General features: G+C 61.2%; 57 protein-coding genes and 1 tRNA gene (2 of these 58 running past the window's edge). 37 read left to right on the top strand and 21 right to left on the bottom strand.

The window, feature by feature from the left end; genetic code table 11:
- Nucleotides 1–959 carry the 3' portion of an LPS export ABC transporter permease LptF gene (lptF, locus tag ACB033_RS11905; protein WP_162519844.1) on the top strand. Its footprint begins 154 nt before the window's first position, so the window shows 959 of its 1113 coding nt (coding positions 155–1113); its start codon lies beyond the left edge, outside the window; it ends in the stop codon at nt 957–959.
- A 141-nt stretch (nt 960–1100) separates the two neighbouring features.
- Nucleotides 1101–2171: an LPS export ABC transporter permease LptG gene (gene lptG / locus ACB033_RS11910; RefSeq protein WP_139724925.1), complete on the top strand. Its 1071-nt coding sequence runs from the start codon at nt 1101–1103 to the stop codon at nt 2169–2171.
- A gap of 263 nt (nt 2172–2434) precedes the next feature.
- On the opposite strand, the gene ACB033_RS11915 is transcribed toward lptG, so the two are convergent.
- The gene (locus ACB033_RS11915; protein ID WP_005305129.1) at nt 2435–2956 is read right to left on the bottom strand and encodes an RDD family protein; all 522 of its coding nucleotides are present in this window, start codon (nt 2954–2956) and stop codon (nt 2435–2437) included.
- Nucleotides 2957–3099: 143 nt separating this feature from the next.
- Between ACB033_RS11915 and ACB033_RS11920 the strand changes: the two genes are divergently transcribed.
- The 5 genes from ACB033_RS11920 (at nt 3100) to ACB033_RS11940 (ending at nt 7675) form a co-directional block, all read left to right on the top strand.
- Nucleotides 3100–3185: transfer RNA gene (locus ACB033_RS11920), tRNA-Leu, on the top strand.
- A 454-nt stretch (nt 3186–3639) separates the two neighbouring features.
- The gene (gene amt / locus ACB033_RS11925; protein ID WP_010636134.1) at nt 3640–5049 is read left to right on the top strand and encodes an ammonium transporter; all 1410 of its coding nucleotides are present in this window, start codon (nt 3640–3642) and stop codon (nt 5047–5049) included.
- Nucleotides 5050–5375: 326 nt separating this feature from the next.
- Entirely contained in the window at nt 5376–6728 is a 1353-nt protein-coding gene (gene rlmD, locus ACB033_RS11930; protein ID WP_099359988.1) for a 23S rRNA (uracil(1939)-C(5))-methyltransferase RlmD, read from the top strand.
- A gap of 172 nt (nt 6729–6900) precedes the next feature.
- Entirely contained in the window at nt 6901–7410 is a 510-nt protein-coding gene (locus ACB033_RS11935; RefSeq protein WP_193557962.1) for a GNAT family N-acetyltransferase, read from the top strand.
- Between the two features lie 82 nt (nt 7411–7492).
- Nucleotides 7493–7675, top strand: a complete 183-nt coding sequence (locus ACB033_RS11940; RefSeq protein ID WP_139724921.1) for a DUF5363 family protein — start codon at nt 7493–7495, stop codon at nt 7673–7675.
- On the opposite strand, the gene tppF is transcribed toward ACB033_RS11940, so the two are convergent.
- The gene (tppF, locus tag ACB033_RS11945; protein ID WP_139724919.1) at nt 7644–8261 is read right to left on the bottom strand and encodes a type IVa pilus pseudopilin TppF; all 618 of its coding nucleotides are present in this window, start codon (nt 8259–8261) and stop codon (nt 7644–7646) included. The genes ACB033_RS11940 and tppF overlap by 32 nt on opposite strands.
- Before the next feature lie 38 nt (nt 8262–8299).
- Here tppF and ACB033_RS11950 point away from each other — a divergent pair, with 38 nt between their 5' ends.
- From ACB033_RS11950 to deoD, 7 genes are all read left to right on the top strand, one after another.
- Entirely contained in the window at nt 8300–9088 is a 789-nt protein-coding gene (locus ACB033_RS11950; protein WP_139724917.1) for a TatD family hydrolase, read from the top strand.
- A gap of 213 nt (nt 9089–9301) precedes the next feature.
- Nucleotides 9302–10576 (top strand): NupC/NupG family nucleoside CNT transporter, encoded by a 1275-nt coding sequence (locus ACB033_RS11955; protein WP_010636138.1) that lies wholly within the window; start codon nt 9302–9304, stop codon nt 10574–10576.
- 124 nt (nt 10577–10700) lie between these two features.
- The gene (locus tag ACB033_RS11960; protein WP_005305103.1) at nt 10701–10871 is read left to right on the top strand and encodes a XapX domain-containing protein; all 171 of its coding nucleotides are present in this window, start codon (nt 10701–10703) and stop codon (nt 10869–10871) included.
- A gap of 390 nt (nt 10872–11261) precedes the next feature.
- Complete coding sequence (gene deoC, locus ACB033_RS11965) at nt 11262–12035, top strand: deoxyribose-phosphate aldolase (RefSeq protein ID WP_019838916.1); 774 nt, start codon at nt 11262–11264, stop codon at nt 12033–12035.
- A gap of 109 nt (nt 12036–12144) precedes the next feature.
- Nucleotides 12145–13476, top strand: a complete 1332-nt coding sequence (gene deoA, locus ACB033_RS11970) for a thymidine phosphorylase (RefSeq protein ID WP_017787565.1) — start codon at nt 12145–12147, stop codon at nt 13474–13476.
- Nucleotides 13477–13490: 14 nt separating this feature from the next.
- The gene (locus ACB033_RS11975; protein ID WP_010636141.1) at nt 13491–14699 is read left to right on the top strand and encodes a phosphopentomutase; all 1209 of its coding nucleotides are present in this window, start codon (nt 13491–13493) and stop codon (nt 14697–14699) included.
- A gap of 77 nt (nt 14700–14776) precedes the next feature.
- Entirely contained in the window at nt 14777–15493 is a 717-nt protein-coding gene (gene deoD, locus ACB033_RS11980) for a purine-nucleoside phosphorylase (protein WP_005305092.1), read from the top strand.
- Between the two features lie 69 nt (nt 15494–15562).
- Here deoD and ACB033_RS11985 read toward each other — a convergent pair whose 3' ends face one another.
- A complete protein-coding gene (locus tag ACB033_RS11985; RefSeq protein WP_139724913.1) occupies nt 15563–17809 on the bottom strand; it encodes a PAS domain S-box protein in 2247 nt (748 codons plus the stop codon).
- Between the two features lie 60 nt (nt 17810–17869).
- Nucleotides 17870–18478 (bottom strand): AhpA/YtjB family protein, encoded by a 609-nt coding sequence (locus ACB033_RS11990; protein WP_005305087.1) that lies wholly within the window; start codon nt 18476–18478, stop codon nt 17870–17872.
- A gap of 120 nt (nt 18479–18598) precedes the next feature.
- Between ACB033_RS11990 and serB the strand changes: the two genes are divergently transcribed.
- Nucleotides 18599–19609 carry a phosphoserine phosphatase SerB gene (gene serB / locus ACB033_RS11995; RefSeq protein WP_139724911.1) on the top strand — a complete coding sequence of 337 codons (1011 nt, stop codon included), beginning with the start codon at nt 18599–18601 and terminating at the stop codon, nt 19607–19609.
- Nucleotides 19610–19658: 49 nt separating this feature from the next.
- On the top strand, nt 19659–20564 hold the full coding sequence (locus ACB033_RS12000) for an alpha/beta fold hydrolase (protein WP_124249316.1): 906 nt from the start codon (nt 19659–19661) through the stop codon (nt 20562–20564).
- Nucleotides 20565–20679: 115 nt separating this feature from the next.
- Here the strand turns inward: ACB033_RS12000 and ACB033_RS12005 are convergent, their stop codons facing one another.
- A complete protein-coding gene (locus ACB033_RS12005; protein WP_017787569.1) occupies nt 20680–23058 on the bottom strand; it encodes a PilZ domain-containing protein in 2379 nt (792 codons plus the stop codon).
- Between the two features lie 100 nt (nt 23059–23158).
- On the opposite strand from ACB033_RS12005, the gene radA reads away from it, so the two are divergent.
- Entirely contained in the window at nt 23159–24523 is a 1365-nt protein-coding gene (gene radA / locus ACB033_RS12010) for a DNA repair protein RadA (RefSeq protein WP_005305075.1), read from the top strand.
- Between the two features lie 78 nt (nt 24524–24601).
- Here the strand turns inward: radA and ACB033_RS12015 are convergent, their stop codons facing one another.
- Complete coding sequence (locus tag ACB033_RS12015) at nt 24602–24982, bottom strand: PilZ domain-containing protein (RefSeq protein ID WP_005305070.1); 381 nt, start codon at nt 24980–24982, stop codon at nt 24602–24604.
- Nucleotides 24983–25083: 101 nt separating this feature from the next.
- Complete coding sequence (locus tag ACB033_RS12020) at nt 25084–25569, bottom strand: Rsd/AlgQ family anti-sigma factor (RefSeq protein WP_025201162.1); 486 nt, start codon at nt 25567–25569, stop codon at nt 25084–25086.
- A 97-nt stretch (nt 25570–25666) separates the two neighbouring features.
- On the opposite strand from ACB033_RS12020, the gene ACB033_RS12025 reads away from it, so the two are divergent.
- The 3 genes from ACB033_RS12025 to ACB033_RS12035 all read left to right on the top strand — a co-directional run bounded on the left by ACB033_RS12025 (nt 25667) and on the right by ACB033_RS12035 (nt 26710).
- Nucleotides 25667–25852, top strand: a complete 186-nt coding sequence (locus ACB033_RS12025) for a hypothetical protein (RefSeq protein WP_128830359.1) — start codon at nt 25667–25669, stop codon at nt 25850–25852.
- Nucleotides 25853–25910: 58 nt separating this feature from the next.
- The gene (hupA, locus tag ACB033_RS12030) at nt 25911–26183 is read left to right on the top strand and encodes a nucleoid-associated protein HU-alpha (RefSeq protein ID WP_005305063.1); all 273 of its coding nucleotides are present in this window, start codon (nt 25911–25913) and stop codon (nt 26181–26183) included.
- 101 nt (nt 26184–26284) lie between these two features.
- On the top strand, nt 26285–26710 hold the full coding sequence (locus ACB033_RS12035) for a hypothetical protein (protein WP_010636148.1): 426 nt from the start codon (nt 26285–26287) through the stop codon (nt 26708–26710).
- Nucleotides 26711–26785: 75 nt separating this feature from the next.
- Here ACB033_RS12035 and ACB033_RS12040 read toward each other — a convergent pair whose 3' ends face one another.
- Nucleotides 26786–26935, bottom strand: coding sequence for a hypothetical protein (locus ACB033_RS12040; protein WP_010636149.1), 150 nt, complete (start codon nt 26933–26935; stop codon nt 26786–26788).
- Nucleotides 26936–26937: 2 nt separating this feature from the next.
- A complete protein-coding gene (gene dusA, locus ACB033_RS12045) occupies nt 26938–27924 on the bottom strand; it encodes a tRNA dihydrouridine(20/20a) synthase DusA (RefSeq protein ID WP_371140533.1) in 987 nt (328 codons plus the stop codon).
- 138 nt (nt 27925–28062) lie between these two features.
- Between dusA and zur the strand changes: the two genes are divergently transcribed.
- The 3 genes from zur to ACB033_RS12060 are packed head-to-tail and all read left to right on the top strand — an operon-like array spanning nt 28063 to nt 29204.
- Nucleotides 28063–28521, top strand: coding sequence for a zinc uptake transcriptional repressor Zur (gene zur / locus ACB033_RS12050; protein ID WP_005305041.1), 459 nt, complete (start codon nt 28063–28065; stop codon nt 28519–28521).
- On the top strand, nt 28511–28972 hold the full coding sequence (locus ACB033_RS12055) for a chemotaxis protein CheX (RefSeq protein WP_019838909.1): 462 nt from the start codon (nt 28511–28513) through the stop codon (nt 28970–28972). Before zur ends, ACB033_RS12055 begins: the two co-directional genes overlap by 11 nt.
- Before the next feature lie 4 nt (nt 28973–28976).
- Nucleotides 28977–29204, top strand: a complete 228-nt coding sequence (locus ACB033_RS12060) for a hypothetical protein (protein WP_005305036.1) — start codon at nt 28977–28979, stop codon at nt 29202–29204.
- Nucleotides 29205–29268: 64 nt separating this feature from the next.
- Here the strand turns inward: ACB033_RS12060 and brnQ (ACB033_RS12065) are convergent, their stop codons facing one another.
- The 3 genes from brnQ (ACB033_RS12065) to ACB033_RS12075 form a co-directional block, all read right to left on the bottom strand.
- Nucleotides 29269–30546 carry a branched-chain amino acid transport system II carrier protein gene (gene brnQ, locus ACB033_RS12065; RefSeq protein WP_267999975.1) on the bottom strand — a complete coding sequence of 426 codons (1278 nt, stop codon included), beginning with the start codon at nt 30544–30546 and terminating at the stop codon, nt 29269–29271.
- 393 nt (nt 30547–30939) lie between these two features.
- The gene (gene brnQ / locus ACB033_RS12070; protein ID WP_005305030.1) at nt 30940–32247 is read right to left on the bottom strand and encodes a branched-chain amino acid transport system II carrier protein; all 1308 of its coding nucleotides are present in this window, start codon (nt 32245–32247) and stop codon (nt 30940–30942) included.
- 191 nt (nt 32248–32438) lie between these two features.
- On the bottom strand, nt 32439–33149 hold the full coding sequence (locus ACB033_RS12075) for a tRNA1(Val) (adenine(37)-N6)-methyltransferase (protein WP_371140534.1): 711 nt from the start codon (nt 33147–33149) through the stop codon (nt 32439–32441).
- 128 nt (nt 33150–33277) lie between these two features.
- Here ACB033_RS12075 and srmB point away from each other — a divergent pair, with 128 nt between their 5' ends.
- Nucleotides 33278–34501, top strand: coding sequence for an ATP-dependent RNA helicase SrmB (gene srmB / locus ACB033_RS12080; RefSeq protein ID WP_010636177.1), 1224 nt, complete (start codon nt 33278–33280; stop codon nt 34499–34501).
- Between the two features lie 176 nt (nt 34502–34677).
- Here srmB and yaaA read toward each other — a convergent pair whose 3' ends face one another.
- From yaaA to tapT, 3 genes are read right to left on the bottom strand one after another with little or no spacing between them, the layout of a single operon-like run.
- Complete coding sequence (gene yaaA / locus ACB033_RS12085) at nt 34678–35451, bottom strand: peroxide stress protein YaaA (RefSeq protein ID WP_117405568.1); 774 nt, start codon at nt 35449–35451, stop codon at nt 34678–34680.
- Nucleotides 35452–35482: 31 nt separating this feature from the next.
- Nucleotides 35483–36592 (bottom strand): type IVa pilus ATPase TapU, encoded by a 1110-nt coding sequence (tapU, locus tag ACB033_RS12090; protein WP_017787575.1) that lies wholly within the window; start codon nt 36590–36592, stop codon nt 35483–35485.
- Between the two features lie 28 nt (nt 36593–36620).
- Entirely contained in the window at nt 36621–37655 is a 1035-nt protein-coding gene (gene tapT / locus ACB033_RS12095; RefSeq protein WP_005305010.1) for a type IVa pilus ATPase TapT, read from the bottom strand.
- Nucleotides 37656–37694: 39 nt separating this feature from the next.
- On the opposite strand from tapT, the gene ACB033_RS12100 reads away from it, so the two are divergent.
- From ACB033_RS12100 to ACB033_RS12120, 5 genes are read left to right on the top strand one after another with little or no spacing between them, the layout of a single operon-like run.
- Complete coding sequence (locus tag ACB033_RS12100; protein ID WP_368159577.1) at nt 37695–38396, top strand: YggS family pyridoxal phosphate-dependent enzyme; 702 nt, start codon at nt 37695–37697, stop codon at nt 38394–38396.
- A 60-nt stretch (nt 38397–38456) separates the two neighbouring features.
- On the top strand, nt 38457–39281 hold the full coding sequence (proC, locus tag ACB033_RS12105) for a pyrroline-5-carboxylate reductase (RefSeq protein WP_017780457.1): 825 nt from the start codon (nt 38457–38459) through the stop codon (nt 39279–39281).
- 40 nt (nt 39282–39321) lie between these two features.
- Nucleotides 39322–39873: a YggT family protein gene (locus ACB033_RS12110; RefSeq protein ID WP_005305000.1), complete on the top strand. Its 552-nt coding sequence runs from the start codon at nt 39322–39324 to the stop codon at nt 39871–39873.
- Nucleotides 39873–40172 carry a DUF167 family protein YggU gene (yggU, locus tag ACB033_RS12115; protein ID WP_005304998.1) on the top strand — a complete coding sequence of 100 codons (300 nt, stop codon included), beginning with the start codon at nt 39873–39875 and terminating at the stop codon, nt 40170–40172. Before ACB033_RS12110 ends, yggU begins: the two co-directional genes overlap by 1 nt.
- Nucleotides 40173–40190: 18 nt before the next feature.
- The gene (locus ACB033_RS12120) at nt 40191–40610 is read left to right on the top strand and encodes a DUF4426 domain-containing protein (RefSeq protein ID WP_005304995.1); all 420 of its coding nucleotides are present in this window, start codon (nt 40191–40193) and stop codon (nt 40608–40610) included.
- Nucleotides 40611–40673: 63 nt separating this feature from the next.
- Here the strand turns inward: ACB033_RS12120 and ACB033_RS12125 are convergent, their stop codons facing one another.
- A complete protein-coding gene (locus ACB033_RS12125; RefSeq protein WP_005304992.1) occupies nt 40674–40985 on the bottom strand; it encodes a hypothetical protein in 312 nt (103 codons plus the stop codon).
- A gap of 120 nt (nt 40986–41105) precedes the next feature.
- A complete protein-coding gene (locus ACB033_RS12130) occupies nt 41106–42710 on the bottom strand; it encodes an ABC transporter substrate-binding protein (protein ID WP_371140535.1) in 1605 nt (534 codons plus the stop codon).
- Between the two features lie 172 nt (nt 42711–42882).
- On the opposite strand from ACB033_RS12130, the gene ACB033_RS12135 reads away from it, so the two are divergent.
- Nucleotides 42883–43590 (top strand): ParB-like protein, encoded by a 708-nt coding sequence (locus tag ACB033_RS12135; protein ID WP_139724893.1) that lies wholly within the window; start codon nt 42883–42885, stop codon nt 43588–43590.
- Between the two features lie 40 nt (nt 43591–43630).
- Here ACB033_RS12135 and ACB033_RS12140 read toward each other — a convergent pair whose 3' ends face one another.
- Nucleotides 43631–44290, bottom strand: coding sequence for a CatB-related O-acetyltransferase (locus tag ACB033_RS12140; protein WP_139724891.1), 660 nt, complete (start codon nt 44288–44290; stop codon nt 43631–43633).
- Between the two features lie 291 nt (nt 44291–44581).
- Between ACB033_RS12140 and ACB033_RS12145 the strand changes: the two genes are divergently transcribed.
- Nucleotides 44582–45010, top strand: coding sequence for a DUF2753 family protein (locus tag ACB033_RS12145; protein ID WP_005304979.1), 429 nt, complete (start codon nt 44582–44584; stop codon nt 45008–45010).
- Nucleotides 45011–45013: 3 nt separating this feature from the next.
- Here the strand turns inward: ACB033_RS12145 and ACB033_RS12150 are convergent, their stop codons facing one another.
- Nucleotides 45014–45763 (bottom strand): enoyl-CoA hydratase-related protein, encoded by a 750-nt coding sequence (locus tag ACB033_RS12150; protein WP_162519843.1) that lies wholly within the window; start codon nt 45761–45763, stop codon nt 45014–45016.
- Between the two features lie 89 nt (nt 45764–45852).
- Here ACB033_RS12150 and ACB033_RS12155 point away from each other — a divergent pair, with 89 nt between their 5' ends.
- The 3 genes from ACB033_RS12155 to ACB033_RS12165 all read left to right on the top strand — a co-directional run bounded on the left by ACB033_RS12155 (nt 45853) and on the right by ACB033_RS12165 (nt 47762).
- Complete coding sequence (locus tag ACB033_RS12155) at nt 45853–46293, top strand: copper chaperone PCu(A)C (RefSeq protein WP_010636187.1); 441 nt, start codon at nt 45853–45855, stop codon at nt 46291–46293.
- Between the two features lie 93 nt (nt 46294–46386).
- A complete protein-coding gene (locus ACB033_RS12160; RefSeq protein WP_010636188.1) occupies nt 46387–47016 on the top strand; it encodes a TIGR04219 family outer membrane beta-barrel protein in 630 nt (209 codons plus the stop codon).
- 65 nt (nt 47017–47081) lie between these two features.
- Entirely contained in the window at nt 47082–47762 is a 681-nt protein-coding gene (locus ACB033_RS12165) for an SDR family oxidoreductase (RefSeq protein ID WP_139724887.1), read from the top strand.
- Between the two features lie 92 nt (nt 47763–47854).
- Here ACB033_RS12165 and ACB033_RS12170 read toward each other — a convergent pair whose 3' ends face one another.
- Nucleotides 47855–49579, bottom strand: coding sequence for a proline--tRNA ligase (locus ACB033_RS12170; RefSeq protein WP_017787582.1), 1725 nt, complete (start codon nt 49577–49579; stop codon nt 47855–47857).
- Nucleotides 49580–49714: 135 nt separating this feature from the next.
- Nucleotides 49715–51724 (bottom strand): methyl-accepting chemotaxis protein, encoded by a 2010-nt coding sequence (locus tag ACB033_RS12175; RefSeq protein WP_139724885.1) that lies wholly within the window; start codon nt 51722–51724, stop codon nt 49715–49717.
- A 237-nt stretch (nt 51725–51961) separates the two neighbouring features.
- Here ACB033_RS12175 and ruvA point away from each other — a divergent pair, with 237 nt between their 5' ends.
- From ruvA to cydA, 3 genes are all read left to right on the top strand, one after another.
- Complete coding sequence (gene ruvA, locus ACB033_RS12180; RefSeq protein ID WP_005304953.1) at nt 51962–52576, top strand: Holliday junction branch migration protein RuvA; 615 nt, start codon at nt 51962–51964, stop codon at nt 52574–52576.
- 8 nt (nt 52577–52584) lie between these two features.
- Nucleotides 52585–53595, top strand: a complete 1011-nt coding sequence (ruvB, locus tag ACB033_RS12185; RefSeq protein WP_005304949.1) for a Holliday junction branch migration DNA helicase RuvB — start codon at nt 52585–52587, stop codon at nt 53593–53595.
- A gap of 934 nt (nt 53596–54529) precedes the next feature.
- A protein-coding gene (gene cydA / locus ACB033_RS12190; RefSeq protein ID WP_005304948.1) for a cytochrome ubiquinol oxidase subunit I crosses the window boundary here: on the top strand, nt 54530–55199 show its 5' end (the start). The gene runs 887 nt beyond the window's last position; the window shows 670 of its 1557 coding nt (coding positions 1–670); it begins with the start codon at nt 54530–54532; the stop codon falls past the right edge of the window.

A 55199-nucleotide genomic window follows, 5' to 3' on the forward strand; every position in this document is an offset into this window, starting at 1 on the left:
CCCTGCTGCTGCTCAACCTGCCCAACATGGCCCTGCTGATGCTGCCCATCAGCCTGTTTTTGGCTATCTTGTTCGCTCACGGGCGCCTCTACGCCGAAAGCGAGATGACGGTGATGCATGCGGTAGGCTTCAGCCACCGTTTCGTGATGCGCAGCGCCATGGTACTGGCCCTGCTGACGGCGGCCGTTGCCGCCTTCAATACCGGCTGGATTGCCCCGCAGGCCAAGGAGCGCGAGTACCAAGTGATCGACGAGTTCAAGGCCGATCCGGGTATCTCCTTCCTGCAGGCCGGCCGCTTCATGGAGCTCGACAAGGGGCGCCTGGTGGCTTACATCCAGGATCTCAACGACAAGGGCTCCAAATTGCAGAAGATCTTCGTGTTGCAGCGCTCCCAGGATGGCAAGCCGCCGTCGGTGGTGGTGGCGACGGAAGGGGTGGTCACGGTGGACGACAACGGACTGCAGTGGCTGACCCTGAAGGATGGCTCCCGCTACGAGGGGCACTTCAATACCCGCCAGTTCCAGATCTCCGAATTCGACGAGTACAGCCTGGTGATCCGCCAGCAGGAGATGGAGCGCTCCAACCGCAAGGCGGCGGCCAAGCCGACCATGGAGCTGCTGGGCACCCAGGACAACCAGCTGATGGCCGAACTGCAGTGGCGCCTGTCGCTGCCGCTCTCTATTCTGGTGCTGACCTTCCTGGTGGTGCCGCTGGCGCGGGTCAACCCCCGTCAGGGCCGCTATGCCAAGCTGTTGCCGGCCATCCTGCTCTACCTCTCCTACTTCCTGCTGCTCAGCGCCGCCCGTTCTGCCATCGACAGCGGCCGGCTGCCGCACTGGCCCGGCATGTTCCTGGTGCCTCTGGTCTATCTGCTGTTGATCGGGTTGCCGCTCAATCTGCAGGGCACCAGCTGGTGGAACGGGGTCAAGACCCTCTATTTCAAGAGAAAATCGGCATGATGTTGCCATCTGGGAGTCTCTACTGATGTTTGGCATTCTCGATAGACATGGCGACCGGGTCATTTTGCTGTCGCCCCCGCTCCATGTGTCTGTATTTGAGGAAAAAATCAGCATGATGCTGCAACCGGGGAGTTTCTGCTGATGTTTGGCATTCTCGATAGATATATCGGCCGGGTTATTTTCATGTCGGTCCTGCTGTGCGAACTGACTCTGGTCGGGCTGGCTGCGCTCATCAAGTACGTGGAGCAGCTGAAGTCGGTGGGGGAAGGCAACTACGACATGCTCAGCGCCCTCTACTATGTGCTGCTCTCCATGCCGAAAGAGGCGGTGCTCTTCTTCCCGCTGGCGGCCCTGCTGGGCGGCCTCATCGGTCTGGGCCAGCTGGCGACCAGCTCGGAGCTGGTGGTGATGCAGGCTGCGGGCCGCTCCAAGATCAGTATCGTGATGGCAGCGCTCAAGACCGCCATCCCGCTGATGATCCTGGTGGGGCTGATGGGGGAGTACGTGGCGCCCATCGCCAAGCGGATGGCGGATGACATCAAGGCGGGGGCCCTGTCGGAAGGGCGGCTGACCGTGTCGGCTTACGGGGTGTGGGCGCGCGATGGCAACAACTTCGTCAACATCAACGGGGTGCGCAACGATGGCGCGCTGACCGGCATCACCCTTTACCGTTTCACCCCGGAGCGCAAGCTGATCGATATCCTGCAGGCGCAGGAAGGGGTGTTCGAGCAGCATCACTGGCTGCTCAAGCAGGTGCAGGTGACCCGTTTTGACGATCCCAAACAGATCCTGAGCGAGGCCCAGCCCCAGATGGAGTGGAGCTCCGAGCTCACCCCCAAACAGCTCGGGGTGGTGAGCGTCGATCCCGAAAACCTGCCGGTGGCGGGACTGCTGGATTACATCGGCTATCTGGATGCCAACAAACAGGATGCCGGGCGCTACAAGCTGGAGATGTGGCGCAAGCTGCTGTCACCGCTCTCGGTGGTGGCGATGATCCTGCTGGCCTCCTCCTTCATCTTCGGCCCGCTGCGCTCGGTCAGCATGGGGGCTCGGATGTTGATGGGGATCATGACGGGCTTCGCCGTCTACGTCAGCGATCGGGTGTTCGGCCCCATCAGCCTGGTGTACGCGGTGCCACCGATCCTGGCGGCCATCGCGCCCAGCCTGCTGTTTGGCGGCATCTCCTTCTATATCCTGAGCCGCAAGCAGTAGCGGCCTGAAGGGCGGTGGCGCTGTAGACAAAAGGCGGCCATCGCTCCTGCTGCACTGCTGTTCGGCGGCATCTCTTTCTATATCCTGAGCCGCAAGCAGTAGCGATCTGAAGGGCGGTGGCACTGCTGACAAAGGCGGCCATCGCGCCTGCTGCACTGCTATTCTGCGGTATCTCCTTCTATATTTTGAGCCGCAAGCAGCAAGCGCGTCGGCCAGCAAAAAGGGCACCCTGGGGTGCCCTTTTTCGTTACCGCCTTTTGGGATCAGCGATTGAGCTGTTCCAGGTTTTCCTGTTTGCCCAGCACGATCACTTCGCACTCGGACCAGATGTCCTGAAATGCGCGAGGTGACTTGCGGTTGAACAGGCAGAGCAGGTTGCCGAGACCAAAGGCCGCCGTTGCCAGCCGGATCAGCGCCTGGGTGATGCGGATGTTGCTGCCGTCGGCATTCTGGATGCGCAGACGCCAGGCCCGCATGCCGATGGTCTGGCCGGCGCGGGTCCAGAACCAGGTGTAGAAACCGCAGATGACGAGAGCGAGCCAGGCACTGTAGACGGGGCTGGTCAGCAGCCATGAGGCGTCCTTGCCCTCGGGGACGCTTGCCATGCCGGTGGCCAGCAGCAGATGGGCTACCCCCATCCCGATAAAGCCGGCGATGATCAGCAATGAGATGACCACCAGATAGTCATAGATCAGGGCACCGAGCCGGCGCAGCAGACCGGCGGACGGGTGACGCTGGGTGGGAGGAGGGGGAGTGGTCGGTTGGACGGGTTTACGCTTGGCCATCGTTCTTATTCCATTAATATGATGCGGGCATTCTATGTAACTGACCTTGCCTCGGCAAGGCGTTGAATAAATGAGCAAACGACTGTGAGCACAAGAAAAACACCTTGCATGCCCAAGCGCCATTCGTATAATCCCTCGCAGTTGCCCGGGTGGCGAAATCGGTAGACGCAGCGGATTCAAAATCCGCCGGTGAATAACCGTGTCGGTTCGAGTCCGACCCCGGGCACCATCAAATTCATGACAAAAGGCCATCAGCAATGATGGCCTTTTGTTTTTCCGCCTTTCCCCTTCCTTGTCACGCTTCTGTTCTCCGGCTGATATCGGCAAGCCGGGTATACTTCTGTGGTCATGCCATGTCCCGCCTTGCTCCATTTCGGTGCGGCTTGCTCTGCCTGCACAGCAGAAGTGCGCATTCGCTCATGTTAGCGCGTCCCATGCGCCAATCTGGTGCGCCTCCTCTCTGTCATAAGAATAACATTATGATTTTAAATAACTTATTAAGTTGGCCCGCTTTGTGCTTTTAAGCAGTTATGTCGCCATGATGCCGCTCCGTAGAGGGAATCTGACCGGGAGCGGTAACCAGTGTGTACCGAATGGAAATGTACGTGAATCATCGGTGTCGATGTTCATATCAGGAAATGGACCCGGCCTGGAGCCGGGACGACAGGGAAGGAGATGGCTGTATGCTCAAGAGACTCGTGATGACTGGCCTGTTGGCGCTGATTGCCCTGCTGGCCGCCCCCAGCTGGGCCGAAGAGGTGGTGACCGCATCTGCGGTGGTGACCATCAACAAGGGGGACAATACCTGGATGCTGCTGTCGGCAGCCCTGGTGATCCTGATGTCCATTCCGGGCCTGGCCCTGTTTTATGGCGGTCTGGTGCGCACCAAGAACATGCTGAGCGTGCTGATGCAGGTATTCACCCTGTTCTCGCTCATCTGCGTGCTGTGGGTGATCTACGGTTATTCGCTGGCCTTTACCGAAGGCAACAGCGTCTATGGCTCCTTCAGCAAGGCGCTGCTCAAGGGGGTGACCCCCGACTCCATCGCCGCCACCTTCAGCAAGGGAGTCGGGATCAGCGAGTTCATCTATGTGGTGTTCCAGGGGGCCTTTGCCGCCATCACCTGTGGCCTGATCGTGGGGGCCTTTGCCGAGCGCATCAAGTTTGCTGCCGTGCTGCTGTTCTCGGTGATCTGGTTCACCTTCGCCTATATTCCGCTGGCTCACATGGTGTGGTACTGGGCGGGTCCGGATGCCTATACCACGGCCGATGCCGCGGCAGCGGCCACGGCGACGGCAGGTTATCTGTTCCAGCACGGCGCGCTGGATTTTGCCGGCGGCACAGTGGTGCACATCAATGCGGCGGTGGCCGGTCTGGTCGGCGCCTATCTGGTGGGCAAGCGCCTGGGCTATGGTCGTGACCCCATGACCCCGCACAGCCTCACCATGACCATGATCGGGGCCTCTCTGCTCTGGTTCGGCTGGTTCGGTTTCAACGCCGGCTCCGCGCTGGAAGCCAACGGCACGGCGGCACTGGCCTTCATCAATACCTGGGTGGCACCGGCGGCGGCGGCCCTCTCCTGGACCTTGGCCGAGTGGGTGATGAAAGGCCGTCCTTCGCTGCTGGGCGCGGCTTCCGGCGCCGTCTCCGGGCTGGTGGTGATCACCCCGGCGGCCGGTTTCGTCGGTGTCGGTGGTGGTCTGGTGATGGGCCTCATCAGCGGTGTCGCGGGGTTGTGGGGGGTTCACGGTCTCAAGCGGCTGCTGGGTGCCGATGACAGTCTGGACGTGTTCGGTGTGCACGGGGTGTGCGGCATCCTCGGCGCCCTGCTGACCGGGGTGTTCGCCAGCCCGGATCTGGGCGGCACCGGGGTGTGGGACTATGTCACCAACCAAGTGGCGGAGGGCTACTCCATCCTGGATCAGGTCAAGATCCAGGCCATCGGGGTAGGGGTGACCATCCTCTGGTCCGGCATCATCTCGGTGGTGGCCTACAAGCTGGTGGATATGCTGATCGGCCTGCGGGTGAAAGAGGATGCTGAGCGGGAGGGGCTGGACGTCACCACCCACGGCGAGAAGGCCTACAGCCTGTAATCCGCCATCTGTTGTTCAGCAAGATTGCCGCCGGCCATGCCGGCGGTTTTTTTATGTCCGTTTGCCGGGGACCAACTCTGATGTCCGAGCCTGTGGTGGGGCGGTTCGCCTCTGACGCCATCACCCCAGATAGAGCGCATCCCCGAGATCGCCGCCGGCGATAGCATTTTTCGGCAGACAAGGTGGGTAGCGGCAATGTCCTCTGTCTTGTTGCTGTTTTATGCCTGCAATTTGGACGGATCTCCGCTAAACTCTGCCACCTTTTCTTGATGGGTCGGCCGGGCCGGTTCATCACCCTCTTATTATATGTACTTTTGGAGCCGCTCATGCCGCTAGTGGGACATCAACACCAGATCGAGATCCTGGAACTGACCGACAAAGGAGATGGCAAAGGACGCCTGTTCGACCGCCCCCTGTTTGTCGAAGGTCTGCTGCCGGGTGAGCAGGCGTTGGTCGAACTGACCGAGGTCAAGCCCAACTACCTGCACGGCAAGGTGGCCGAGCTGCTCCAGCCCTCCGCCGACCGGGTTGCCGACTTCTGCCCCAACACAGAATGCGGCGGTTGCCAGGTGCGCCCGCTGGCCTATCCGGCCCAGCTCAAGCTCAAACAGAGCTTGGTGCAGAGCGCTCTGGAGCAGGTCGGGCTGGGTGAGGCCGTGGTCAATCCCATCCTCGGCATGGAGACGCCGTTCGCCTATCGCAACAAGGCGCAGTACGCAGTGCGTGGCTGCGAGGCTGGCGCCGAGATCGGTTTTTATCGCAAGCACTCCCACGACCTCATCACCGCCGATGATTGCGCGGTGCAAGATTCTCTGCACGTGGAGCTGAACGCCCGGGTGCGCAACTGGATGCGCGAGCACGACATCAAAGCCTATGACGAAGTGGCCCACACCGGCTGCGTACGCAACCTGATGACCCGCAAGGGCTTCAAGAGCGGCGAGCTGATGGTGGTGCTGGTGACCCTGGGTGAGGAGCTGCCGTTCGAAGCCGAGCTGCTGGCCGCCCTGCAGGATCTGCCGGTCACTACCCTGGTGCAGAACATCAACGAGGCGCGCACCAACCGCATCCTGGGTGACCACAACCGGGTGCTGCTGGGCAGCGGGGTGATCCGCGACAAGATCCACGAGCTCGAATTCGAGATCTCGCCGCTCTCCTTCTTCCAGAACAACCCGAGCCAGACCGACGTGCTCTACTCCAAGGCGCTGGAGTATTGCGAGCTGACCGGCAACGAGACGGTGTTCGACATCTATTGCGGTATCGGCACCATCTCCCTGTTCCTGGCCGGCAAGGCCGCCAAGGTGGTGGGGATCGAATCGGTGGAGAGCGCCATCAGCGACGCCCGCCGCAATGCGGCCCTCAACGGCATCGAGCAGACCGAGTTCCACGTCGGCAAGGCGGAGCAGCTGATGCCTGCCCTGCACGCCGAAGGGGTGAGTGCCGATGTGGTGGTGATGGATCCGCCGCGCAAGGGCTGCGACAAGGCGGTATTGCAGACCCTGGTGGCCATGGCGCCGCGCCGGCTGGTCTATGTCTCCTGCAACCCGCAGACCCTGGCCCGGGATCTCGCCTGGCTGGTCAAGCAGGGCTTCGTGCTGGACGAGGTGCAGCCGGTGGACATGTTCCCGCACTCGATGCACGTCGAGGCTGTCGCCCGCCTGAGCTTGCCTGCCAAGGCCTGATCGTCGCTGGTCCCCACTCGCGCCATGGACGTCGAAGCGGTTGCTCGTCTAAGCCTGCCCACCCAGGCGTGAATTGAATTAGCCAGATGGCTCTGATAAAAACGACTCCAAATGGAGTCGTTTTTTTATGGCCGTGGATCGGCGCAACCACCAGGCAGGGAGAGCGAGGGTGATGATTCGTTTGGCGAGTGTGGAGGATGCGGTGGCGCTGGATCACTTCTTTGGGGAACTGGACAGGGAGACCCGCTTCATGCTGTATGAGGCGGGGGAGCGCCCCTCGGACATCGAGGGGCAGCGCCAGCGGCTCGAGGCCATGGCGGCGGCTCCCAATCAGGCCATGTGGCTGCTGGTGCTGGCCGGGGAGGTGCAGGGCTTTGCCGTGCTCATCGGCGGTGGCCTGGCGCGCAACCGCCACTGCGCCCTGGTGGTGATGGGGCTGCGGTCGAGTGCACGCGGGTTGGGATGGGGTGAGCGGTTACTGCGCACCCTGATCGCGGCCGCCGGCGAGCTAGGGATCCAGCGGCTGGAGCTGGGGGTGATGGTCCACAACGAGGTGGCGCGCGCCCTCTATCGCAAGTGCGGCTTCCGGGACGAGGGGTTGCGGCGACAGGCCTATCGGCTGGACGATGGCTACGTGGACGAGATCAGCATGGGGTTGCTGCTGTCGCCCGGGGCGCCATGATGCAGCGGGCCCGGTTTGCTCCTGGCGGCGAGCGGGTATATGACGGAGCAACCGTCGACTTGATGAAGAGGGGAACGCGCGGATGAAAGGTATCTTGTTACGCTGGCTGGCTCGCTACGATGGCTGGTGCGAGGAGTGGGGGCTCACGCCGGAGAACCGGCGCTGCTGCGTGCCGGTGCGCCGGGAACAGGATGAGGCGCCGCAGGCAGAGCAGCAAGCCGAGTCGGATCCGCTCACTGGAAATTGCGGGTCACGGCACCAGTGACGCTGTTGTAGTCGAAGGAGAGACCGTCGGGATAGGCGGGGAAGCGGCTGATGGAGTCGCGCAGGGTGTAGCGGCAGTTGCTGTGCGGCTCTCCCTCTTCATCTATCTGGTTGGCGGTCAGCTCGCTGGACAGGTAGTCGGCGTTGAGTTGCTGATCGGGATCCTGATCGACCGAGGCGACGGTGTAGCTGCTGTCCTGCAGTCCCTGAAACAGCAGACGGCAGTCTGACTGGTTGCTTACCGAGATGTAGTCGCCCTGACCTGCGACATAGGGTTCGTCGATCCCCTTGCGCCCCTGATCTTCGTCCGTGCCGGCGGGCCAGCCATAGCGGTTGATGTCGAGATTGCGTTGCCCCATGCTGCCAAGATTGTAGAGCGCCTGATCCTGCGCCTTGACCGCCCAGCCGGCATGAGCCAGCTGGACCGCGCTGGCAAAGCTGGCCGCCGTTGCCGCGACCGTGCTCTTTAATGCGTCATCCTTGAGATTGATGAAGCGGGGCAGAGCGGTCACGGCCAGGATCCCCAGCACTATGATGACCAGCACCAGTTCTATCAGGGTAAAGCCGTGGCTTGTGCGTTTCATCATGATATGGACCCATTAATTACGACAAACAGGTGAGTGACATGCAATTGATCGACACCCATTGCCATCTCGATTTTCCGGTCTTTGACTCCGAGCGGGCGGCGCTGCTGGCCGAGTGCCGTCAGCTGGGGGTGGGCGAGTATATCATTCCCGCGGTGGGAGAGGAAAACTGGGGCCGGGTGATGACGCTGGCGGCAGAACATGACGGCATCTCCTATGCCCTTGGCGTGCACCCCTGGTATGTGGGCGGTCAGACGCCGGCGGTGCTGACCCGGTTGCAGCAACGGTTGGCGGAGCGCCCCCGCGGGTTGGTGGCGGTGGGCGAATGCGGGCTGGATCTGCGCTCCCACGTGCCGCAGGAGGGACAGCTCGAGATGTTCGAGGCCCAGGTCGAACTGGCCAAGGAGCATGAGTTGCCCCTTATTGTCCATTCGGTGCGTGCCAACGACACGGTGGCCAAGATCCTCAGACGTCTGCGCCCTGCCTGCGGGGGCGTCATCCACGCCTTCAGCGGCTCCCTGCAGCAGGCAGAAGCGTTCTGGCAATTGGGATTTCGGCTCGGCATCGGCGGGGTCATCAGCTTTGAGCGGGCCAACAAGACCCGGGAGGCGGTGCGCGACATGCCGCTGGAGGCCCTGCTGCTGGAAACGGACGCCCCCGACATGCCGCTGCAGGGTCAGCAAGGGGCGCCCAACACCCCCGCCAATCTGCCAATCATTGCGCAACTGCTGGCCGATTTGCGGCAGCAACCGCTGGCACATGTTGCCTCGGTGTTACATGAATCCACTCTGCATACCTTCCAGTTGGGCAAGTCGAAAATTAACACCTGATTAACTGTTGCTAGCGACATGATAAAAAATGGGGGGAGTAAAAATCGTTTGCGGTCTAATTTGACGACCTCTAGCGCATTTCATGCTTATAAAATGTGACCAGCGTTCTACTTTGTCGCACCGTAATTAGTATAATGCGCACCCTTGATTGATGGCTTTGAGATACAAGTTGTTAACAAGCTGGAAGGTGCTACTAAAGAGGAAGTGTAAATAATGAATCTAATAATGGGTCTGGTAGGGATGGCAACGCTCGTCCTTATCGCGGTGCTGTTCTCCAGCAATCGCAAAGCAATAAGAGTGCGCACCGTTGCCGGTGCCTTTGCAATCCAAGCTGGCCTGGGTGCCTTCGTGCTGTACGTCCCGGTTGGTCGTGACATCCTGGTAGGTGTATCCGATGCTGTTTCCAGCGTCATCGGTTATGGCCAGAACGGCATCGAATTCCTGTTCGGTGGTCTGGTCAGCAACAAGATGTTCGAAGTGTTCGGTGGTGGCGGCTTCATCTTCGCCTTCCGCGTACTGCCGGTCATCATCTTCTTCTCCTCCCTGATCGCCGTTCTCTATTACCTGGGCATCATGCAGTGGGTCATCAAACTGCTGGGTGGTGGCCTGCAGAAAGTACTGGGCACTTCCCGTACCGAATCCCTCTCCGCCACTGCCAACATCTTCGTGGGTCAGACTGAAGCGCCGCTGGTTGTGCGTCCCTTCATCTCCAAGATGACCGACTCCGAGCTGTTCGCCGTCATGTGTGGTGGCTTGGCATCTGTTGCCGGCTCCGTACTGGCCGGTTACGCCTCCATGGGCGTCAAGATGGAATACCTGATTGCCGCCTCCTTCATGGCTGCCCCGGGTGGTCTGCTGTTCGCCAAGCTGCTGGTGCCGGAAACCGAGACCCCGAGCTACGACGAGAGCAATGCCGATGGCGATCTGGAAGACAAGCCTGCCAACGTGATCGATGCCGCCGCCGCCGGTGCCTCTGCCGGTCTGCAACTGGCCCTGAACGTCGGCGCCATGCTGCTGGCCTTCATCGGTCTGATCGCCATGATCAACGGCATCTTCTCCGGTGTGGGTGGCTGGTTCGGTTATCCGCAGCTCTCCCTGGAACTGCTGCTGGGCTGGATCTTCTCCCCGCTGGCCTTCCTGATCGGTGTGCCCTGGAGTGAAGCCGTCGTAGCCGGTTCCTTCATCGGCCAGAAGCTGGTGGTCAACGAGTTCGTGGCCTACCTGAACTTCGCCCCGTACCTGAAGGATGAAGTGCTGATCAATGGCGTGGCCATGTCTGACCACACCAAGGCCATCATCTCCTTCGCCCTGTGCGGTTTCGCCAACCTGTCCTCCGTTGCCATCCTGCTGGGTGGTCTGGGCTCCATGGCACCGAACCGTCGCGGCACCATTGCGAAATTTGGTCTGAAAGCCGTACTGGCCGGCTCTCTGTCCAACCTGATGTCTGCGACCATCGCAGGCTTCTTCCTGGCGCTGTCCAGCATGTAATGTCAGTCTGACTGACAGCTATAACCACGAACGCCACGGCATCTGCCGTGGCGTTCGTGTATGGAGCGGTGACAACCGTTTTCCTTTCTAAACTAATAATAAAATGAGTCAAATCGGAGGTTATATGAATGAAGTGCTACTGGCGATGGCAGCCGGCTTTATCGTTGGCTTGTTGTTTTCTTTCCTCAAATTGCCGATCCCGGCCCCGCCCGTACTGTCCGGGGTAATGGGGATCGTTGGAGTCTATCTGGGGGGCCTGGCATACTCCTGGATACTCACCCGTTTCTTCTCTTAACGCACTTTCCAGTACCGGATTTGCCAGATGTGAGGTACCTCTGAAAATGGCAAATCCGGCTTGCAAACAAGGGGTATCTCGGCTGAAATAGGCATTGCCAGCAGGGTGCTGGCATTGACTAATGCCCGATGAAATCGGGTGTTGGCGGTCAAATGGAATTGATTGGGAAGTCGGGTCAGACCTTGTCTGCCTTTCTCAAGTCTTCATGGAACCAAGTCCGCACTTTTGTAAGAAAGTGACAGGGCTCTTGCCTTATTTGCAGCCTATTGCCCGTGCAGTTGCGCTGCAATTCCATTCCCGTTTTTCCGGGAGTCGCGTCTTGCCGGTTGCGTTGCGACAGGCAGCACCATGCCCTGGAATTCGGACTACATCGAGACTTTGGAGAACAGAATGACTGATCTGAAACTGGCCGCCCAGCGCGCCCTGAATCTGATGGACCTGACCACCCTGAACGACGACGACACCGATCAGAAGGTGATCGACCTGTGCCGCAAGGCCAAGTCACCGGCCGGCCTGACCGCCGCCGTCTGCATCTACCCCCGTTTCATCCCCATCGCTCGCAAGACTCTGCGTGAGATCGGCGCTGCCGACGTGCGCATTGCGACCGTGACCAACTTCCCGCACGGCAACGACGACATCGAGATCGCCGTGGCCGAAACCCGCGCCGCCGTGGCCTACGGTGCCGACGAAGTGGACGTGGTGTTCCCGTACCGCGCCTTCATGGCCGGCAATGAACAGGTCGGCTTCGATCTGGTCAAAGCTTGTAAGGAAGCCTGTGGCGCCAACGTTCTGCTGAAAGTGATCATCGAGACCGGCGAGCTGAAAGAGGAAGCGCTGATCCGTCGCGCCTCCGAAATCTCCATCGACGCCGGTGCCGACTTCATCAAGACCTCCACCGGCAAGGTGCCGGTCAATGCGACCCCGGAAGCGGCCCGCATCATGATGGAAGTGATCAAGGCCAAGAACCCGAAAGTCGGCTTCAAGCCGGCCGGTGGCGTGAAAGACGCCGCCGTGGCGGGTCAGTACCTGGCCATGGCCGAAGAGATCCTGGGCAAGGACTGGGTATCCGCCCGCACCTTCCGCTTTGGTGCATCCAGCCTGCTGGCCAGCCTGCTGGCCACACTGGGGCATGGCGACAAGCCGGCCAACACCAGCGGTTACTAATAGGTTGATGAGAGGGCGGACCAGGTCCGCCCTGTTTCGCCCCCACCATGCGGTGTGCGGGCAAGGATTCAGGCTTGTGTAACGCCAGCAATGGCGGAGGGAATGAAAGATGTTTTTGCCTCAAGAAATCATTCGCAAGAAGCGCAACGGTGAAGCGCTCAGTACCCAAGAGATTCAATTCTTCGTTCAGGGCATTACCAACAACACCATCGGCGAGGGCCAGATTGCGGCGCTGGCGATGGCGGTCTACTTCAAAGACATGACCATGGATGAGCGGGTTGCCCTGACCTGCGCCATGCGCGACTCCGGCATGGTACTGACCTGGGATCACCTCAATCTGGGTGGCCCGATCGTCGACAAGCACTCCACCGGTGGTGTGGGTGACGTCGTCTCCCTGATGCTTGGCCCCATGGTCGCCGCCTGCGGTGGTTTCGTGCCGATGATCTCCGGCCGTGGCCTGGGCCACACCGGCGGTACCCTCGACAAGCTGGATGCCATTCCTGGCTACCAGACCTCGGTCGACAACGATCGTTTCCTGAAAGTGGTGAAAGAGGCGGGTGTCGCCATCATCGGCCAGACCGGCGATCTCGCCCCGGCCGACAAGCGTATCTATGCGGTACGGGACATCACTGCCACCGTCGAATCCATCGCCATGATCACCGGCTCCATCCTCTCCAAGAAGCTCGCCTCCGGGCTGGAAGCGCTGGTGATGGACGTGAAAGTGGGCTCCGGTGCCTTCATGCCGACCTTTGAAGCATCCGAGGAGCTGGCCAAGAGCATAGTTGCGGTGGCCAACGGTGCCGGCTGCCGCACTTCAGCGCTCTTGACCGACATGAACCAGGTGCTGGCCTCCAGCGCCGGCAACGCGGTGGAAGTGCGCGAAGCGGTGCGCTACCTGACCGGTGAATACCGCAACCCGCGCATCCATGCCGTCACCATGGCGCTGTGCGCCGAGATGCTGATCTCCGCCGGCCTGGCCAGCGACGACAGCGAGGCCCGCCGCAAACTGCAGGCGGTGCTGGACAACGGCAAGGCGGCCGAGATCTTCGGTCGCATGGTGACCGGCCTCGGTGGCCCGAGCGACTTCATGGAGCGCTACGATCATCACCTGCCCAAAGCCGCCATCGTGCGCCCCGTCTATGCCGCCAACAGCGGTTTCGTGACCGCCATGGATACCCGCGAACTGGGTCTGGCCGTGGTCGCCATGGGCGGTGGCCGTCGCGCTGCCGGTGACAAGCTTGATTATGCGGTCGGTCTGACCGACTTTATCCGCCTGGGTCAAAGCGTTGAGGCAGACAAGCCGCTCGCCCTGATCCACGCTCAAACTGAAGAGCAATTTGCTCAGGCCGCCAGCATGGTGCAGGCTGCCGTCAAGATCGGTGATACCCAACCGGAGGCGCTGCCCGAGGTTTACCGTCGCATCGGTCTGGCTGATTTGTAACAAGGGGAAGTCCCATGAAACGTACCTTTATTCTGATGATGGACTCTTTCGGCATTGGCGCAGCCGCCGACGCCGACAAGTTCGGCGATGTGGGCGCCAATACCCTTGGCCATATCGCCAAGGCCTGTGCCGCCGGCGAACTCGAGGGTCGTGGCGCCCTCAATCTGCCGAACCTCAGCAAGCTGGGTCTGGGCCACGCGGGTGAACTCGCCAGCGGCACCTTCCCGGCTGGCCTGAACAAGGATGTCGAGGTAGTCGGTGCCTACGGCTTTGCCCAGGAGCTCTCCTCCGGCAAGGACACTCCGTCCGGTCACTGGGAAATTGCCGGCGTGCCCGTGCTGTTCGAGTGGGGCTACTTCAAGGATCACCACAACAGCTTCCCGCAGGAGCTGCTGGATGCCATCGTCGAGAAGGCAGGTCTGCCGGGCTATCTGGGCAACTGCCACGCCTCCGGTACCCAGGTGCTGGATGATCTGGGCGAAGAGCACATGCGTACCGGCAAGCCGATCCTCTACACCTCCGCCGACTCCGTGTTCCAGATCGCCTGCCACGAAGAGACCTACGGCCTCGAGAAGCTCTATGAGCTGTGCCACATAGTGCGCGAGCTGTTGGAGCCCTACAACATCGGCCGTGTCATCGCGCGTCCGTTCGTGGGCAGCGGCAAGGGTAACTTCAAGCGCACCGGCAACCGTCACGACTACTCAGTGCTGCCGCCGGCGCCGACCGTGCTGGACTACATGAAGGAAGCGGGCGGCCAAGTGGTTTCCATCGGCAAGATCGCCGACATCTATGCCCAGCAGGGCATCACCAAGCAGGTGAAAGGCACAGGTCTGACCGAGCTGTGGGACAGAACCCTGGAAGAGGTGAAAGCGGCCGGTGACCAGACCATCGTCTTCACCAACTTCGTCGACTTCGACTCCTCCTATGGTCACCGTCGCGACGTGAAGGGCTACGCCGATGCGCTGGAGTACTTCGACTCCCGCCTGCCGGAGCTGTTCGAGCTGATGCAGGATGGCGACGTGGTGGTGCTGACCGCCGACCACGGCTGTGACCCGACCTGGAGCGGCACCGACCACACCCGCGAGTACATCCCTGTGCTGTTCTACGGCAAGCCGGTCAAGGCCGGTTCCGTCGGCCGTCGCGAGACCTTTGCCGACATCGGCCAGAGCATCGCGGCGTACCACGGTCTGCCCAAACTGGCGTACGGTACCAGCTTCCTGTAAGTTACCCGCCCGTCGCCTCGGCGGCGGGCAACCAATAAAGACAATAAAACTCAACCTAGTGTGAAGGAATCAAGAGAATGGCAACTCCTCATATCAATGCGAAAGATGGCGCCTTTGCTGACACCGTGCTGATGCCGGGCGACCCCCTGCGCGCCAAGTACATCGCCGAAACCTTCCTGGAGAACGTCGAACAGGTGTGCGACGTGCGCAACATGTTCGGTTTCACCGGCACCTACAAGGGTCGTCGCATCTCCATCATGGGCCACGGCATGGGCATCCCGTCCTGCTCCATCTATGCAAAAGAGCTGATCACCGATTACGGCGTGAAGACCCTGATCCGCGTCGGCTCCTGCGGTGCCGTGCGTGAAGACGTGAAGCTGCGTGACGTGGTGATCGGCATGGGTGCCTGCACCGACTCCAAGGTGAACCGTCTGCGCTTCAAGGATCACGACTTCGCCGCCATCGCCGACTTCGATCTGGTTGCCAATGCCGTACAGGCCGCCAAGAACAAGGGCGTCGCCGTGCGCGTCGGTAACATCTTCTCCGCCGACCTGTTCTACACCCCGGACCCCTCCATGTTCGACGTCATGGAAAAATACGGCATCCTGGGTGTCGAGATGGAAGCCGCCGGTATCTACGGTGTGGCTGCGGAGTACGGTGCTCGCGCATTGACCATTTGCACCGTTTCCGACCATATCCGTACCGGTGAGCAGACCACCTCCGAAGAGCGTCAGCTGACCTTCAACGACATGATCGAAATCGCGCTGGATTCCGTCCTGCTGGGCGACAACTAATCCCCTTCGCGCATGAATAATGAAAACGGCGGCCCTCGGGCCGCCGTTTTGCATTTCAAGGAGGGAAGATCAGAGGTCGAGGGCGAAGCGCCCCTTGCCGGCCTGTTTGGCCCGGTACATGGCGCTGTCGGCCCGGTGCAGCAGGTCGTCGATGTGACAATACTGGCCCGAATGGCAGATGGCTCCGCCGATGCTGCCGGCGAGGGGTAGCTGGTGGCCGGCCACGTCGGCCGGTACCGCCATGGCCGCCAGCAGCCGTTCGCACAGGGCGGGCAGCTCCAGTTCCGGCTGGCGCAGGGCCGGCAGTATGATGGTGAACTCGTCGCCGGCCAGGCGCGCCACCATGTCACCGGGGCGCACCTCGGCACTGAGCACGCTGGCGAAGCGCTGCAACAGGGCGTCGCCGACGTGATGGCCGAGTTGATCGTTGATTCGCTTGAAGCCGTCGAGATCGAGAAACAGCAGCCCCAGGGTCTCGGCATTCTGACGCACCCGCTCCAGCTCCCGGGAGAGGCGCAGGGTGAAGGCGCGCCGGTTGGGCAGGCCGGTGAGGGGGTCGTGGGCCGCCTCGTGCTCCAGCTGGTTCTGCAGCGCCTTGAACTCGGTGATGTCGCTGCCGAGGATGTAGACCCCGGGCTCGTCGCCCCGGCTCGGGATCATGGTGATCCTGAGATCCCGCGGGCCTATGGGTAGCTCGAAACGGTTCTCGAAGCTCACCTGCTCGCCGGCGAGGGCCCGCTCCAGATGGGCGATGGCCCGGCCGTAGGCCGCGTCGCCGATCACCTCCCGCACGCTCATCTCCCGTATCCGTTCGGGATCCAGCCCGAAGTAGCGGCAGTAGGCCTGGTTGGCAAACAGATAGCGCCCCTCGGGCGAGACCATGCTGATGGTGACCGGCAGGCCGTCAGTGATGGCCCGCAACCGGGCCCGCCCGCGCTCGATTTCCGCCAGCACCTGGCGGCGGGCGCTGATGTCGTGCAGGAACAGGGCGAGGCGCACCTTGCCGTCGAACTGGTAGCGCTCGGCGCTCACCTCGACCGGGACCTGGCGACCGCTGCGGGTGCCGATGTCGCACTCCAGGCGGCGCTGTGCGCGCTCGGGATGGGTCAGCAGCGCCAGCAGAGGGTGAGCGCTGCCGAGCAGGGTGGGCAGGGTGCGTCCCAGCATCTCCTCGGGGTGCCAGCCGAGCAGGGTGGTGGAGGCCGGGTTCCAGCCGGTAATGACCAGCGCCTCGTCGAGCTCGAGGAAGGCGTTGCTGGTGTGCTCCAGCATGTGTTGCAGCCGGCGTTGCTCCTGCCAGAGGCGTTGCTGCACGGCGCCGCGCTCCTGCATCTCGCCATGCAGTTGCTCCACCGTGCTCGACAGCTCGCGGGTGCGCTCACGCACCTGCTGTTCGAGCCCCTGCTGTAGTTGCAACAGCTCGGCCTCGACCTGTTTGCGCTCGGTGAGGTCGGCAAATACGGCGATCATGTGGGGGGCCATGGTGCGGCTCTGGCACAGGGTCACGCTGAGCTGGACCCAGCACAGGCTGCCATCGGCGCGGATCATCCGCTTCTCCAGCCGGTAGTCCTGGCGCTGCCCCGCGAGCAGGGCGGTGAACAGGGCCAGCTCGCGCGGCAGATCCTCGGGGTGGGTCATGGCGTGCCAGGTTCGCGTCAGCATCTCCTGTTCGCTGTAGCCGAGCAGTCGCTCCAGCCCAGGGTTGGCCCGCAGCCAGCGTCCTTCGACCGACGAGAGGGCCATGCCCACCGAGGACTGGTTGAAGGTGAGGGTGAACAGGTGTTCTTTGTCCTCCAGCACCTGGTTGAGGCTGCGCACCTGATGGCGCCTTTCCAGATCGTGCAGGGTGTTCTCCACCAGGCGGCCGAAGTCGTCGAGATCGCGACAGGCCTCCTGGTCGAGGTGGCGCGCTGCATGATCCACCAGACAAAGGGTGCCGAGCACCACGCCGTCCAGCGCCCGCAGTGGCCGGCCGGCATAGAAGACCACGTGGGGCTCGCCCGTCACCAGCGGGTTGTCGGCAAAGCGCGGGTCGAGCCTGGCATCCTGCACCTGCATGATGTCGGGGCGCAGGATGGCGTGGCCACAGAAGGAGTGCTCCCGGCTGATCTCGCACAGGGTGACGCCGGTACGGGCGAGAAACCACTGCCGGTTCACGTCGGTCAGCGAGACCATGGCGATGGGCAGCGAGAAATGGCGGGTGATGAGCCGGGTCAGGCGATCCAGCTGGTCGATGGGCTCGCGGTCAAGCAAGCCCAGGATGCGAAGCCGTTCCAGTCGGCTCTCTTCATCCAGAGGAAGAGGGGGGGCAATCATACAGCGCTCCTGCTGGTGGCATTGCCTGGGTTGTATACAAGGCGATGAGGTCGCACCGTCTTATTGCGGTTCGACCGGTTTGCTTTTCTTCTTGTGCTTGCGCACCCGCATGTAGTTGCGGCGTACCCCGTAGGAGATGAGCAGCCCGGCCAGCAGGGCGACCAGCAGCATCAGCCGCTGTTTCTCCTGCACCACCTTGAGCCGGGTGTCCTTGTCCGCCAGCATCTGCTGCTCCTCCAGGGTAATGCGCAGATAGCCCAGCGTCTGCTCCCCATCCAGGATCTCCTGCACGAACTGGATGCGCCCCTTGCCCTGCTCGGGGACCGACTTGTTGTTGTCGCCGATGGGCAGCAGGCTGTCCAGCGGCACTGCATTGTCCGACTGGGCGAGGGGAATGCCGCGGGCATCGTAGAGGGTGACATCGAGGATCTCGGGTTCGGCGGCCAGATCCCGGGCCAGCCGCTCCAGCTCGCTGTTTTTCTCCTCCTTGATCCAGCGTTTCATGTCCCTGGCGGCATAGGCCACCAGTGCCTGGGCCCGGTTGCGCGCCTCGCTGTGCAGCGAGGCCTGGCTCTCGCCCTGCATATGAATGAGCACGGCGAGCACCCAGAGTCCGAGCAGAACACCGGCACCCAGACTGAGCACACGTTTGATGGGGAGATGACGCAAGCGTTGAGCCTTTTGCTGACAAGGAGTGGCGGGATCTTGGCGCTTGCCTGTACAAAAAGCAATACGCTACTCTGGGCCAGTTTTGTTAACCCCATGATCACCAAGGAAGGCGTTATCCCTATGTTGTTGTCCCAATTGCCTGCAGAGATTTCAGAGTGGCCCGAGTGCCTGTCCGGCGCCCCCTGGTGGGAGGCGACGCCGCAAGCGCTGCTGCCCGCCGCCAGTGCGCTGGATGGCGCCTGGCTGGTGCTGTTCGGTCGGGCCCTTGGTGGCCACCATCTCGGCCGGCTGGCCGGGCTGCTGGCGCGGCACGGGCTGCAGGCACGGCTCTATCCGCCCGCCATGCCGGCCGGGGTACCCCTGCTGCTGCTGGGCACGGATCGCTTCTCACCCGCTCTGGTACAGACGCTCAAGGGGGAGGAGTGGGATATCGATCTGTGTCATCTGCCGGCCCTGCCCAGCCTGGCTGAGCCCGGTCTGCTGGTGATGGACATGGACTCCACCGCCATCCGCATCGAGTGCATCGACGAGATTGCCCGTTTGGCCGGGGTCGGCGAGCAGGTGGCGGCGGTCACTGCGGCCGCCATGCAGGGCAAGCTGGAGTTTTCCGACAGCCTGCGGGCCAGGGTCGCCCTGCTGGAGGGGGCACCGGTCACCATTCTCGACGAGGTGGCGGCCAACATGCCGTGGATGCCGGGCCTGCAACTGATGGTCGACACTCTCAAGCAGGCTGGCTGGAAGGTGGCGATCGCCTCCGGTGGTTTCACCCGTTTTGCCGGCCAGTTGCAGCGGGAGCTGGGGCTGGACGCCATCTTCGCTAACGAGCTGGCGGTGGTGGGGCCGCAGCTGACCGGAAAGGTGAGCGGGCGCATCGTCGATGCCACCGTCAAGGCCGAGGTGCTGCAGCAGCTGGCCGCGGAGTACGGCATCGCCACTGGCCAGACCGTGGCTGTCGGCGATGGTGCCAACGATCTCAAGATGATGGGGGTGGCCGGGCTCGGCATCGCCATCCACGCCAAACCGCTGGTGCGGGCCCAGGCGGCGGCCACCCTCAACCACCACGATCTGGAAGGGGTGATCTGCCTGCTTGGCGCCCTGACCTGCCGCCAGCAGCGCTGGGATCGGCGCTGAGCCCATCGGGCTGGACTCAACCCCACGTCACGGAGGACGTAGTCTCAAAATGGAACTGCAACAGCAATCCCTGTTTATTCCCTGCGGCGAACATAGGCTGCACGTTCGCCACATTCAGCCGCGGGTCGCGGTACATGGCGAGCCGATCCTGATGGTGCACGGCGCCATCGAGAACGGGCGCATCTTCTATACCGAGTCGGGCAAGGGGCTGGCCTGTTTTCTGGCCCGCCACGGCTATCAGGTCTATGTGGCCGATCTGCGCGGGCGGGGGCTTAGCACGCCGGCCATTGCCGAGCAGGCCGAACATGGCCAGCATGAGCTCATCACCGAGGACCTGCCGGCCCTGCACCGCTGGATTGCCGCCCGTCATGCCGGCTTCAAGCTGCACTGGATGGCCCACTCCTGGGGCGGCGTCATCATGGCGTCGACCCTGGTGCGCTTTCCCGAGCTGGCGGAGCAGGTGGCCAGCCTGGTGTTCTTTGGCACCAAGCGCGGCGTGTCGGTACAAAATCCGGAGCGTTGGCTGAAGGTGGATCTGATCTGGAACCGGCTGGCCCCCTGGCTGGCCAGCCGCAGCGGCTTTCTGGCTGCCCGCAGATTGAAGATAGGGGCGGATGACGAGCCGTTGCGCTACCTGCAGGAGACCATCCCCTGGGTCAAGTGTGGCCCCTGGCAGGATCCCAGCGACGGGTTCGCCTATGACGAGGCGGCCGCCCGGGTCAACTGGCCGCCGCTCTGGATGATCTCGGCCAAGGCGGACAAGGTGCTGGGTCACCCGACCGACGTGCGCCGCTTCAGCGCCGAGATGGGCTCGGCCGCACGCCATACCCGGCTCGGCCGGGACAACGGCAACCGGCTCGATTACGACCACATCAACATGCTGACTGCACCTCAGGCGCAGGAGGATCACTTCCCGCAGATCCTCGAATGGCTGCTCAACCCGCAGGCGGCCTGATGGGGGAACCCTCGGGGGGCTGGTAGCCGCAAGAATACCAAATGCAATGGCGGACCCTGGGTCCGCCATTGCTTGCTGCTTGGTGTAGCGCCGCCTCGAGTCGGCGCCTTCTTTTTTACTTGATGGGCGCCGTGATGCCGAGCCGGAACAGAGTTGCCTGGCTGGTATCGGTCAGCTCGCCAACCCCCACCACGCTCCACAGCTCCTCTTCCAGCTTCTTGGCCTTGTGAATGGCGAACTTGGCGATGTAGTCCAGCTCGTTGGCGATGAAGTTGGTATCGGGGCGGCCGGTACGGGAGATGCCGACCAGCACCGAGTAGAACTCCCCCTGGCGCAGCGCCTGCTCGATAAAGCTGCGCTTCTCCGCCACGTTCTGGAAGCTGCTGGCAAGGCGGCTGGTGAAGATGGGCAGGCCGGTCGCCGTCTGCAGACTGGCGATATAGACCTCCTCCTCCTGGGGCTGATCCTCGCGCTCGATGGCCCGCAGCGGGTTCATGATTAGCTGCTTGAGCAACTCCCCCTGGAACAGCGGGTAGAGGTTGTCCTGATCGCCCTGCTCGGCACAGGCCTTGAGCAGCCGCGACAGGCTGCGCGGCTGCGGCGCATGGCCGACCGAGGCCGGCTTGGGCGCCCCCTTGAGCTTGTTGATGTAGACCGGGGTGCAAAAGACGTGGTGGGTATAGATGTTGCGCAGTGCCCGCGCCATGCCGCGATAACGGCGCTGCTCCTGGGCCGCTTTGAGCTTGTTCTGGTTGCTCTCGATCAGCAGCTTGAAGAACTGGCGGCCAGTGTGGCGCTCGGGATCCCCCTCGATGCACAGGTGCAGCACGGTGCGGGTCAGGTTGATGCTGACCAGCCGGTAGGGGAGGCGTTGCAGATCCATGCTCTTGGAGAGTTCCTGCAGGCGCGGCAAGGCGATGGTGACGATGTCGTCCTTCGCCCCCTCGAACGGCTCTTCCAGCTCGATTTGCATGCCGTGGGCCGAGATGTCGCGGGTCCAGCCGAGCCAGGCCCGGCCATTGTGCTTGATGGCGACGGCGGTCTTGTGGATGTAGCGAGCCTCCTTGCGCAGCTGGACATAGTGCAGCGTCTCGATCTCGAAGGGGGCGGCACTGCTGTCGTGACCGAAGCGTTGCAGCTCGTTGGCGTTGTGCTGGCTGGAAGCGTCGAACTGGAACTCTTCCCGCTGGCTGTCGAGGCCGACTTGCTGCAGCAGACCGACGTAGCTTATCTGCTTGAGCCGCTCCTGCAGCAGCATGTCCTGCAGCTGGGGGCTCTCCTTGCCCTGCTGACTGGCCAGATCGGCCTCGTGCAGGTCGCAGCGTTCCAGACTGAACTTGTAGACGCGCCAGCTGGGGCGACGGGCTCCCACCTGGAAGAAGAGCGACATCAGGCCGCTTTGCAGCAGCTCTTCCCGGGTGGCGGAGAAGAAGTAGAGGTGGCTGCGCACCGAGTGGGTAAAGCAGTAGATCAGGGTCTCTTTCAATTCTCCCTTCGCCGGCAACAGGGCCTGCATGCGGGTGGCCGAGAACAGGCTGGCGAGCATGTCGCGGTTCTTGGCGTCGCGCCAATACTCCAGGATGTGCTGGTTGTTCTCGGTGCGCAGGGCGATCTCGAGGCTGGGGCTGTCGCCCGAGCCGAAGAACAGCGGCATGCCGGTCATGCGCGGCAGGTAGAACTGCTCATACCCCTTGATGATGGCGGCGGAGAGCAGGTAGTCGACGCTGACCCGGTAGCGGCTCTTGTTGCTCTCGATGAAATCGTTCAGAAACTGGTCGAAGGCCGGGTGTTCACCGGTCTTGATCAGCCTGAGCCAGTATTTCCCCTCCTTGCTCTCTTCCCCGAGGATCTGGTAGCTGACCGAATGGTGCAGGACCGGGTTTGGGTGATCCCGCTCCAGCCCAGTGAAGAACACCTCGACCTGAGCGCCGGTCTGGTAGTTGGGCAGATAGGGCACCGAGACCCGGATCCCGCCCAGAGAGAGATCGGAACTCTTGGCGAACAGCTTGTCGCCATCGGCGAACTTGATCACCACGGGGGAGCTGAAGTGCATTCGCTCCTGGCGCCGGCCATAGTAGCTGGCAAAGGAGATGGGATTGACATCGTATTGGCGAAACGGGCTGACGGGAGGCTGGAGTTGGCCATCGCTCTTGCCATGCTGGTATTTTTGCCAGTATTGCAGCGCTTCGTAGACCCCCAGGGTGTAGTCATCCTTGTAGAGATAGCACTGAGACTGGAACAGGCCGATGGCCTCGGCTGGCATGAAATGGGTGATCCCTTCGAACTCGTGCACCAGGCACTCATCGCCCAGCTCGTCGCGCATGTCGATGACCCGGCGGCAGGGGGTGCATTTGCGTTTGAGCTCCATCTTGATCAGAAAACGGCTGTTGCTGTTCTCGTCCTGGGTCAGGCGATTGAAGATGTCATCGAAATCCTTTTCTCTGAGCAGAGGAATTAGTTGTTCAATCAGGTGCTGTTGTTGTTCTGATTCCATGTGTTCCTGCCACGGAAAGTCACTTTTCCGATTCTGGGTTTGATCTGTCGGTCGCAAACAAGTATATCAAGCAGGAATTCATCCTGTCCCCGAGTTATCCATGGCCAAAAACAAAACTGCCTATGTTTGTACCGAATGTGGCGCCGACTTCACACGCTGGCAGGGCCAGTGCAGTGAGTGCAAGGAGTGGAACACCATCAGCGAGGTGCGCCTCGGCTCGGTGACCCCGGGCAAGAGCGCCCGCTACAGCGGCTATGCCGGCGCCGTCGGCAGCCAGGTGCAGACGCTGGCGGAGATCGCCACCACCGAGATCCCCCGCTTCTCTTCCGGCTTCAAGGAGCTGGATCGGGTGCTTGGCGGCGGCGTGGTGCCGGGGTCGGCCATCCTGATCGGTGGCAACCCGGGGGCGGGCAAGTCGACCCTGTTGCTGCAGACCATGTGCGGCCTGGCCGAGCGGATGAAGACCCTGTACGTCACCGGTGAGGAGTCGTTGCAGCAGGTGGCGATGCGGGCATCGCGTCTCGGCCTGCCCACCGACAAGCTGCGCATGCTGTCGGAGACCTCGGTCGAGCAGATCTGCCTGATTGCCCAGCAGGAGCAGCCACAGATCATGGTCATCGACTCCATTCAGGTGATGCATGTGGCGGATGTGCAGTCGGCGCCGGGGTCCGTCTCCCAGGTGCGGGAAGCGGCGGCCCTGCTGACCCGCTATGCCAAGCAGAATCACGTCGCCATCTTCATGGTGGGCCACGTGACCAAGGATGGCACCCTGGCCGGTCCCAAGGTGCTGGAGCACTGCATCGACTGTTCCGTGCTGCTCGACGGCAGCCACGACTCCCGCTTTCGCACCCTGCGCTCCCACAAGAACCGCTTCGGGGCGGTCAACGAGCTGGGGGTCTTCGCCATGACCGGGCAGGGGATGCGGGAAGTGAGCAACCCTTCCGCCATCTTCCTCAGCCGCGGTGAGGAGCAGGCGCCCGGCTCCATCGTGATGGTGATCTGGGAGGGCACGCGTCCGCTGCTGGTGGAGTTGCAGGCGCTGGTGGACTACTCCCAGCTCTCCAATCCGCGTCGGGTGGCGGTGGGGATGGATCACAACCGGCTCGCCATGCTGCTGGCAGTGCTGCATCGCCACGGCGGGCTGCAGATGGCGGATCAGGATGTCTTCATCAACGTGGTCGGCGGGGTCAAGGTAGAGGAGACCAGTGCGGATCTGGCCCTGTTGCTGGCCATGGTCTCCAGTTTTCGCGATCACTCCCTGCCCAAGGATCTGGTGGTGTTCGGTGAGGTGGGGTTGTCCGGCGAGATCCGGCCCGTGCCGTCCGGCCAAGAGCGGCTGCAGGAGGCGGCCAAGCATGGCTTCCGCCGTGCCATAGTGCCGCACGCCAATGCCCCCAAGCATCCCATCGAGGGCATGGAAGTGGTGCCGGTCAAGAAGCTGGCCGATGCCCTGGAGGCCTTGTAATCGACATAGTGGCCGCAGGCAGGCAATAAAAAGGAGCGCAACGGGCGCTCCTTTTTGTTGGGTGATGGGGGCAGTGGCTCAGGGGTGAGGGTGTTCGAGATGCTCGCTCAGCAGCTGTTCCAGCTCCCGGTGCAGCAACTCTTCATCGCCGACGTTGAGTTCGATCATCCGCTTGAGATGGGTGGCGCTGTCGATGTCGATATGGTGGCAATAGAACCCAAGCTTCTTGCTGGCTTCATGGGTCAGCATGACCTGCATCTTGATCTCGATGTCACTGCCGCTCAGCACGAAGCTGAGTGAGTACTCTTTGTCGTCATTGCTTTCCCAGTCATCGGGCCGGATCAGCAGGGCGCCCTGCAGGGAAATATCGACCAGCTGGGTCCGCCATTTTTTATCGCCCTGGACGAGATCGGCCATGGTCAAGTAAAGGATCCGTGAAAAACGGCGACGCTCGGACATTCTCATCTCCTGTCAGCAATAGGTACGGGTGCTAGAGGTCATGACATAGAGTGTAATGCACCTTGCACATCAGGATCTTGAACTGGCTCCGAAATTGGATATCAAACCTGCTGGGCGCTGAGTGACTCTACTACCTGCAGTGCCTTGATCAGCCGATCTTCCTGCTTGAAACGATCTTCCAGCACGGGGCCAAGCTGGTTCAAGTCTTCATCCAGCAGCAGCATCTGGGCCTCGTCCGCGTTGCTGTACTTGTCGTTGAACTCCAGCGCGAACTCGGTGCAGGCGCGGATATGGGGGTAGATGCGCTTGGCCAGCTCCAGCTTGTCGCCGCTGGCCTGTTCGAAAGCGGTCACCACATGGTGGTAGATCTCGAAGTGGCCGGCGCTGACGTAGTCGACCAGCTGTTCGCAGAAACTTTGCAGTTCCACATGGCCCGGGAGCGAGCGCGGCTTGCTGTTGCGGGTGGGTTTCAAGCCGGCGAGCCGCATGTACTCGACCAGCAGTGCCTGTCTGGCGTCCAGCCAGTCATCGATAGCTCTGTGCTTTCCTGCCAATGCGCGTTTGGTTTGTTCCAGTTCAGTTAACATACTCCCTCCGTGGGGCATAGGCATGGAGTGCTATCGTGACAGGCCTCCGGCCTTTTTATGGACTGACGACACCTTCCTATAACTAGGGAAAATCCGGTTGACCGTCAATAGGGGCATGGGGATATTGTTACACCGGGTGGTGTTTTGGTTACAAGGCGCCATCATTTGCTCTCCTCTTCCCGTCAATTACGATCACGAAGGGGCGAGATATGTGACTATTTCCGCAGATCTTGATGAAAACCCCAGCATTCAAGCCAATCCGGCTGATAAAGCCTTTGCCTGAGTGTTTTTTTTTGAATAGAGTGGCCCGGTGCTAAATGCCCGATCATAAAGGAAATGTTATGAACAAAGCTCAACTTGTCGATGCAATTGCAGCCAAAGCAGATCTGAGCAAAGCTCAGGCCAAAGTTGCTCTGGAAGAGATCATCAATGGTATTACCCAGAGCCTGAAAGAAGGTGATGCTGTGCAGTTGGTGGGTTTTGGTACCTTCAAGGTGAACCATCGCGCTGGCCGTACCGGTCGCAATCCGCAAACTGGTAAAGAGATCCAGATTGCAGCCGCGAATGTGCCGTCCTTTGTGGCAGGCAAGGCGCTCAAAGACGCCGTCAAGTAATCCCCCAAAACCCGGCGCCAGCCGGGTTTTTTATTGCCATCGTCAGCGGAAATTGTTTCAGATACACTCAAGATATGGCGTGCGCTGTAGTGAGGTGGATGATGGAACAGAAAAATGCCATTCGGCAGGTTGCCGTACCTTGGGCTCCGTCCCGCCAACTCCCCCCGGGCCTGGTCGTGGCCGAACTTCATCAGGATATCTGGAGCGATTCCCTCACCATCATGCTGGGCAGGGCTCGCAGCATCGATCTGCCGCCGCAGATCCTGTGCCGGGTCTATTTCCGGCATATCTTCGCGGTGCGGGTCATGGAGGATTGCGATCTGGCCGAGGGCAAGGATAGTCATGCCATCGAGGAGCAGATCCAGCTCATCACCCCGTCCCGGTTTGCCAGCTGGTTCCATCAGGAGTCGGACGGCCTGCATCTGGATGAGGATCTGCAGCACTATCGCATCTCGACCTGGGATTACTGCGCCGATGTGCTGACCTCCAGAGCGCCCGAGCTGCAGTTCGTGGACAAAGGCGATTAGCGAGGCTGAAGAGACAATAAAAAAACCGGCAACACTGAGTGTTGCCGGTTTTTTATTGGTCGATGCGGGGTGAGTTCAGCCGAGCAGCTGGTCCCGATGCAACCCCAGCACGATGAGCAGGCCGATGAAGTAGAAGGCGCTGATCTTGACGCCCAGGATGGCGAGCAGACCGGCGCAGAGTCGGACGATGGCCTTGTGCAGCCAGGAACCGGTGAAGCGGTACATGGTTACTCCGCCGCTTCGGTGGCGGCGAATTCCGGCACCTTGGCCATGGCATCCAGCACCACCTGGATATCTGCTCCTGGCTTGCAGGCATTTTCGCTCAGGTGACGGCGCCAGGCGCGAGCCCCCTGCATGTTCTGGAACAGCCCCAGCATGTGGCGGGTCATGTGGGAGAGATAGTTGCCCTTGGCCAGCTCCTGTTCGATATAGGGCAGCATCATCCGCACCACCTCGTGGCGACTCGGCACGGCGTTGTTCTGGCCGAATACTAGATTGTCCACCTGCGCCAGAATGTAGGGGTTCTGATAGGCCTCGCGCCCCATCATGACGCCATCCAGGTGCTGCAGGTGCTCGAGGGTCTGCTCCAGGGAGGTGACGCCGCCGTTGATGGCGATGGTGAGATCCGGGTAATCCTGTTTGACCCGGTAGACGCGGGGATAGTCGAGCGGCGGGATCTCGCGGTTCTCCTTGGGGCTCAGACCGCTCAGCCAGGCCTTGCGGGCATGGACGATGAAGGTATCGCAACCGGCGTCGCGCGCCTGCTCGATGAAGGCCTGCAGAAATTCATAGGAGTCCTGATCGTCGATGCCGATGCGGGTCTTCACCGTCACCGGAATGTCGACCAGGTCGCGCATCGCCTTGACGCAGTCGGCCACCAGTGCGGGCTCTCCCATTAGGCAGGCGCCGAAGCGGCCATTCTGTACCCGATCGGAGGGGCAGCCAACGTTGATATTCACCTCGTCATAGCCACGCTCCTCGGCCAGCTTGGCGCAGCGTGCGAGATCGGTCGGATTGCTGCCACCCAGTTGCAGGGAGATGGGATGTTCCTGCTCGCTGTACCCCAGGTAATCCCCCTTGCCGTGAATGATGGCGCCGGTGGTCACCATCTCGGTATAGAGCAAGGTCTGGCGAGTCATCAGACGATGGAAATAACGGCAATGCCGATCGGTCCAGTCCAGCATGGGGGCGATGGAAAAACGCTGCGCCTGCATAAAAATCATCCGGGTTGGCTAAACAAAGGGGGCGGATTTTACCACAACGTGAGGCAGCCCCAGAAAATGAATTTTGTCACCGCGCCAAAGGGGGCCCTGTGATAGTATCCGGCTAATAAAAAGGGTAATTGCGTGATCATGAATCAAGACCAACTTTTACAACGAGCCGAACGACTCTGCGAACAACGCGGGATCCGCTTCACCCCTACCCGACGTCAGGTGTTCAGGCTGCTGGCTGCCCATGGCAATGCCATCAGCGCCTATGATTTGTTGGCCCAGTTGCAACAGACAGAGGCCCACGCCAAGCCGCCGACCGTTTATCGGGCGCTCGATTTTCTGCTCGAACAGGGTTTTGCCCACAAGGTGGAGTCGCTCAACGCCTTCATATTCTGCTGTCACTTCGACCATGCCCACCCGATGCAGTTGCTCATCTGTGACCAGTGCGGCGAGGTGGTTGAGCTGCATGATCCGGCGATCGATGGCGCGTTTTCCGAGCAAGCCAAGTTGCATGGCTTTACTATTACCAATAAGACGATTGAGGCACATGGCCAATGTGCTCGCTGTACGCCCACTGTAGGAAGTCAACATGAAGGCTGATTTTGTAAACCCGTTCCTGCTCTCCCTGCTCAATGTGCTCTCCACCATGGCACAGCTTGAGCTCAAGCCGGGCAAACCCAAGCGCAAGATGGACGAGCTGGCGCGCGGTGATGTCTCCGGCCTCATCGGCATGGTCGGCCCGCAGACCCGGGGATCCCTCTCCATCAGTTTCGAGAAGGGTCTGGCACTGGAGATCATGCGCCGCATGCTGGGCGAGGCGCCGGCCACCATCAATGAAGAGGTGACCGACATGGTGGGCGAGATCACCAACATGGTGACCGGCGGTGCCAAGCGCATGCTGGGGGAGAAGGGGTATGAATTCGACATGGCGACTCCCATCATCGTCTCCGGTATCAACCACACCATCACCCATCGTGCCGACGGCACCAAGATCATGATGCCGTTTGAATCAGATTACGGTCGGGCAACCATCGAAATCTGCTTCGAGTAACCCTATGTGGAAAGCGCTGAAATGGTTCTTCATCGGCTGGGCCCTGCTGCTTATTCTCTCTGACATCGAGATCACCACCTCGCTCTACAAGTACGAAGACAACCGGGTGCTCGTGAATTTTCCGCGTTGGCAGGCAGCACAGCCCTGGGGAACCTTTGAGTGGCATGCCGGGCGAGTTGAGACCCACTGGTACGGACTAGCCGGCAAACCCAAACCGGATCCGTTGCTGTAACGGCAGGACCCCGCCCAACGAAAGAGGCCAGCTGATGCTGGCCTCTTTCGTTATTGACTGTGGCTTAAGCGGCTTCTGTCGCCAGCGTCTCGCGGGGGCGTTGCAGCATGCCGAGGCCGCAAGTCAGCAAGGTCGGCAGCAACCAGGCCAGCCCCTTGTCGAACAGCGGCAGGAAGGCGAACGCATCCATCTGCATGCCGGCAGCGCCCAGCCCGTCCAGGCAGCCGAACAGAAAAGCCACCAGCAGCACGGCGCGAAACGCCAGCCGTGGTCGACCGAAACGGCCCTGTGCAAAAGTGACCAGCACCAGCGCGATGGCGACCGGATAGATGGCGACCAGGATCGGAATGGAGAGGCTGATGAGCTGGCTCAGCCCGACGTTGGCCACCAGGATGGAGACGCATCCCATCAGCAGTACCCACTTGCGGTATGTCCAGCCGGCCAGACCGTGGAAGTAGTCGGCGCTGGCGCAGAGCAGGCCGACCGCGCTGGTGAAGCAGGCCAGGGTGATGATGGCGGCCAGGATCAACTGACCGGAGTGGCCGAACAGGCTCAGCACGTAGGCGTTGACGATGGTGCCGCCATTGTCGACGCTGGTCACCACGCCTGCTGCGCTGTTGCCGAGGTAGAACAGGGAGATGTAGACCGCCGAGAGGCCAACCGCCGAGATGAGCCCTGCGATGGTCAGGTATTTGAACTGGCTCGGGTAGTCCTCGATCCCCCGGCGTTGCAGCAGGCCGATGATGAGGGCACCGAACATCAGGGAGCCGAGGGTATCCATGGTGTTGTACCCCTCCAGCATGCCCTTGATGAGTGGCGTCTCCGTATAGTCGCCGCTGGCCTCTGGTTGGGTGCCTTGCGGGTCAACCAGGACCCCGATCGCCAGGATCAGCAGCATCACCATCAAGACAGGGGTCATGTATTTGCCCACCGCATCCAGCAGTCTGCCTCGGTTCAGCGATACCAGGATCACCAGTGTGAAGAAGAGCAGGCTGTAGAGCAGCAGACCGTGCTGGCCGGCGTCACCCAGCCAGGGCTTGAGCCCCATTTCATAAGCCACCAGGCCGGTACGGGGGGTGGCGAAGGCCGGCCCCATGATGATGTAGATTGCAATGGCCAGCGCCGTGGCTGCCCAGGTCGGCAGATGGCGGGTCATCGCCGTCCAGCCACTGCTGCCCTGTCCGGCGCTGCCTCTGGCAACGGCGACCAGGGTCAGCAGAGGCAGACCCACCGCCGTCAGCAGAAAACCGACCATGGCGGCCAGCAGATGCTCACCGGCCATGAAGCCGGCCAGCGGTGGAAAAATGATGTTGCCTGCTCCCAGATAGAACGCAAACGTCATAAAACCCAGTCCGAATATGTCGGACAACTTCAGTGATTTCGTCAAACCTGACCTCATCTGCCTTATCAGCTTGTTCTTGTTGATTGCACCCACTGCCTGGCAGATAACCGGATAACAATGCTTCCCTCTCCTGTGCCATCGGAAGATCGTCACAGGAGTACCATCTTGAGCATAAAGAAGAGATGTTTGATCTCAATCACACATTAATATCTTGAAACAATTTAGTTGGCCAGAATAAATCACCGATAGAACTGCAGTTGGCGGAAGCGAGAGGGCAGAGCGGAAAAGAGCGTGGCTGCATGACATAGCCGGCAGGAAACCATGCCGGGCGAGATGGCACACAAACAAAAGAGCCTGCACAAGGCAGGCTCTTTGACATGGGCTGGAGCGAAATCAGGCGGCTTCGGCAGCCAGTTTCTCGCCGGAGCGTACCAGCATCCCGAGGCCACAGGCCAGCAGGGTCGGCAGCAACCAGGCCAGGCCCTTGTCGAACAGCGGCAGGAAGGCGAAGGCATCCATCTTCATGCCGGCGGCACCCAGGCCGTCCAGGCAGCCAAACAGGAAGGCAACCATCAACACGCCACGGAACACCAGGCGCGGGCGACCGAAGTAACCCTTCAGGAAGGTGACCAGTACCAGCGCAACCGCAACCGGGTAGATGGCGACCAGCACCGGGATGGAGAGGCTGATGAGCTGGCTCAGACCCACGTTGGCCACCACGGCGCAGATGACGCCCAGCAAGACCACCAGCTTCTTGTAGCTCATGCCGGTGAGGTTGTGGAAGAAGTCCGAGCAGGCGGAGATCAGACCCACGGCGGTGGTGAAGCAGGCCAGGGTGATGATGGCGGCCAGGATGAACTGACCCGGCTGGCCGAACAGGCTCAGTACGTAGGCGTTGACGATGGCGCCGCCGTTGCTGACGTCGGTGGCGACGCCGGCAGCCGTATTGCCCAGCTGGAACAGGGAAACATAGACCACGGACAGACCGATGGCGGAGATGATGCCGGCGATGGCCAGGTACTTGAACTGGCTACGGTAGTCCTGGATGCCTTTCTGGCGCAGCAGGTCGACGATCAGGGCACCGAACATCAGGGACGCCAGGGTGTCCATGGTGTTGTAGCCTTCCAGGATCCCTTTCACGAAGGGGCCGTTCTGATAGTCACCGGAAGAGACGGGCATGGAGCCTTGGGGCGCCACGAATACACCGATGGCCAGAGTCAGCAGCAACAGCATCAGCAGCGGAGTCAGGTATTTGCCGATGGCGTCCATCAGCTTGCCCTGATTCAGAGAGACCAGAATGGCCACCCCGAAGAACAGCACTGTGTAGGCAAACAGGCCGGCTTGGCCCATGTCGCCGATGAAGGGTTTGAGGCCCATCTCGTAGGCCACCAGACCGGTGCGGGGGGCGGCGAAGGCCGGGCCTATGATGATGTAGATGGCGACGGCCAGTGCGGTGGCCACGCCGGCCGGCAGCAGCTTGGTCATGCCGGCCCAGCCGTTGCCGGCCTTGGCGACTGCAATGATGGTGATGAGGGGCAGACCCACGGCGGTCACCAGGAAGCCCAGCATGGCCAGAGAGAGGTGCTCACCCGCCATGTAGCCGGCCAGCGGCGGGAAGATGATGTTACCGGCGCCCAGATAGAACGCGAAGGTCATGAAGCCCAGTCCGAGCACGTCGGACAATGTGAGTGATTTCGTCAAGTTCAACCTCGTCTGTCTTGTAAACTATTGCTTGTTATAGTTTTTTATTGGTCGGTGACCGGCGTTGTTCAGGGGTAAAAAAAAGGAGCCCCGCTTGTTTTTTCATCGCAACCAGTGGTTTGAGCTGGTCTGGAGCGGGCGCTCGTTTAGGAGTCAGCATAATGGCGTGAAAAAATAGTTCAAGACGAAATTTACATCTTCAAATAGAAGGGGCTGGTCAGTTGGATATATCTGTCGGAATAGGTTCCCTTAGCAGAATGGATCACAATTTCACCCCTATCACACCTGTTTAATCCTCTGCCAAGTAGCAATAAAACACGATTTGCCTCTTTTTCCGCCCTGGTGATAACAGCTGTATAACAAACGGCATGCAGATCATAATCCGCCGAAATGCATAAAATTTCATCGGCCATGGCCGTCGGCACGACCAGTGCGACCTGGCCATCGGGGGCCAGCAAGCGGTCGCAGGCGGCCAGCAGAGCATGGCTGTCGAGGGCGCCGGTATGGCGGGCCATCGCCCTGGCCGGATCGCGAAATGACTGGCCCGCCACGAAGTAGGGGGGGTTGGCGACGATGAGATCGTAAGGGTCGGCCTGATACCCCTGAATGGCGCTCTCTATGATGGTGACCCGCAGCGGCCAGGGGGAGGCGGCCGCGTTCTCGCGGGCCTGCTGCGCCGCATGCTTATCCAGCTCCACCGCATCGATGCGGCAGTCGGCGTGGCTGCGTTGGGCCAGCATCAGGGCGATGAGGCCGCTGCCGGTGCCAATGTCGAGGATCCGGCGAGCCTTGCCGAGCGGTGCCCAGGCGCCCAGCAGAATGCCGTCGGTGCCCACCTTCATGGCGCAGCGATCGTGCTCGACGTGAAACTGTTTGAAGGTAAAACCGCTGTTTCGTGCCATCCGACTCCCGTCCTGTACCCGCCTCGCAGAAAATGGTCGGCGATTATAGCGGCTAAGGCACAGTCACCATAGGAGCCGACGACATAATCGCCTATAATCTGCCGTTTCCTTAATGACCGAGTATTGCCATGAGCCAGTCCTTTGATGATTTCGACCTGAATCCAGCCCTCAACCGGGCCTTGGCCGAGATGGGTTTCACCCGCCCCACCACCATCCAGCAGATGGTGCTGGAGCCAGCCCTGGACGGCCGCGATATTCTGGCATCCGCCCCGACCGGCACCGGCAAGACCGCCGCCTTCCTGTTGCCGGCGCTCCAGCATCTGCTGGACTTCCCGCGCCGCAAGCCGGGCCCCTGTCGCATGCTGGTGCTGACCCCGACCCGCGAGCTGGCGCTGCAGGTGACCGCTCACGCCAAGGCGCTGGCTGCCCACACCAATCTCAGCATCGAGACCATCATTGGCGGCGTCAGCCACGAAGAGCAGCTGCCGGCCCTGACCAAGACCACCGACATCGTGGTGGCCACCCCGGGTCGTCTGCTCGAGTACATCGAGAAAGAGGAGTTCGAGAGCCACGACATCGAGGTGCTGGTGCTGGATGAAGCGGATCGCATGCTGGACATGGGCTTCATCAAGGACGTGAACCGCATCGTGGAAGAGGCGCGCTATCGCAAGCACACCATGCTCTTCTCTGCCACCCTGGAAGGGGCAGGCCTCGAGAAGTTCGCCAGCGAGATCCTCAAGGAGCCGGTGGAGCTGCACGCCGAGCCGCCGCGCAGCGAGCGTCGCCCCATCACCCAGTGGGTTCACCTGGCCGACGACGCTGCCCACAAGCTGGCCCTGCTGGTGCACATCCTGAAGAACCCGGAAACCCAGAAAGCCATCATCTTCGTCAAGACCCGCGAGCGGCTGGCGGAGCTCTCCGGCCAGCTGCAGGCGGCGGGCGTGCCCTGCGCCTGGATCCGTGGCGAGATGGAGCAGGCCAAGCGCATCGAGTCGATCCGCAAGTTCCATGAAGGGGAGGTGCCCTTCCTCATCGCCACCGACGTGGCCGCCCGCGGCATCGACCTGCCCAATGTCAGCCATGTCATCAACTACGACATGCCTTACGGCGCCGATGTTTACGTTCACCGTATCGGCCGTACCGGCCGCGCCGGCAACCGCGGTTGCGCCATCAGCCTGGTGGAAGCCCACGACATGGCCATGGTGGCCAAGATCGAACGCTACACCGAAGAGCGCCTCAAGCGCCGGGTGATCGACGAGCTGCGTCCCAAGCACAAGGAGGCGCGAGTGCCGGTGAAGAAGAAAAAGCCGAAGGACGACAAGAAGAAGTCTGCCAAGAAGAAAAAGAAGTAAGCCTGCCCGCCACAACGGCCATCCCTGGATGGCCGTTGTGCTTTTTGGCGTTTGATGGGCCGTATGTCGGGCAGAAAAAAGCCGACGCATAAACGTCGGCCAATAAAAAGTGCTTACAACAGAGGATTCACCTATTCAGACTGGAGGATCCTGAAATTGGTTCCCTCGGGTCGTAATTAATTTTCAGCGCGTTTGAACATCAGGGTATTGGCGTCGGACTCTTCCGGTACGAAGTAGTAGCCATCGCTGTTGAACCCGGTCAGCTGCTCTACCTTGGTGAGTCTGTGCTTGATGATGTGACGGGCCATCATGCCGCGCGCCTTCTTGGCGTAGAAGCTGATGATCTTGAACTGGCCGTTCTTCTCGTCCTTGAACACCGGTGTGATGATGCGCCCCTGCAGGGCCTTGGGGCGTACCGACTTGAAGTACTCGTCGGAGGCGAGGTTGATCAGCACCTCGTCCCCCTGGGCGGCCAGCGCCTTGTTCAGGTGTTCGGTGATGATGTCGCCCCAGAACTGATAGAGATCCTTGCCGCGCGCGTTGTCGAGCCGAATGCCCATCTCCAGCCGGTAGGGCATCATCAGATCGAGCGGACGCAGCACCCCGTAGAGACCGGAGAGCATGCGCAGGTGGGCCTGGGCGAAGTCGAGGTCCGCCTCGCTGAAATCCTCCACCGCCAGCCCCGTGTAGACATCCCCCTTGAAGGCCAGCAGTGCCTGACGGGCGTTGGCCGGGGTGAAATCAGGCTGCCAGTCGGCAAAACGGGCGGCGTTGAGGCCGGCCAGCTTGTCGCTGATCTTCATCAGGCTGGCGATCTGGTCCGGGCTCAGCTGGCGGGCGCGGCCGATCAGTTCGGCGGAGTGGTCCAGCAGCTCGGGTTGGGTGAAACGGGAAGTCACCAGCGGCGACTCGTAGTCCAGCGTCTTGGCCGGGGAAACCACAATCAGCATAACGATCCTTTATAGCGGTGACGCACGCCCCTCATTCATCCAGGGTGACGTTGTCGAGTGTGCCTGAACCCAGCTGCTCTCGGCCCGACAGCTTGATCAGCAGTCGCAGGTCGTTGGCGGAGTCGGCATGGGCAAGGGCCTCACTGTAGCCAATTTGGCCGGCACAGAACAGGGCGAACAGCGCCTGATCGAAGGTCTGCATGCCGAGTTCGGTGGACTTGGTCATCACCTCCTTGAGGCGGTGCATCTCCCCCTTGCGGATGATGTCGGTGATGAGCGGGGTGTTGAGCAACACCTCGAAGGCGGCAAAACGACGCCGTCCATCCGGGCTGGGCAGCAGTTGCTGGGCCACGATGGCCCGCAGATTGAAGGAGAGATCAAACAGGAACTGACGGTGTTTCTCCTGGGGCACCAGATGCAGGATGCGATCCAGAGCCTGGTTGGCGTTGTTGGCATGCAGGGTGGCGAGGCAGAGGTGACCGGTCTCGGCAAACTGCAGGGCAAACTCCATGGTCTCCTGGCTGCGGATTTCGCCGATCAGGATCACGTCCGGCGCTTGACGCAGCGAACTCTTCAGCGCCACGTCGAACGACTCCGTGTCTATGCCCACCTCGCGCTGGGTGATCAGGCTGCGGCCGTGCTGATGCACGAACTCCACCGGATCTTCCACCGTCAGGATGTGACCGTCCACATGCTGGTTGCGATAGCCGATCATGGCCGCCTGGGTGGTGGACTTGCCGGCGCCGGTGGCACCGACGAACAGCACCAGTCCACGCTTGGCCAGGGCTATCTCCTGCAATATGGGGGGCAGTGCCAGCTCGTCGAAGGTGGGGATGCGGGTCTCGATGCGGCGCAGCACCATGCCGGGCAGCTCCTGCTGCCAGAAGGCACTGACCCGAAAACGGCCAAGCTCCTCGCGGTGGATGGCGTAGTTGGCCTCCTTGGTGCGCAGGTAACGCTCGAAGTGATCCTGACTCAGGGTCTCTTTGACCAGCGCCAGTGCCCTTGCCTTGTCGAGGGGCGCTTCTGCCAGCGACTGCAGGTGGCCGTTGACCTTGAGGGTCGGCGGCGTGCCGACCGTGATGAACAGATCCGAGCCTTTGCGGGCGACCAGCTCGGTCAGCAGGGCATCCAGATTCATAACGACTCCTTCCCTAGATTCGTCGTGGTTAGATGGTGTTGGGGTCGACCGCCTTGGCCTTGGCATCCAGCGCCGCCACCATGCCGCGGCTCACCAGCTGCTTGAGGCTCTGATCCATGGTCTGCATGCCGTGGGTCATCCCGGTCTGGATCACCGAGTAGAGCTGGGCGATCTTGTCCTCCCGGATGAGGTTACGCACGGCGGGAATCCCCATCATGATCTCGTGGGCCGCTACCCGGCCGCCGCCGATGCGCTTGAGCAGGGTCTGGGAGATGACCGCCCGCAGCGACTCGGAGAGCATGGATCGCACCATGTCTTTTTCCGCACCGGGGAAGACGTCGATGATCCGGTCGATGGTCTTGGCCGCCGACGAGGTGTGCAGGGTGCCAAACACCAGGTGGCCGGTCTCGGCCGCGGTCATGGCGAGGCGAATGGTCTCGAGGTCGCGCATTTCACCCACCAGTATGATGTCCGGGTCTTCCCGCAGCGCCGAACGCAAGGCGTTGCTGAAGCTCTTGGTGTCGCGGTGTACTTCCCGCTGGTTCACCAGGCAGCGTTTGTTTTCGTGCACGAATTCGATGGGGTCTTCAATGGTGAGGATGTGGTGATGAAAGTTCTCGTTGATGTAGTTGACCATGGCCGCCAGGGTGGTGGATTTGCCCGAGCCGGTCGGACCGGTCACCAGCACCAGGCCGCGCGGGTATTCGGCAATCTTGCGAAAGATCTCCGGGGCATCCAGATCTTCCAGGCTCAGCACAGTGCTGGGGATGGTCCGAAATACCGCGCCGGAGCCGCGCGCCTGCTGGAAGGCGTTGACCCGGAAGCGAGCGAGGTTTGGCACCTCGAACGAGAAGTCCACCTCGAAGTTCTCTTCCAGTTCCTTGCGCTGGTGGTCGTTCATGATGTCATAGATGAGGGCGTGTACTTCCCGGTGCTCCAGGGCGGGCAAATTGATCTTGCGAACCTCGCCATCAACCCTGATCATCGGGGGAACCCCGGCCGAGAGGTGTAGATCCGAGGCTTTATGTTTTACACTGAAAGCCAATAACTCTGTGATATCCATAGATTTGTCATTCTCCCATCACAAGATCACGAACGAAACATGAGCCAGATTGCCGAGCACCTGCTTCAGGTAAAGGAACGTATTGTACAAGCCGCCAGCCGGGCTGGCCGACGCGGCGATCACATCCAGCTGCTGGCGGTCAGCAAGACCAAACCGCTGGAGGCCGTTTGCGAGGCCTATGCCGCCGGTCAACGCCGCTTCGGCGAATCCTACGCCCAGGAAGCGGCCACCAAGATAGATACCCTGCGTGAGCAAGGGAGCTGTACAGACATAGAGTGGCACTTTATCGGCCCGCTGCAATCGAACAAGTCCAAGCTGGTGGCCGAGCGGTTCGACTGGGTACAGAGCGTGGACAGAGAGAAGCTGATCGAACGCCTCAACAACCAGCGCCCGGCTGGGCTCGCGCCGCTAAATGTCTGTCTGCAAATCAATATTAGCGGAGAGAGCAGCAAATCCGGAACGTCGGAACAAGAGATTTTCCGTCTGGCCGAACTGGTCTCCCGGTGCGAGCGGCTGCGGCTGCGCGGTCTGATGGCCATTCCGGAGCACACCAGCGACGAGGCGGTACTGGCTGCCCAGATGGTGCGCATGCAGACTCTGTTCACCGAGCTTGCGCGACAATACCCGGGCGTGGACACCCTCTCGATGGGGATGACCGAGGATCTCGAACTGGCGATCGGCCACGGCAGCACCATGGTGCGGGTCGGTACCGCCATCTTCGGTGCCCGCGACTATTCATGAGAAGGAGCCCGTGATGCGGCGCATGCGGGCTCTGCCTTTTTCAGATCACAGGAGTGTTTGATGCAGTACAGAACCCTCGCCTTTATCGGGGCAGGCAACATGAGCCGCAGCATCATTGCCGGCCTGGTTCAGGCGGGCTACCCGGCTGACCGGATCATTGCCGCCAACCCCAGTCGGCCCAAGCTGGATGCGCTGGCTGGCGACTACGGCATTCGCGTCACCCAGGACAACGCCGAGGCGGCCCGGGCGGCCGAAGTGATCGTGCTGGCGGTCAAGCCGCAGCTGATGGCGGCCATGCTGAGCGCGCTGGTGACGGCGCTGGGCACGCTGGAGGGCAAGCTGCTCATCTCCATCGCCGCCGGCATCAAGGTGGCACGGCTGGCCGAAATGGCGGGCGGCCACGGCCGGATCATCCGCACCATGCCGAACACCCCCTCTCTGCTGGGGCTGGGCATGACCGGGCTGTACGCCCCGCCCGGCATCGAGCAGGCCGATCGTGAGCTGGCCGAGCAGATGATGCAGGCGGTAGGCAAAACCCTCTGGGTGGAGCAGGAGTCCGGCATCAACGGCGTCATCGCCGCGGCCGGCAGTGCGCCTGCCTACTTCTTCCTGTTCATGCAGGCCATCGCCGAGGAGGCCGAGGCCATGGGCTTCTCCCCCGAGCAGGCCCGCCTGCTGGTTCAGCAGACCGCCCTTGGCGCGGCTGCCATGGTCGAGCAGAATCCCGAGCTGTCGCTGCAGACCCTGCGCGAGCAGGTGACCAGCAAGGGTGGCACCACCGCCGAAGCGATCAAGACTTTCCAGCAGCAGGGGCTGATGCCGCTGACTGCGCAAGCCATGCAGGCGGCCGTTGCTCGGGCCGGCGAAATGGAAACCCTGTTCTGAACCCGATTTTCGTTACTCTCAGTTGCAACCTGGAGCCCAGATGAACACTGCTTACTTTCTGATTAATACAATTTTTGACCTCTATCTCATGGTGGTGCTGTTGCGCGTCTGGCTGCAGTGGGCCCGTGCCGACTTCTACAACCCCATGAGCCAGATGGTGGTCAAGCTGACCAACCCGCTGGTGGTGCCGCTGCGCCGGGTCATTCCCGGGCTGGGCGGGCTGGATCTGGCCTCGGTGCTGCTGGCGTTGCTGATCGCCTTCGCCAAGCTGGCGCTGCTCAAGAGCATGAACGTGCTGCTGGCCGACTGGCTCACCCTCAGCCTGTTTGCCGCCCTCACCGTGCTGAAGAAGGCTGGCTCCATGATCTTCTGGGTGCTGCTGATCCGCGCCATCCTGAGCTGGGTCAGCCAGGGGCGCAACCCCATCGAGTACGTGATGCACCAGCTGACCGAGCCCTTCCTGGCTCCCATTCGCCGCATTCTGCCGGCGCTGGGCGGGCTGGATCTCTCCGTGCTGGTCGCCTTTATCGGGCTGCAGGCCATAAACTATCTGTTGGGGGATCTGTTCGGCCAGCTGTGGTGGATGATTTGATGGCAGCCGTCCTGCGGGAAGGGGATGAGCTGGTATTGCATCTGATGATCCAGCCCAAGGCGAGTCGGGATCAGATCGTCGGATTGCACGGAGAAGAGTTGAAAGTGGCCATCACGGCGCCGCCGGTGGATGGTCAGGCCAACAGCCACTTGATCAAGTATCTGGCCAAGCAGTTCAAGGTGGCCAAGGGGCAGGTTCGCATCGTGCGGGGGGAGCTGGGACGGCACAAGACGGTCGCCATTGAGGCGCCCAGGCAGATCCCCGCCGAGGTCAGTGCCCTGCTGGACAATCAGGGTTAACACGAGAAGGATGACACCATGAAAACAGCCTGGATAAGCTGCCTGCTGGCACTGTTGCTGACCTTGCCCCTGCGGGCCGAACAGATGAAGGAGCTGGGCCCCTGGCAGGTGCACTACAGCGCCTTCAACTCCAGCTTTCTCACCCCCGAGGTGGCCAAGGCCTATGGCCTGGAGCGCAGTCGCTACAACGGCATCGTCAACATCGCGGTGCAGAACAAGCAGGGGGTGGCCCAGGCGGTGGGGATCACCGGCGAGGCCAAGAACCTCACTGGCACCATCCGCAACCTGACCTTCCAGGAAGTCAAGGAGGGCAACGCCATCTACTATCTGGCGGTGCTGCCCTATCGCAACGAGGATACCTACCAGTTCACCCTGAAGATCATGGGGGAGGGGCAGCAGCAGACGCTGACCTTCCAGCAAACCTTCTACGTCGATTGATGCCGGCACCCGCCATGCCCTGAAAAAAAGCCCCGAACGCAGGTTCGGGGCTTTTTTATGACTTTATGACGGCGAGTCGGTCGGCGGGGTGAAGTCGTGGATCTCCCCCAGTCGCGGGGTGAAGCGAGGATCCTGATCCCGGTTGTGTTCCACCCACTCCATGGCCTGGCAGAAGCTCTCCCGCTTTGAGAACTCGCTGCGCACCTGATCGATGGCCCGCTCCGCGCTGCGCCGCTCCATCTTGCTGGCCTTGCGGTCGCTGAACTGTTGCTGCTGGGCCAGCATCCACTCGGTGAAGGCCTGGCGGCACTGTGTTTCGCTGGCTGCCTGGGCGGGCAGGGTCAGCAGCAGAGAGATCATCAATACAAAACGCATAACAAACCGGTGATTGAGGGGGTGGTTGCCTGAAAGGGCGGCATTTTATGCCGAAAACTTGAGCATGAACAGGGGGCGATAACAGAAGATTGGGGCCGGCATGGCCGGCCCCGGGCAGGATCAGTGCTTGACCAGGTAGAGCTGGCGGCTGTAGGCCACGTCTTCCGGATTGTTGATGGGGTAGCCCTTGAGCCAGGGCTTTATCAGCCGGGCGTTGGTGTACTGATAGATGGGGGCGATCGGCGCCTCCTTCTGCAGTACGGCCTCGGCCTCATCGAACAAGCGGGCCCGTTCACGGGGATCCTGACTGTTGGCCGCCTTGGCCAGCAGGGCATCGTAGCCGGCGTTGGCGAAGCGGGCCATGTTGCCGCTGTGGTGGGAGCCCCACAGGCCGAGGAAGGCTGATGGATCGTTGTAATCGGCCACCCAGGAGGAGCGGATCACCTCGAACTGGCCGCTCTGGCGGCTGTCGAGATAACTCTTCCACTCCTGGTTGGTGAGTTCGACCTGCGCCCCTAGCTTCTGTTTCCACAGGTTGGCGATGGCCAGCGCCATCTTCTTGTGCACCTCGGCCGTGTTGTAGAGCAGGGTCAGCTTGAGCGGGTTGGCCGGGCCGTAGCCCGCCTCCTTGAGCAGGGCTCTGGCCTTGTTGTCGAGGACCTGCTGGCTGCTGCTGGAGAGCAGGTTGGCCTTGGGCTCGAAGCCGGCGACCACGTCCGGGGTGAAGTGATAGGCCGGTTTCTCACCCGTACCCAGGATCTTGTTGGCGATGAGGCCCCGATCGATGGTGTAGGAGAGCGCCTTGCGCACCCGCATATCGTTGAGGGGGGCGCGCTGGGTGTTGAAGGCGTAGTAGTAGGTGCCGAGCTGATCCGGGGTATAGACCTCGCCCGGGATCTGCTGCATCAGCTTGTGATACTGCTCCTTGGGGAAGGACTCGGTGATGTGCAGGTCGCCGGCCAGGTAGCGGTTGGTGGCCGCGCTCTCCTGGTTGATGGGTACGAAGGTGACCCTGGTCAGCACGGTATGGGCGCGATCCCAGTAGTAGGGGTTGGGGGTCAGCTCCAGCTTTTCGTTCACCACCCGGTGACTGAGCACAAAGGCCCCGTTGCCGACCAGCTTGCCGGGCTGGGTCCACTGGCTGCCGTATTGCTCCATGCTGGCACGATGCAGCGGCGACAGGCTGGGGTGGGTCAGCAGGCTCAGGAAGTAGGGCACCGGCTGGGAGAGGGTCACCTGCAGGGTGTGCTGGTCGAGGGCCTTCACGCCGAGTTCCTCGGGGGGCAGCTTGCCGGCTACTATGTCGTCCACCTTGTCGAAGCGGGCCAGCTGGGCGAACCAGGCAAAGGTGGCGGCCTCTTTGGGATCGACCAGTTTGCGCCAGCCGTAGACGAAGTCGGCGGCCTGCACGGGATCGCCGTTCGACCAGCGGGCGTCCGGGCGCAGATGGAAGGTGAAGCGCTGATTGCCCTGGTTGTCCCAGCTGGCGGCCACCCCGGGCAGTACCTTGCCGTCCGGCCCCTGGGTCAGCAGCCCCTCGTAGAGATCCCGCAGCACCTGCAGTTCGGGCAGGCCGACCAGCTTGAGCGGACTCAGGCTCGCCGGCTCGTCTTTGAGATGACGAACGACGGCCTGCTCGGCGGCGAGCTGGGTGCCGGGCGGAACATCGGCAGCCTGGACACAGGCACTGCCCAGCAGGGCCAGCAGGAGACTCCATCCTTTCATGGTTAATCCTTCAAATAGTGTGAAGCGGGGAGAAAACTCGGCGATAAGTGGTCGCCGACAGACGGGAAATCATGATATCCCGTTTGCTGGTCAGACCGCCAGTATGAGTCCCTTGGATGAGGGGACTCCCCGGCATCTTATTTGACCCGCCATTTGGGCAGAGGAGTGAGCAATGAGAACATGGATCCTGTTGGCCCTGGCCATCAGTCAGGGGGCCTGGGCGCTGGCGCCGTGCGAGCGACAGAGCCAGGTCGGCAGCTGGTGCGAGGCAAACATCGCCGCGCTGCACCCCACCCAGGGGGGCGTGGGCCAGATCCAGGTCGACAACACCCAGGCCGAGCTGGCGGGCAAGAGCGCAAAACAGCTCGACAAGGTGATGAAAAAGAAAGAGATCCCCATCGTCATCGCACCCGATGGCGACTACTGGCTGGTGGACAGACACCATCTGACCAAGGCGCTGTGGCAACTCGGGGTGAAGCAGGTTCGGGTCAAGGTGATCGCCAGGCTGCAGGACAAGGCCAGCTTCTGGAGCCAGATGCAGGGCAATCATTGGGCCTGGCTCAAGGACGAGCAGGGTCGGCCCCTCACGCCGGAACAGTTGCCGAGCCGCATCGACCTGCTACCCGACTACCCCTATCGCACCCTGGCCGGGTTGCTGCAGGATGCGGGCTATTTCGACAAGCGGGAGCAGGTCTACTTTGTCGAGTTCGCCTGGGCCAGCTGGCTTGGCCGGCAGATGGACTGGCTGCCGATCGACAGTGCCAACCTGGCGGATCGCCTCTATCAGGCCAAGCGGCTGGCGTGCAGCAACAAGGCGGCCGATCTGCCCGGCTACCCCGGCAAGCAGTGCCGGGTCAATCAGCCCGATAGCGACAACTGAGCGACAGGATGAAAGCGGGGGGCCATAGCCCCCCGCTGCATCACGATCGGCTCTCGTCCCAGCGGGCGGCAGCCTGTTCCAGCAGGGCCACCTCGCCTTGCTGGATCAGTGGCAGCAGCGCCTGCACCTGTTCATCTGGCCACTCCCACCAGGCCAGCGCCTGCAAACGGGCAATCTCGTCCTCAGAAAAGCGCATCCTGATAACCTTGGCCGGCGTACCGGCCACCATGGCATAGGGCGGTACATCCTGGTTGACCAGGGCACGTGCCGCTATGATGGCGCCGTCGCCGATAGTGACCCCCGGCATGATCATGGCGTCCATGCCGAGCCAGACATCGTTGCCGATGCGGGTATCGCCGGCCGGGCGGTAGCTGCGCCGGAGCGCCTCCACATCTGAAAACGGATAGGTGCTGATAAAGGCCGTGTTGTGGGTCTGGTTGCCCCCCATGATGATCTTCACCCCGGCGGCTATTTGTACATAGTCGCCGATATGGAGCTGATCGATGTGCCAGAGCGGCTCCCAGCCAGTCTCCGGGCTGCGGCTGAAACGGTCGCCGTGCAGATAGCGCACGGCATGCTCTTCAAAGGGGCCGTCCCAGGCGCCGGAGTAGTAGCTGTGCCGTCCCTTGAGATGGATGTTGGGGTTGCTCACCGTCAGATGCAGGTATTCGACCTGCGACCAGTGTTGGCAGGGTTTCATGGCTGTTTCCTCGTTCAAATGGATAGGGGTGGATGACGCGAGGAGTGCAGCTAATAGATCCAGACCAGCAGGCGGGGCACGCACAGGGTCGAGCAGCCCAGCGCCTGGGGTAAACGGGGTCGCAGCATGGGAAGAGGGATCCTGAAAGATGAGTTCCCATGGTAAGCCATGCCGGGGCGGGAGCCAAGCTGTGCACCAGCCAGCTGGTCAAAACCTGCACAAAATATTGGGTTGATATTCATTCTCAACTGGGCATGATAAAAGTCCCACCCATCAACCTGGGAGATCGGCATGACCCATCAAATCTGGCAGCGTTACATGCTGGAGGCTGAAAATGCGCTGGGCGCCGGCGCGCTCGGCACCGCCATCTGCCTCTATCAACAGGCCCTCGCCGAGGTGTATGAACTGAGTGACGGCGATCTGGATGAACTGGCCAGCATGCGGGTGGCAACCTGCCACCGGCTGGCCGATTTCTGGCGCGCCATGGAGGAGCCGGCCTACGAGCTGCGCTACCTCAAGCTGGCCTCCGAGCTGGTCACTGCGCTGGTGCCCCAGTGTCCGAATCGGGAGTGTGAATCCCTCATCAGTGAACTGGGCTGCTGCCGGGCGGCGCTGCTCTCTTTCCTCAAGCGCCACCCCAATCCCGATATCGCCCGTCTGATCCAGTTGCAGGATCAGGTGCAGGGCTGCGAGCTGATCGGCCGTTTTCGCCTCAACTGAGGATCATTTACGGCCCTTGAGGCGCTGGGCGATCCGCATCTGTGCCTCTTCCCCCTGCAGGGCGAGGGAGAAAGCGCGCGCCTCCAGATCGATGACGAAGTGCACCGCCTGCCTGAGCTCCTGCTTGAGCAGCGCCTTGCTCTTTTGCAGCGCCCTGGGCGCTTTGGCCGCCAGCTTCAGACCCTGCTCCCTGGCAAAGGGGAGCAGGGCTTCGGCCGTCAGCACCCGGTTGGCAAGGCCGAGTCGCAGCGCCTCGTCGGCATCGATGGCTTCGGCCAGCAGCAACAGCTCCGCTGCCTTCAGGTGACCCACGCTGCGCGGCAGCAGCAGGCTTGAGGCAAACTCCGGCACCAGCCCCAGCTCGACGAAGGGCAGTTGCAGACGGGCATTGTCGGCCAGATAGACCAGATCGCAGTGCAGCAGCAGGGTAGTGCCGATGCCGACCGCGGCGCCGCCGACCGCGGCGATCACCGGTTTGGGGAAGTCGGCCAGGGTATGCAGAAATTGCAGGATGGGGTCGTCGGGATCCAGCCCCGTCTTGCCCATGAAGTCTGCCAGATCATTGCCGGCGGTGAAGCAGTCGGGCTGTCCCTGAATGAGCAGGGCATGGATGGCGTCATCCGCCGTCGCTTGCCGCAATGCCTCGGTGAGCGCACGATACATGACGGTATTGAGGGCGTTGCGCTTGTCGGGGCGATTGAGGGTCAAGGTGAGCAAGCCATCCTGCTGCTCGGCAATGATAATGGGGTCCATGTCTAAATCCTTGTTATTGCTGGCTGTCAAAGGCTTACCGCTGCGGTAAGCTTTGTTGCGTTTAACAACATCATAAAAGGATTTCAACCATGTTTAAACGTGCGTTCTATTCCCTGCTGGCCCTGGGACTGGCCGCTCCCGCCCTGGCCAAGGTCGAGGCCGTCGACGGTTATGTGCGCCTGCTGCCGCCGGGCTCTCCCAATACCGCCGCCTTCCTGGTGCTGAAGAATGATGCCGATCAGCCGGTCAAGCTGGTGGCTGCCGCCTCGCCCGAGGTGGGCCGTGCCGAGCTGCACACTCATCTGCACGAGAACGGCGTGATGAGGATGCGCCAGGTCGAGAGCATAGAGGTGCCGGCCAAGGGGGAAGTGGCGCTCAAGCCCGGCAGTTTCCACATCATGCTGTTCGAGGTGCGTGAGCTCTCCCAGGGCACCCCTTTCCCGCTGACGCTGACCATGGATGATGGCCAGCAGCTGGAGCTGAGCCTGCCGGTGAAGCCGGTTGAACCCATGGCAGGCATGCAGCACTGACATTAATGGACGCTTGTTCAGCTTTTTACACTGTGTATTCCCGTCGCTCTGGGTAAAATGATGGCCTTTCCAGTCCAACAAGAGAGTAACGTGATGAAGAAGACCTTGATTGCCGGTTGTGTGCTGGCCCTGTTCAGCCAGGCTGCCATGGCTGCCGATGACTGGCGTTTTGCCGCCGGTGCCGATGTATGGAATGCTCAGGGCAGCGGCCAGATCAACGGTGTCGGGGCCAATGGCAGCTACGACGAGAACTACAACTGGAGCGGCTACCTGCAACTGGAGCACGGCATCATCCTGCTGCCCAACGCCAAGTTCGAGATCTCCGATTTCGGCACCAGCGGCGGTGCCCTCAACAACGATCTGATGGCCTATGACCTGAGCCTCTACTATCGCCTGTTCAACAACGATCTGTTCCAGATCGACCTGGGTCTGACCGGTCGTCGCTACGATGGCGATTTCAACACCCAGCACTACTCCTATGACAAGGACGTGCTGATGGCCTACACCGGCGCCGAACTGCGCATCCCGGGTACCGGCTTTGCCGCCTTCGGCGATGCCCGCGTGCAGGATGCCGACAACTACGACTACCGTCTGGGTGGCTCCTACAAGTTCGCGACCGTACCGCTCAAGGTGCGTGCCGGCTGGCGTGATGCGAGCATGGACTTCGATCGCGTTGACCAGCGGGTAGACGGCTGGTTCATCGGCGGCGAATTCACCTTCTAAATTCCGGCAATCTCTGGTGACGATGCCCTCATCATCCCGATGACGGCATCCGGCGAGGAACGAACATGGGTCATATCATAGTGACGGGGGCGGGGTCCGGCTTGGGCCGCGCCTTGACCATAGGTCTGGTTGAACGGGGCCATCAGGTTTCCATGATGGGGCGTCGTTATCAGAAGCTGCAGGAGCAGGAAGCCTTGCTCGGCAAGGCGGTGATCGGCATTTCCGCCGATCTGGCGCACCATGAGGAAGTGGATGTCGCCTTTGCCGCCGCGGTGGAGTGGGGCGGCCTGCCCGAGCTGGTGCTGCATTGCGCCGGCGTGGGCGAGTTCGGCCCGGTCGGCGTCTATACCGCCGAGCAGATCCACCGGGTGGTGGAGAGCAATCTCATCTCCACCATTCTGGTGGCCCAGCAGACGGTGCGCCTCATCGGCGACAAGGGCGGGGTGCTGGCCAATGTGCTCTCTTCCGCCGCCCAGGTGGGCAAGGCCAACGAGAGTCTCTACTGCGCCTCCAAATGGGGGATGCGCGGCTTTCTCGAATCCTTGCGGGCCGAGCTGAAGGGCTCGCCGCTGCGGCTGGTGAACCTCTATCCGAGCGGGATCCGCAGTGAATTCTGGGACAACTCGGATCACGTGGACAGCAGCGGCTTCATGACCCCGGAAGATGCTGCCGCCTACATGCTGGATGCACTGGAAGCCAGAAGCAGCTGCCACGTGACCGATCTCTTTATCGGTCGCAATCCCTGACAAAAGGCCGCCGTCATCCGGTTGCCATCGTCAGAATACAGAAACAAAAAGCGCGCCATCGGCGCGCTTTTTTATACCTGCAAGGGGCGGGATTAACGGCCCAGCTTGGCCTTGAGCATGGCGACGATGTCGCTGATGGCAACTTCCTGCTTCTCGCCGGTGCGGCGGCACTTGTATTCCACCACGCCGTTGTCCATGCCGCGCTCGCCGATGACGATGCCGTGGGGTACGCCCAGCAGCTCCATGTCGGCGAACATCACGCCCGGACGCTCTTTACGGTCGTCGAACAGCACATCGACACCGGCGGCCTTCAGCTCGGCGTAGAACTGCTCGGCCAGCTCGGCGACGCGCACGGACTTGTGCATGTTCATCGGCACGATGGCCACTTCGAACGGGGCGATGGCGTCCGGCCAGATGATGCCGTACTGGTCGTTGTTCTGCTCGATGGCGGCCGCCACCAGGCGGGAGACCCCGATGCCGTAGCAACCCATCTCCATGGTGACGGACTTGCCGCCTTCGTTCAGCACGCTCGCCTTCATGGCTTCGGAGTACTTGGTACCCAGCTGGAAGATGTGGCCCACTTCGATGCCGCGCTTGAGCAGCAGCTTGCCCTGGCCGCACGGGCTCGGGTCGCCTTCCACCACGTTGCGCAGGTCGGCAACTTCATAGGTGGTGATGTCGCGATCCCAGTTGGCACCGGTCAGGTGGAAGCCGGTCTCGTTGGCGCCACAGACGAAGTCAGCCAGGTGGGCGGCGCTGCGATCGGCGATGATGCGACCGGCAAAGCCGACCGGGCCGATAGAGCCAGCATCACAGCCGGCGGCTGCCTTGATCTGCTCGTCATTGGCGAAGGTCAGCGGGTTGGCGACACCCGGCAGCTTCTCGGCCTTGATTTCGTTCAGCTCGTGGTCGCCACGCAGCACCAGCGCGATGACGGCCTGGTTGCCGTGCTCGTCCGCTTCACCCAGCACCAGCAGGGTCTTGGCGACGGTGCTCGGGGCCACGCTCAGGAAGGCGGCCACTTCATCGATGGTGTGGACGTTTGGGGTCGCAACCTTGGTCAGGGCTGCGGTGGCAGCGGCGCGCTCGCCAGCCGGCGCCAGCGCCTCGGCCATCTCGATGTTGGCGGCGTAATCGGAGCTGTCGGAGAAGGCGATCAGGTCTTCACCGCTCTCGGCCAGCACCTGGAATTCGTGGGAGCCGGTACCACCGATGGAGCCGGTATCGGCCTGCACCGGACGGAAGTTCAGACCCATGCGGGTGAACGCCTTGCAGTAGGCGGCGTGCATCTTCTCGTAGGTATCGACCAGGGAGGCCTTGTCGATGTGGAAGGAGTAGGCGTCCTTCATCAGGAACTCGCGGCCACGCATCACGCCGAAACGGGGACGAACTTCGTCGCGGAACTTGGTCTGGATCTGGTACAGATTCAGCGGCAACTGCTTGTAGCTGTTCACTTCGTAACGGATCAGCGCGGTGATCACCTCTTCGTGGGTCGGGCCCAGTACGAAGGGACGGTTGTGACGGTCGGTCAGACGGCACAGCTCGGGACCGTAGTCATCCCAGCGGCCGGACTCCTGCCACAGCTCGGCGGGCTGAACCACCGGCATGGAGACCTCGATGGCACCAGCATTGTTCATCTCTTCGCGAACAATGTTCTCGATTTTTTTCAGAACCCGCAGACCGGACGGCAGCCAGGCATACATGCCGGAGGCCAGTTTGCGGATCATGCCGGCGCGCAGCATCAGCTGATGGCTGATGATCTCGGCGTCGGACGGGGTTTCCTTGAGAGTGGAAAGCAGATATTGGCTGGTACGCATCGCGGTAGACCTTAGCTAAGACGGGCGGCGGGGCCCTGGATAATTTCAAGAGCGGAATTTTAACAGGACGGGCCCTGCGGCCCAAGGGCTAAATTCGTACGATGGGAGAAAGCGGGGGCATCGCCCCCGCTGCGGTCAGACCCGAAATTGCGACAGCAACCGCTGTTGCAGCAGGCTGGCCTGATGGAGAGAGGAGGCGAGCTGCAGACACTCCTGCGCCTCCTGCTCGCCAGTCTGGGCCTGCTGGCTGATGCCGGAGACCTTGTCCGAGGTGTGGCTCAGGGTATGGGAGAGCTGGCCGGTGGCGTCTGCCACCTGCTGCACCATGTCCGCCAGGTGGTCGATGGCGCCCTCCACCTTGAACAGGATCTGCTTGGTGTTGTCGGAATCCGCCATGCCCGACTCCACCGTCTTCAGGTTGCGCTGCATCATCAGGTAGGCGGTTTCGGTCTGCTGCTGGATGCTGTTGATCACCTCGTTGATCTCGGCGCTGGAGGAGGCGGTGCGATTGGCCAGGGTGCGCACTTCGTCGGCCACCACCGCAAAGCCGCGGCCCATCTCGCCGGCCCGGGCGGCCTCGATGGCGGCGTTGAGCGCCAGCAGATTGGTCTGCTCGGAAATGCCGCTGATGGTGGAGATGATCTGGCCTATCTGGCTGGCCTGCTCCTTGAGGGCGTTGATGGCGGTGGCGCATTCGCCCACCTCCATCACCACCCGCTGCATGCCCGCGCTGGCGGAGGAGACATACTGACTGCTCTCGGTGGTGAGCTGGCGCACCTCGTTGGCATTTTGCGCCGCTAGGCTGCAGTTGTCCGAGATGGTGGTGGCCACCTGCACCATCTGCTCGCTGTCATGGTGCAGCGCCTGGGCATGTTCGGCCGTCTGGCGGCTGCTCTGGCTGATGGCCTGAACCCGGTTGACCGAGGTGTGCACGTGCTCGCTGATGTGCTGGTTGTTGTCCATGGTGGAGCTGATCATCTTCTGCAGCTTCTCGATGAAGCGATCCACGCTGCCGGCCAGCGAGCCGATTTCGTCGTCACGCCTGAGGTTGATGCGGGCGTTGAGATCCCCTTCACCGGCTGCGATGTCCTGCATGCGCCGATTGACTTGCAGCAGGGGCCGCACGATGGCGCGCACCAGCCAGAAGCCGCACAGGGTCACGATCAGCAGGCTGAACAGCAGGCCGCCCAGGATCAGACTCTTGGTATGGTTGATGATGGTGTTGAGCTGACCCACCTGATCCTCGACCGTGGCATCGCCCTTTGCCTCCACCTCGACCAGCAATTTCTTGAGCTGATCGGCGCTGCGCTCATAGCTGGTCAGCTGGCGTTGATACTCGCCAAGGGCTGCCATCCACTGCACCATCAATTGCTGAACCTCGGTTTCCAGCGCCCGATACTGGGTTGCCAGCGACTGGCCGGCAAACTCCCCCTCTGCGGGCACATCAAACAGTCCGCTGGCCAGCATGGCGTCGACCGCCTCCCGGTAGAAGCGGGTCGCCTCCTCCATCTCGCTCTGGATGGCGGGGGTGAGCCCTTCGCTCTGCATCTTTTCCAGCGCATAGAGCTGACGCAGGAAGCCTATATTGGCCTCCATGCCGCCATCGGCTGCGTGCCAGCGGGTCGCCAGGCCGCCATTCCAGCTGATGGCCTGATCCGGTGACTGGGTGAGGCTCTCGACCGCGCCATCACCCACCACCTCAAGCTGGGTCGAGAGGCGGGACATGCGTTCAGAACTGGCGCGCAGCGCCTGATCTAGGCGGGTAAACGTCTGGTAGAGCGCCAGCAGCTGTTCCTGCTGCTGCTGGTAGACCTGATGCTGCTGGTTCATGGTGTTGATGGCGGCGTCATCGATGAGCCGACCTTCGCCCACCCGGCGCATGGCGTCGGTGGTGGCGGTTCTGGCCTGCTGCAGCTCCTGCTCGTCGAGGGACATGCCTCTGAGCATCTTCTGGATGTAGAGCGACTGGTTGCCGAGCTCGATGGAGCCCTCCATGGCGCCGTCTGCAGTCTGCCAGGCGGCACCCAGCACATAGGAGAGCAGATCCGCCAGCCGCTGGCTGCCATACCAGCCGACGACGCCCATGCCCAGTGTGCAGCTGAGCAGAATGGCCAGCCCCAGGTTCGATGTGGTGACGATTTTCATGATTAAGGACCTTCCTTGGCTCCAAACAAACCCAATTTAGTGTTTTATCAGTGGCAACAAAATGCCATGCCAGATGGAAAATAAAGTTGTTGCCCGGCTCGGATCCAAGCATGGCTTGGAACGCGCGAATGTGCCGAAAATCCGCTGCGGTCCCGCCGCCCTATGCTGGATACTTATCCAGTTATTCTTTATGCTATGAGCCAATTTACAGATAGCTGGTTTGGCGAGGAGAGAGCCGTGATTGGTCGCTTGAGAGGCGTAGTGATTGAGAAACAACCCCCCGAGGTATTACTGGAGGTCGGGGGCGTGGGCTATGAGGTGCACATGCCCATGAGCTGCTTCTATGATCTGCCCGAGATCGGCAAGGAAGCGGTCATTCACACCCACTTCGTGGTGCGGGAAGACGCCCAGCTGCTGTACGGCTTCAATCACAAGCAGGAGCGGGCGCTGTTTCGCGAGTTGATCAAGACCAACGGGGTCGGCCCCAAGCTGGCGCTGGCCATCCTCTCCGGCATGACCGCCACCCAGTTCGTGCTGAGTGTCGAGCGCGAGGAGATAAGCTCCCTGGTCAAGTTGCCAGGGGTTGGCAAGAAGACTGCCGAGCGACTGGTGGTGGAGATGAAGGACAGGCTCAAGGGGTGGGTCAGCCACGATCTCTTCTCGCCGGCCGAGATCACCCTGCCCGCGAAGGAGAGTGCTCTGCGGGCGCCGGATTCGAGCGAAGAGGCCGCCAGTGCGCTGGTTGCACTCGGTTACAAGCCGCAGCAGGCCAGCCAGATCGTCAGCAAGGTGGCGGTGGATGGCATGTCGGTGGAAGATATCATCCGTGAAGCGCTGCGCAGCCTGGTGTGAGGTAGAGAATGATTGAAGCGGATCGCCTCATTTCCGCCGCTGGCGGGCGTGAGGAAGAAGTCATCGATCGGGCCATCCGGCCCAAGCTGCTGGCCGATTACACCGGCCAGGATCCGGTCTGCGAACAGATGGAGATCTTCATCGCGGCTGCGCGCCAGCGCGGCGAGGCGCTCGATCACCTGCTGATCTTCGGCCCGCCCGGGCTTGGCAAGACGACGCTGGCCAACATAGTGGCCAACGAGATGGGGGTCAACATCAAGACCACCTCGGGCCCGGTGCTGGAGAAGGCCGGCGATCTGGCGGCGCTGCTCACCAACCTCGAGCCGAACGACGTGCTGTTCATCGACGAGATCCACCGCCTCAGCCCTGTGGTGGAGGAGGTGCTCTACCCGGCGATGGAGGATTACCAGCTCGACATCATGATCGGGGAGGGGCCGGCGGCTCGCTCCATCAAGCTCGACCTGCCCCCCTTCACCCTGATCGGCGCGACGACCCGGGCCGGCTCTCTCACCAGCCCGCTGCGGGATCGCTTCGGTATCGTGCAGCGCCTCGAGTTCTACAACGTCAGGGATCTGACCGACATCGTCGCCCGCAGCGCCCGTTGCCTCGGGCTCGACATGACGGAAGACGGTGCGCTGGAGGTGGCGCGTCGCTCGCGCGGTACGCCGCGAATTGCTAACCGTTTGTTGCGCAGGGTGCGGGATTTTGCCCAGGTGAAATCCGACGGCCGGATTGACGGACCCATAGCGGCCCGAGCCATGGACATGCTGGACGTGGATAACGAAGGGTTCGACTTCATGGACCGCAAGCTATTGTTGGCTGTCATAGACAAGTTTCTGGGGGGGCCGGTGGGGCTCGACAACCTGGCTGCGGCCATCGGCGAGGAGAAGGACACCATCGAAGATGTGCTCGAACCCTATCTGATCCAGCAGGGCTTCCTGCAACGTACACCCAGAGGGCGGATCGCGACACCAAGAGCTTATGCGCATTTTGGCCTGCAACGGCCAGATGAAGGGTAAAAACAGTTGATTGAACAAAAAACCGCCTTCAAGGGCGGTTTTTTGTTATCCGGGCAAAAAAAGCCCACTGCGGATGCGGTGGGCAAAGACAATTCAGGATGGATGTTCACAGACAGTGAGTGCGTCTGGAGACAGACCGGTAAAAAACAGAGTGAGCCGTCGCGAGGCCTCAGAGTCGGTTCATTTGATAGAGCTGAACGAACGAAAGCTTGTAGTAACGGATGGTTTTAGCAACAAACTTTTTCATCTTTAATTCCAATAGACAGGTTCGAAATGTTCATCGAATACGTACCGGGAACCCAGATTGACCGGCCTGTATCCAAGGGTATGCCCTCACTGCGAGGCGCATTGTAGGAGCTCTGTCTGACTCGGACAAACAAGAAAAATTACCCATCTCAGATTAGATTAACTAATCATTTTGTGGCCTTGTCAAATTAGCATGGATATGCGTTTTTATTGGTTTTTAATTGGTTTTATTCTGGCTGGGGACAAGCGAGGGAAACATGATGAAAACACCCTTGAGAGTTGTTTTTTAACAGAAGCATTACTTATTTGCTTCAAGATTAAAGTTGATTTAAATCAATGATTTGCGATTTTTATTTTTTTGTGACCCAGCTCTCTAAAATAAATGGAAAGGGTCGTGAAAATGCCTTTGAAAGGCATGTATTGATGGTGGTTTTACATTGATTTCAATCAAATAAAGGTGATATAAAACTCAGGTCATTATGGGCGGGAATAAAGCAAGCTTGATTGTTTTGCAATTGTTAAACATTAGCTTTTTTTGTTCCCTATTATTGCCTTGTTGTTAATGTGGTGGCAGTCGAATCCGGTCGTCAGTGCAAAACTGGAACATGACCGATAATTCGGGGACTTCCAACGGAAGCTTTGTCTTAAAACTTAAAATAGCCGTGCCAATAATCGGTGAGGAAACATCATGATTGCTGAGCATGTGGTAGACCTATCGCGGTTCCAATTCGCTGCGACGGCCCTTTATCACTTCCTGTTTGTGCCCTTGACGCTCGGAATGGCCTTCATTCTGGCGATCATGGAGTCTGTCTATGTGATGACCAACAACCCTGTCTACCGGGACATGACCAAGTTCTGGGGCAAGTTGTTTGGTATCAACTTTGCCCTCGGGGTCACCACAGGGCTGACCATGGAGTTCCAGTTTGGTACCAACTGGGCCTACTACTCCCACTATGTCGGCGATATCTTCGGGGCCCCGCTGGCCATCGAAGGTCTGATGGCCTTCTTCCTGGAATCCACCTTCGTCGGTATGTTCTTCTTCGGCTGGGATCGGCTCTCCAAGCGTCAGCACCTGGCTGCGACCTGGTTGATGGCGCTCGGGACCAACCTCTCCGCGCTCTGGATCCTGGTTGCCAACGGCTGGATGCAGAACCCGGTCGGTGCCGAGTTCAACTTCGAAACCATGCGCATGGAGATGGTGAGCTTCGCCGATCTGGTATTCAACCCGGTTGCCCAGGTGAAGTTCGTCCACACAGTGGCGGCAGGCTATACCACAGGCGCCATGTTCGTGCTGGGCATCTCTTCCTATTACCTGCTCAAGCATCGTGACGTGGCCTTCGCCCGTCGCTCCTTCGCCA

Source organism: Aeromonas sp. S15(2024) (genome assembly GCF_041402265.1).
In the GTDB taxonomy this organism is placed as follows: Bacteria; Pseudomonadota; Gammaproteobacteria; order Enterobacterales; family Aeromonadaceae; genus Aeromonas; species Aeromonas dhakensis.

Coding starts and splice junctions, on each gene's coding strand:
- lptG (WP_139724925.1), top strand. CDS start 1,101: ATGTTTGGCATTCTCGATAGATATATCGGCCGGGTTATTTTCATGTCG.
- ACB033_RS11915 (WP_005305129.1), bottom strand. CDS start 2,956: ATGGCCAAGCGTAAACCCGTCCAACCGACCACTCCCCCTCCTCCCACC.
- amt (WP_010636134.1), top strand. CDS start 3,640: ATGCTCAAGAGACTCGTGATGACTGGCCTGTTGGCGCTGATTGCCCTG.
- rlmD (WP_099359988.1), top strand. CDS start 5,376: ATGCCGCTAGTGGGACATCAACACCAGATCGAGATCCTGGAACTGACC.
- ACB033_RS11935 (WP_193557962.1), top strand. CDS start 6,901: ATGATTCGTTTGGCGAGTGTGGAGGATGCGGTGGCGCTGGATCACTTC.
- ACB033_RS11940 (WP_139724921.1), top strand. CDS start 7,493: ATGAAAGGTATCTTGTTACGCTGGCTGGCTCGCTACGATGGCTGGTGC.
- tppF (WP_139724919.1), bottom strand. CDS start 8,261: ATGATGAAACGCACAAGCCACGGCTTTACCCTGATAGAACTGGTGCTG.
- ACB033_RS11950 (WP_139724917.1), top strand. CDS start 8,300: ATGCAATTGATCGACACCCATTGCCATCTCGATTTTCCGGTCTTTGAC.
- ACB033_RS11955 (WP_010636138.1), top strand. CDS start 9,302: ATGAATCTAATAATGGGTCTGGTAGGGATGGCAACGCTCGTCCTTATC.
- ACB033_RS11960 (WP_005305103.1), top strand. CDS start 10,701: ATGAATGAAGTGCTACTGGCGATGGCAGCCGGCTTTATCGTTGGCTTG.
- deoC (WP_019838916.1), top strand. CDS start 11,262: ATGACTGATCTGAAACTGGCCGCCCAGCGCGCCCTGAATCTGATGGAC.
- deoA (WP_017787565.1), top strand. CDS start 12,145: ATGTTTTTGCCTCAAGAAATCATTCGCAAGAAGCGCAACGGTGAAGCG.
- ACB033_RS11975 (WP_010636141.1), top strand. CDS start 13,491: ATGAAACGTACCTTTATTCTGATGATGGACTCTTTCGGCATTGGCGCA.
- deoD (WP_005305092.1), top strand. CDS start 14,777: ATGGCAACTCCTCATATCAATGCGAAAGATGGCGCCTTTGCTGACACC.
- ACB033_RS11985 (WP_139724913.1), bottom strand. CDS start 17,809: ATGATTGCCCCCCCTCTTCCTCTGGATGAAGAGAGCCGACTGGAACGG.
- serB (WP_139724911.1), top strand. CDS start 18,599: ATGTTGTTGTCCCAATTGCCTGCAGAGATTTCAGAGTGGCCCGAGTGC.
- ACB033_RS12000 (WP_124249316.1), top strand. CDS start 19,659: ATGGAACTGCAACAGCAATCCCTGTTTATTCCCTGCGGCGAACATAGG.
- ACB033_RS12005 (WP_017787569.1), bottom strand. CDS start 23,058: ATGGAATCAGAACAACAACAGCACCTGATTGAACAACTAATTCCTCTG.
- radA (WP_005305075.1), top strand. CDS start 23,159: ATGGCCAAAAACAAAACTGCCTATGTTTGTACCGAATGTGGCGCCGAC.
- ACB033_RS12015 (WP_005305070.1), bottom strand. CDS start 24,982: ATGTCCGAGCGTCGCCGTTTTTCACGGATCCTTTACTTGACCATGGCC.
- ACB033_RS12020 (WP_025201162.1), bottom strand. CDS start 25,569: ATGTTAACTGAACTGGAACAAACCAAACGCGCATTGGCAGGAAAGCAC.
- hupA (WP_005305063.1), top strand. CDS start 25,911: ATGAACAAAGCTCAACTTGTCGATGCAATTGCAGCCAAAGCAGATCTG.
- ACB033_RS12035 (WP_010636148.1), top strand. CDS start 26,285: ATGGAACAGAAAAATGCCATTCGGCAGGTTGCCGTACCTTGGGCTCCG.
- ACB033_RS12040 (WP_010636149.1), bottom strand. CDS start 26,935: ATGTACCGCTTCACCGGTTCCTGGCTGCACAAGGCCATCGTCCGACTC.
- dusA (WP_371140533.1), bottom strand. CDS start 27,924: ATGCAGGCGCAGCGTTTTTCCATCGCCCCCATGCTGGACTGGACCGAT.
- zur (WP_005305041.1), top strand. CDS start 28,063: ATGAATCAAGACCAACTTTTACAACGAGCCGAACGACTCTGCGAACAA.
- ACB033_RS12055 (WP_019838909.1), top strand. CDS start 28,511: ATGAAGGCTGATTTTGTAAACCCGTTCCTGCTCTCCCTGCTCAATGTG.
- ACB033_RS12060 (WP_005305036.1), top strand. CDS start 28,977: ATGTGGAAAGCGCTGAAATGGTTCTTCATCGGCTGGGCCCTGCTGCTT.
- brnQ (WP_267999975.1), bottom strand. CDS start 30,546: ATGACGTTTGCGTTCTATCTGGGAGCAGGCAACATCATTTTTCCACCG.
- ACB033_RS12075 (WP_371140534.1), bottom strand. CDS start 33,149: ATGGCACGAAACAGCGGTTTTACCTTCAAACAGTTTCACGTCGAGCAC.
- srmB (WP_010636177.1), top strand. CDS start 33,278: ATGAGCCAGTCCTTTGATGATTTCGACCTGAATCCAGCCCTCAACCGG.
- yaaA (WP_117405568.1), bottom strand. CDS start 35,451: ATGCTGATTGTGGTTTCCCCGGCCAAGACGCTGGACTACGAGTCGCCG.
- tapU (WP_017787575.1), bottom strand. CDS start 36,592: ATGAATCTGGATGCCCTGCTGACCGAGCTGGTCGCCCGCAAAGGCTCG.
- tapT (WP_005305010.1), bottom strand. CDS start 37,655: ATGGATATCACAGAGTTATTGGCTTTCAGTGTAAAACATAAAGCCTCG.
- ACB033_RS12100 (WP_368159577.1), top strand. CDS start 37,695: ATGAGCCAGATTGCCGAGCACCTGCTTCAGGTAAAGGAACGTATTGTA.
- proC (WP_017780457.1), top strand. CDS start 38,457: ATGCAGTACAGAACCCTCGCCTTTATCGGGGCAGGCAACATGAGCCGC.
- ACB033_RS12110 (WP_005305000.1), top strand. CDS start 39,322: ATGAACACTGCTTACTTTCTGATTAATACAATTTTTGACCTCTATCTC.
- yggU (WP_005304998.1), top strand. CDS start 39,873: ATGGCAGCCGTCCTGCGGGAAGGGGATGAGCTGGTATTGCATCTGATG.
- ACB033_RS12120 (WP_005304995.1), top strand. CDS start 40,191: ATGAAAACAGCCTGGATAAGCTGCCTGCTGGCACTGTTGCTGACCTTG.
- ACB033_RS12125 (WP_005304992.1), bottom strand. CDS start 40,985: ATGCGTTTTGTATTGATGATCTCTCTGCTGCTGACCCTGCCCGCCCAG.
- ACB033_RS12130 (WP_371140535.1), bottom strand. CDS start 42,710: ATGAAAGGATGGAGTCTCCTGCTGGCCCTGCTGGGCAGTGCCTGTGTC.
- ACB033_RS12135 (WP_139724893.1), top strand. CDS start 42,883: ATGAGAACATGGATCCTGTTGGCCCTGGCCATCAGTCAGGGGGCCTGG.
- ACB033_RS12140 (WP_139724891.1), bottom strand. CDS start 44,290: ATGAAACCCTGCCAACACTGGTCGCAGGTCGAATACCTGCATCTGACG.
- ACB033_RS12145 (WP_005304979.1), top strand. CDS start 44,582: ATGACCCATCAAATCTGGCAGCGTTACATGCTGGAGGCTGAAAATGCG.
- ACB033_RS12150 (WP_162519843.1), bottom strand. CDS start 45,763: ATGGACCCCATTATCATTGCCGAGCAGCAGGATGGCTTGCTCACCTTG.
- ACB033_RS12155 (WP_010636187.1), top strand. CDS start 45,853: ATGTTTAAACGTGCGTTCTATTCCCTGCTGGCCCTGGGACTGGCCGCT.
- ACB033_RS12160 (WP_010636188.1), top strand. CDS start 46,387: ATGAAGAAGACCTTGATTGCCGGTTGTGTGCTGGCCCTGTTCAGCCAG.
- ACB033_RS12165 (WP_139724887.1), top strand. CDS start 47,082: ATGGGTCATATCATAGTGACGGGGGCGGGGTCCGGCTTGGGCCGCGCC.
- ACB033_RS12170 (WP_017787582.1), bottom strand. CDS start 49,579: ATGCGTACCAGCCAATATCTGCTTTCCACTCTCAAGGAAACCCCGTCC.
- ACB033_RS12175 (WP_139724885.1), bottom strand. CDS start 51,724: ATGAAAATCGTCACCACATCGAACCTGGGGCTGGCCATTCTGCTCAGC.
- ruvB (WP_005304949.1), top strand. CDS start 52,585: ATGATTGAAGCGGATCGCCTCATTTCCGCCGCTGGCGGGCGTGAGGAA.